Source organism: Variovorax sp. MHTC-1 (assembly GCF_003984645.1).
In the GTDB taxonomy this organism is placed as follows: Bacteria; Pseudomonadota; Gammaproteobacteria; order Burkholderiales; family Burkholderiaceae_C; genus Variovorax.
Window position 1 is genome coordinate 1 of sequence record NZ_RWKI01000027.1, and the last position, 43,491, is coordinate 43,491.

At 64.1% G+C, this 43,491-nt stretch carries 40 protein-coding genes and 2 pseudogenes; 30 read left to right on the forward strand and 12 right to left on the reverse strand.

Going from position 1 to position 43,491, the window contains the following annotated elements:
* The 3 genes from EJI01_RS29120 to EJI01_RS25415 form a co-directional block, all read left to right on the forward strand.
* Positions 1 to 452: hypothetical protein (locus EJI01_RS29120; protein ID WP_221885713.1), on the forward strand; the 452-nt coding region annotated here is incomplete at its 5' end.
* Positions 453 to 1,073: 621 nt separating this feature from the next.
* Positions 1,074 to 1,787 carry a Crp/Fnr family transcriptional regulator gene (locus EJI01_RS25410; RefSeq protein WP_126839904.1) on the forward strand — a complete coding sequence of 238 codons (714 nt, stop codon included), beginning with the start codon at positions 1,074 to 1,076 and terminating at the stop codon, positions 1,785 to 1,787.
* Positions 1,788 to 1,972: 185 nt separating this feature from the next.
* Positions 1,973 to 2,332, forward strand: coding sequence for a hypothetical protein (locus tag EJI01_RS25415; protein WP_126839905.1), 360 nt, complete (start codon positions 1,973 to 1,975; stop codon positions 2,330 to 2,332).
* A gap of 74 nt (positions 2,333 to 2,406) precedes the next feature.
* Here EJI01_RS25415 and EJI01_RS28905 read toward each other — a convergent pair whose 3' ends face one another.
* Entirely contained in the window at positions 2,407 to 4,794 is a 2,388-nt protein-coding gene (locus EJI01_RS28905) for a hypothetical protein (protein ID WP_185879056.1), read from the reverse strand.
* 1,401 nt (positions 4,795 to 6,195) lie between these two features.
* On the opposite strand from EJI01_RS28905, the gene EJI01_RS25430 reads away from it, so the two are divergent.
* A complete protein-coding gene (locus EJI01_RS25430) occupies positions 6,196 to 6,780 on the forward strand; it encodes a YSC84-related protein (RefSeq protein ID WP_126839907.1) in 585 nt (194 codons plus the stop codon).
* Between the two features lie 93 nt (positions 6,781 to 6,873).
* Entirely contained in the window at positions 6,874 to 7,344 is a 471-nt protein-coding gene (locus EJI01_RS25435) for a hemerythrin domain-containing protein (protein WP_126839908.1), read from the forward strand.
* Between the two features lie 122 nt (positions 7,345 to 7,466).
* Here the strand turns inward: EJI01_RS25435 and EJI01_RS25440 are convergent, their stop codons facing one another.
* The gene (locus EJI01_RS25440; protein ID WP_126839909.1) at positions 7,467 to 7,778 is read right to left on the reverse strand and encodes a polyhydroxyalkanoic acid system family protein; all 312 of its coding nucleotides are present in this window, start codon (positions 7,776 to 7,778) and stop codon (positions 7,467 to 7,469) included.
* A 299-nt stretch (positions 7,779 to 8,077) separates the two neighbouring features.
* The gene (locus tag EJI01_RS25445) at positions 8,078 to 8,395 is read right to left on the reverse strand and encodes a hypothetical protein (RefSeq protein WP_126839910.1); all 318 of its coding nucleotides are present in this window, start codon (positions 8,393 to 8,395) and stop codon (positions 8,078 to 8,080) included.
* A 360-nt stretch (positions 8,396 to 8,755) separates the two neighbouring features.
* On the opposite strand from EJI01_RS25445, the gene EJI01_RS25455 reads away from it, so the two are divergent.
* The gene (locus tag EJI01_RS25455; RefSeq protein ID WP_126839911.1) at positions 8,756 to 9,352 is read left to right on the forward strand and encodes a GNAT family N-acetyltransferase; all 597 of its coding nucleotides are present in this window, start codon (positions 8,756 to 8,758) and stop codon (positions 9,350 to 9,352) included.
* Positions 9,353 to 9,605: 253 nt separating this feature from the next.
* Here the strand turns inward: EJI01_RS25455 and EJI01_RS25460 are convergent, their stop codons facing one another.
* Positions 9,606 to 10,517 carry an MBL fold metallo-hydrolase gene (locus EJI01_RS25460; protein ID WP_126839912.1) on the reverse strand — a complete coding sequence of 304 codons (912 nt, stop codon included), beginning with the start codon at positions 10,515 to 10,517 and terminating at the stop codon, positions 9,606 to 9,608.
* Positions 10,518 to 11,213: 696 nt separating this feature from the next.
* On the opposite strand from EJI01_RS25460, the gene EJI01_RS25465 reads away from it, so the two are divergent.
* The 14 genes and pseudogenes from EJI01_RS25465 to EJI01_RS25535 all read left to right on the forward strand — a co-directional run bounded on the left by EJI01_RS25465 (position 11,214) and on the right by EJI01_RS25535 (position 21,893).
* Positions 11,214 to 11,969 (forward strand): SDR family oxidoreductase, encoded by a 756-nt coding sequence (locus EJI01_RS25465; protein ID WP_126839913.1) that lies wholly within the window; start codon positions 11,214 to 11,216, stop codon positions 11,967 to 11,969.
* The gene (locus EJI01_RS25470; RefSeq protein WP_126839914.1) at positions 11,970 to 12,470 is read left to right on the forward strand and encodes an Ohr family peroxiredoxin; all 501 of its coding nucleotides are present in this window, start codon (positions 11,970 to 11,972) and stop codon (positions 12,468 to 12,470) included.
* Positions 12,471 to 12,872: 402 nt separating this feature from the next.
* On the forward strand, positions 12,873 to 13,100 hold the full coding sequence (locus tag EJI01_RS25475) for a hypothetical protein (RefSeq protein WP_126839915.1): 228 nt from the start codon (positions 12,873 to 12,875) through the stop codon (positions 13,098 to 13,100).
* A gap of 173 nt (positions 13,101 to 13,273) precedes the next feature.
* A pseudogene (locus EJI01_RS25480) lies at positions 13,274 to 13,594 on the forward strand (OsmC family protein); the annotation flags it as partial.
* Positions 13,595 to 13,717: 123 nt separating this feature from the next.
* Entirely contained in the window at positions 13,718 to 14,137 is a 420-nt protein-coding gene (locus EJI01_RS25485) for a cupin domain-containing protein (RefSeq protein ID WP_126839917.1), read from the forward strand.
* Positions 14,138 to 14,201: 64 nt separating this feature from the next.
* Positions 14,202 to 14,825: a hypothetical protein gene (locus EJI01_RS29625; RefSeq protein ID WP_126839918.1), complete on the forward strand. Its 624-nt coding sequence runs from the start codon at positions 14,202 to 14,204 to the stop codon at positions 14,823 to 14,825.
* A 172-nt stretch (positions 14,826 to 14,997) separates the two neighbouring features.
* On the forward strand, positions 14,998 to 15,276 hold the full coding sequence (locus tag EJI01_RS25495; RefSeq protein ID WP_126839919.1) for a UBP-type zinc finger domain-containing protein: 279 nt from the start codon (positions 14,998 to 15,000) through the stop codon (positions 15,274 to 15,276).
* Positions 15,277 to 15,279: 3 nt separating this feature from the next.
* On the forward strand, positions 15,280 to 15,873 hold the full coding sequence (locus tag EJI01_RS25500) for a peroxiredoxin-like family protein (RefSeq protein ID WP_126839920.1): 594 nt from the start codon (positions 15,280 to 15,282) through the stop codon (positions 15,871 to 15,873).
* A gap of 171 nt (positions 15,874 to 16,044) precedes the next feature.
* Positions 16,045 to 16,524, forward strand: a complete 480-nt coding sequence (locus EJI01_RS25505; protein ID WP_126839921.1) for a carboxymuconolactone decarboxylase family protein — start codon at positions 16,045 to 16,047, stop codon at positions 16,522 to 16,524.
* 433 nt (positions 16,525 to 16,957) lie between these two features.
* Positions 16,958 to 17,437, forward strand: a complete 480-nt coding sequence (locus tag EJI01_RS25515) for a carboxymuconolactone decarboxylase family protein (protein ID WP_126839922.1) — start codon at positions 16,958 to 16,960, stop codon at positions 17,435 to 17,437.
* Positions 17,438 to 17,487: 50 nt separating this feature from the next.
* Positions 17,488 to 18,861, forward strand: a complete 1,374-nt coding sequence (locus EJI01_RS25520) for a cytochrome b (RefSeq protein ID WP_126839923.1) — start codon at positions 17,488 to 17,490, stop codon at positions 18,859 to 18,861.
* A gap of 99 nt (positions 18,862 to 18,960) precedes the next feature.
* Positions 18,961 to 19,185, forward strand: coding sequence for a hypothetical protein (locus EJI01_RS25525; RefSeq protein WP_126839924.1), 225 nt, complete (start codon positions 18,961 to 18,963; stop codon positions 19,183 to 19,185).
* 744 nt (positions 19,186 to 19,929) lie between these two features.
* Positions 19,930 to 20,667, forward strand: a complete 738-nt coding sequence (locus tag EJI01_RS25530) for a response regulator (RefSeq protein WP_126839925.1) — start codon at positions 19,930 to 19,932, stop codon at positions 20,665 to 20,667.
* A gap of 221 nt (positions 20,668 to 20,888) precedes the next feature.
* Positions 20,889 to 21,893 carry a LysR family transcriptional regulator gene (locus EJI01_RS25535; RefSeq protein ID WP_126839926.1) on the forward strand — a complete coding sequence of 335 codons (1,005 nt, stop codon included), beginning with the start codon at positions 20,889 to 20,891 and terminating at the stop codon, positions 21,891 to 21,893.
* Positions 21,894 to 22,063: 170 nt separating this feature from the next.
* Here the strand turns inward: EJI01_RS25535 and EJI01_RS25540 are convergent, their stop codons facing one another.
* From EJI01_RS25540 to EJI01_RS28910, 3 genes are all read right to left on the reverse strand, one after another.
* Positions 22,064 to 22,492 (reverse strand): response regulator, encoded by a 429-nt coding sequence (locus EJI01_RS25540; protein ID WP_126839927.1) that lies wholly within the window; start codon positions 22,490 to 22,492, stop codon positions 22,064 to 22,066.
* Positions 22,493 to 22,579: 87 nt separating this feature from the next.
* Positions 22,580 to 28,108: an AAA family ATPase gene (locus EJI01_RS25545; protein ID WP_126839928.1), complete on the reverse strand. Its 5,529-nt coding sequence runs from the start codon at positions 28,106 to 28,108 to the stop codon at positions 22,580 to 22,582.
* Positions 28,109 to 28,250: 142 nt separating this feature from the next.
* On the reverse strand, positions 28,251 to 28,391 hold the full coding sequence (locus tag EJI01_RS28910) for a hypothetical protein (RefSeq protein WP_185879055.1): 141 nt from the start codon (positions 28,389 to 28,391) through the stop codon (positions 28,251 to 28,253).
* Between the two features lie 444 nt (positions 28,392 to 28,835).
* Here EJI01_RS28910 and EJI01_RS25550 point away from each other — a divergent pair, with 444 nt between their 5' ends.
* From EJI01_RS25550 to EJI01_RS25580, 7 genes are read left to right on the forward strand one after another with little or no spacing between them, the layout of a single operon-like run.
* Positions 28,836 to 29,663, forward strand: a complete 828-nt coding sequence (locus tag EJI01_RS25550; protein WP_126839929.1) for an alpha/beta fold hydrolase — start codon at positions 28,836 to 28,838, stop codon at positions 29,661 to 29,663.
* A gap of 46 nt (positions 29,664 to 29,709) precedes the next feature.
* On the forward strand, positions 29,710 to 30,573 hold the full coding sequence (locus EJI01_RS25555; RefSeq protein ID WP_126839930.1) for a hypothetical protein: 864 nt from the start codon (positions 29,710 to 29,712) through the stop codon (positions 30,571 to 30,573).
* Positions 30,574 to 30,598: 25 nt separating this feature from the next.
* A complete protein-coding gene (locus EJI01_RS25560; RefSeq protein WP_126839931.1) occupies positions 30,599 to 32,158 on the forward strand; it encodes an efflux transporter outer membrane subunit in 1,560 nt (519 codons plus the stop codon).
* Entirely contained in the window at positions 32,155 to 33,738 is a 1,584-nt protein-coding gene (locus EJI01_RS25565) for an MFS transporter (protein WP_221885714.1), read from the forward strand. The genes EJI01_RS25560 and EJI01_RS25565 overlap by 4 nt, the downstream gene beginning before the upstream one ends.
* Positions 33,739 to 33,744: 6 nt before the next feature.
* Positions 33,745 to 34,803: an HlyD family secretion protein gene (locus tag EJI01_RS25570; RefSeq protein ID WP_126839933.1), complete on the forward strand. Its 1,059-nt coding sequence runs from the start codon at positions 33,745 to 33,747 to the stop codon at positions 34,801 to 34,803.
* 16 nt (positions 34,804 to 34,819) lie between these two features.
* The gene (locus EJI01_RS25575; protein ID WP_126839934.1) at positions 34,820 to 35,458 is read left to right on the forward strand and encodes a TetR/AcrR family transcriptional regulator C-terminal domain-containing protein; all 639 of its coding nucleotides are present in this window, start codon (positions 34,820 to 34,822) and stop codon (positions 35,456 to 35,458) included.
* On the forward strand, positions 35,439 to 36,656 hold the full coding sequence (locus EJI01_RS25580) for a TetR/AcrR family transcriptional regulator C-terminal domain-containing protein (RefSeq protein WP_126839935.1): 1,218 nt from the start codon (positions 35,439 to 35,441) through the stop codon (positions 36,654 to 36,656). Before EJI01_RS25575 ends, EJI01_RS25580 begins: the two co-directional genes overlap by 20 nt.
* Here EJI01_RS25580 and EJI01_RS25585 read toward each other — a convergent pair.
* The gene (locus EJI01_RS25585; RefSeq protein WP_126839936.1) at positions 36,625 to 37,278 is read right to left on the reverse strand and encodes a hydrolase; all 654 of its coding nucleotides are present in this window, start codon (positions 37,276 to 37,278) and stop codon (positions 36,625 to 36,627) included. The two genes, EJI01_RS25580 and EJI01_RS25585, sit on opposite strands and share 32 nt — an antisense overlap.
* Before the next feature lie 149 nt (positions 37,279 to 37,427).
* Between EJI01_RS25585 and EJI01_RS25590 the strand changes: the two genes are divergently transcribed.
* The 3 genes from EJI01_RS25590 to EJI01_RS25600 all read left to right on the forward strand — a co-directional run bounded on the left by EJI01_RS25590 (position 37,428) and on the right by EJI01_RS25600 (position 39,313).
* Positions 37,428 to 38,324 (forward strand): LysR family transcriptional regulator, encoded by an 897-nt coding sequence (locus EJI01_RS25590; protein ID WP_126839937.1) that lies wholly within the window; start codon positions 37,428 to 37,430, stop codon positions 38,322 to 38,324.
* Between the two features lie 208 nt (positions 38,325 to 38,532).
* The gene (locus EJI01_RS25595; protein WP_126839938.1) at positions 38,533 to 38,739 is read left to right on the forward strand and encodes a DUF2892 domain-containing protein; all 207 of its coding nucleotides are present in this window, start codon (positions 38,533 to 38,535) and stop codon (positions 38,737 to 38,739) included.
* A gap of 4 nt (positions 38,740 to 38,743) precedes the next feature.
* On the forward strand, positions 38,744 to 39,313 hold the full coding sequence (locus EJI01_RS25600; protein ID WP_126839939.1) for an RNA polymerase sigma factor: 570 nt from the start codon (positions 38,744 to 38,746) through the stop codon (positions 39,311 to 39,313).
* A 401-nt stretch (positions 39,314 to 39,714) separates the two neighbouring features.
* Here the strand turns inward: EJI01_RS25600 and EJI01_RS25605 are convergent, their stop codons facing one another.
* The 4 genes and pseudogenes from EJI01_RS25605 to EJI01_RS25620 all read right to left on the reverse strand — a co-directional run bounded on the left by EJI01_RS25605 (position 39,715) and on the right by EJI01_RS25620 (position 43,324).
* A complete protein-coding gene (locus tag EJI01_RS25605; protein ID WP_126839940.1) occupies positions 39,715 to 40,158 on the reverse strand; it encodes a MaoC family dehydratase in 444 nt (147 codons plus the stop codon).
* Complete coding sequence (locus tag EJI01_RS25610; protein WP_126839941.1) at positions 40,151 to 41,803, reverse strand: AMP-binding protein; 1,653 nt, start codon at positions 41,801 to 41,803, stop codon at positions 40,151 to 40,153. Before EJI01_RS25610 ends, EJI01_RS25605 begins: the two co-directional genes overlap by 8 nt.
* Entirely contained in the window at positions 41,800 to 42,540 is a 741-nt protein-coding gene (locus EJI01_RS25615; protein ID WP_126839942.1) for a nitroreductase, read from the reverse strand. Before EJI01_RS25615 ends, EJI01_RS25610 begins: the two co-directional genes overlap by 4 nt.
* A pseudogene (locus EJI01_RS25620) lies at positions 42,537 to 43,324 on the reverse strand (SDR family NAD(P)-dependent oxidoreductase). The gene EJI01_RS25615 and the pseudogene EJI01_RS25620 overlap by 4 nt, the downstream one beginning before the upstream one ends.
* Positions 43,325 to 43,491: the final 167 nt, after the last annotated feature.

A 43,491-nucleotide genomic window follows, 5' to 3' on the forward strand; every position in this document is an offset into this window, starting at 1 on the left:
TTGCGCTTTATGTTCGATCAATAGCAGTCGCGATTCGCGTTCTGCAGACCTTCCCTAAGCGTCGCAGAACGGCCTGTGCCTCATCGATCCAGCGCAGAATGCGGCCAAGAACTGACGGTCGGCCGCGACCTCCGAACGCAGCGCGGGGCATCATGCCGCAATGCGAACGGCGAACGCGACCGTCCTCTTTTGCAGTGATTTCGTCGATTCCATCACGCGGCGCATGGACCCGCTGGGCGCAAACTGAATGCATGTTCAGAGCGCTATTGCTTCTACTGGTTGCCCTCGGTCCGCTTTTGCTTGTATACATGTTCGGCCTTTGGCTGCTGGTTGCATTCGTCGCGCTCGTGGTGGCAACCTTCTTGTTTTCGACGGGCAAGGCACGCCCTTCGGAGGAGGATCAAGGCGGCCGGCTCACTGGTTACCGCACCACCAAGCTTGCGGACTTCTAGTCCGCTGAATCATTGAAATGGGCGGTGAGGGACGCCCGAGACGGGCCTGGCCACACCCCTTGAGGACGCCATGGCCGGTCCGCCTCCCAACTGTGAGGCCGACTGTTCGAGCTGGATGCAATCTGACCGGATCACCGGAGGCCGAGTCCGCCTTCCTGTGGCCGACTCACCACTTGCTGTCACGCGCAGTACCGTCGCCGGCCCCGAATGCATCGCTCTCCTCAGCTCGTACAGAACGGGCGGAAGGTCCGCCTCGATCAGCTTCGCAGCACGAAGCACACTGCATTTCGCAATGTCCTCATCGCCATCGAAGGCCATGGGAAGCTGAGCGCCGCAAAGACGCTTTAGTAGTTGCATTGGCATCGCTGGTCCTGAAAGTGGCTCGAATCTGAGCGTTCGCTGAGATTGCGTTGCTCCTGGCCCTGGACTGAACAGGCAGGGTGCACGCGAAGTGGAGATGGGTCGGTGCGTTTCCCCACACTGACCTCAAGAGAGGCGGATTTCCAACGCTTCTCGCCCACCGCTGGGTTCGGTAGCGTACAGACGATGTACTTGGCCTATGCAGAATTGCTCACTATGCGCACTACCGCCAGTCGAACTGCATCAGCAAATACTTCTGGTATGCAGTCCGACGCTGCAAGGCAGAACTATTTGCTCGCTGCACTCCCCGACGAGGAGTGGGAGCGCTGGCACCCCCAGTTGGAGCAGGTGGACATGAAGCTCGGCGAGGTACTGTACGAACCGGGCGCCACGATGAACTACGTGTACTTTCCGACGACGGCGATCGTCTCGTTGCTCTACGTCATGAAAAACGGCGCTTCAGCGGAAATCGCAGTCGTGGGCTTCGAAGGTCTTGTCGGCATCGCGTTGTTCATGGGAGGTGGGTCGACCTCCAGCCGTGCGGTGGTGCAGAACGCTGGCAGGGGGTATCGTCTGCCAGCGCAAGCCTTGAAGCTGGAATTCGAAAGCCCACCGGTTCTCCACCTGCTGCTGCGATACACCCAGGCGCTGATTGCCCAGATGGTGCAAACGGCTGCCTGCAACAGGCACCATTCGTTGCACCAGCAGCTCTGCCGCTGGCTCCTCCTGAGCCTCGACAGGCTTCGGGTCAATGAGCTTGTGATGACGCAAGAGCTCATCGCCAACATGCTCGGGGTGCCGCTGGACGGCTACACCGAAGATGCGCTCAAGCTGGAGGGGGCAGGCATCATCCGCTACGAACACGGGCACATCACCGTGCTGAATCGCGCGGGACTGGAAGAGTGCACATGCGAATGCTATCTGGTAGTCAAGAAGGAGTACGACCGACTACTGCCTCGCACAAAAGCTGATTGAAAGTTGCGCGGCTAGCTCTGTGATGTACGCGGCGTAAGCCAGTGGGCTGTCGTCCCGTAGGCCCGGTGCCGCCGAGCATGGCGATGAGAAGGAATTCCTGCCCTGCTGCGTACGATGCCGCACAGACCAGTCCTCGGGTCGGAACTACGGTGAGGTCTTTCCGCCGGAGGGCGAGGAGCAAAGCAATGACAGCGCTCGACCAGTCGGCCAAGGATCTCGTGGCTTCGTACCTTTGCGGACGCAGGATGATTCCAATGCTCTTGGATGCGGTGGTTTGGATGGCTGCGAAACGGCTCTCGGAAGGTGAGACACCGGTTCTCGATGACACGTTGAGGGGAGACATCGACAGCCAGGCTGAGCTACCGCAAGCTGCTCGCATGGCGCGAATCTCAGGCTTGTCCGTTGTATCCCTTGGCCTGCGCCGCAGCGACGCGGCGATGGCTGAATACTTCCCTGAACTCTTGTGTGTCACTGCCGACCGAGCTACGGCCTGCCTGGCCACGAAAGAAGATGCCAATGGGGCTGCTTCAGCGGCTGCGTTGTAAGCGGGGCCCACCGCCGCTTCATAAAAGAGCCCCAGCCGAAGCTGGGGCCCGGGGTGGGCGATGAACTCAGCGCGTCACGGCACGTTCGAAGAGTGCACCGCGAACGGCTTGAACGGCAGGGCCAGCTTGCCGGCGTACTCGCCATGGGATGCCAGCGTGGGGCAGACACCGGGCCCGGAACAGAAGTTGGTGTCCGGATAGATCAGGTCACCGAAGCGGTAGTTGTCGATGCTCTGGCCGCTGTAGTTCGCCACGCTGACGATGTTGCCCTTCGTTGAGTAGTTGTCGGACATCGTCACCATGACCGGGTCGACGCGCGAGTCCTCCATGGTGCGCAGGATGGTGCCGCTGTTGCCGTCGGCGCCAAACTTGAGCCAACCCCACTTGCGATTGGCGCGATCGGTGAAGATCAGCATCGTGTTGATGGTGTCGTCCTGGTTCGGGTAGTCCTTGGCCGCGGCGAGGTGCGTGATGTTGCTGCCCAGCCCCGTCACCACGCCGACTTCCGCGATCTCCGCGGGCGTGCCGGCCGCCGGCTTCGGGCCCTGCACGTACTGGCCCAGCGAGTACAGATGCACTTTGCCGTTCTCGGTGGCGACCCATGCGCGCGGATGGCGCGGCACGGTCTTCCAGTACGGGCTGTCCGGCGCGATGCGCTCGCGGTCGTCCTTGCTCCAGTAGCTGTAGGTCGAGGTCGTCAGGATGCTCGTGGGCTTGTCGGCCAGCGTGAGCGTCTTGATGACCGTCGGCATGGCCTGCGGACGATCCGCCAGCAGGTACGGCCACTGGTTGGCGGCGAGCCCGACGTTCTGCGTTTCCAGGTTGCTCGCAGCGCTGCCCAGGTACATCTCGTTCGTGTACTTGAAGAGCGGGCCGAGGTCGATGAAGGCCACGGTCTTCTCCGACTTCGAGGCCACCACGGCGATGCCGCCCTTGGCGTACTTCTCGTAGTACTCGCCGCCCGGCAGCAGCTTCGCCCGGTTGCTGGCCATCGGCGAGGCTTCCTTGGCCATGCCCGACAAGCCACCGTTGCCGGTGTACACGACGGCCGCATACGGGTGCATGCCGGTGGTCACCTTGATGGACGTCGGGGCCTTCATGTTGGCGGGCAGATCGACGTAGCCGAGCACCTTCATGAAGATGTAGTTGCCCTGGTTGAAGAAGCCGGGGTGCACCATGTCCATCCAGTCGTGCCACCAGTCGTACTTGGGACCGTTGAGCGTGCAGTTCTGGCAGGTGCCGCCGAGCGAGACGACCGCGACCTGGCCCTTGTGGCCGATGGTGTCCCACACGGTGACGAAGGCGAACTCGCCGCCGCCGGTGACGGAGATGGCGGTGGGCACCTTGCCGAGGGCGAGCTTGACGCTGGCGCGGTTCTGCGCGGTGAACGTGCCGACGGTGAAGATCGTTGCCGGCTTCGTCGGGCTGCCTTGTGTGGCGATCAGCGACAGGCGCGTCGAGGGGCTGTCCGCTGCGTTCTCGCCGCGGTCTTCGACGATGGGCAGGTCTGCCGGGTCGTTCGGCGACAGCACGCCTGCGGCGTAATAGGTATCGACCGAGGTGGGCAGTAGTCGCCGGTCTTGCCACAGCATCTGCGGGCGCTGCATGAAGGTCACCCGGTCGGTGGCCTGCGACTGGAACCACGCGAGCGAGTTCGACAACGAGCTCCCGCTGGCGGGCGTGCCGATGGCTGCGCCATGGATGCTCACGTACAGGTTGGCCGCGGAGTTGTTTTCCGTACCGAGCTGGTAGTAGAGATCGTTGCCCGGGCTGTGATTGATCGCGCCCACGTCCGCCCGAAGAGAAAGCGTGTTGACGCCGGTCTTCGTCGCGGCCGGGCCGAACCGGTAGGCCACGCCCTCGGACTGGCCGAGCTTATAGGCGACGTTGACGTAGGCACTCGCAACGATGGTGCCGGAGCTGTCCACCACGTCGCCGGCGATGGGGGAAGGCGCGGGAGCAGGTGCGGGAGCCGGGGCCGGAGCAGGGGCAGGGGCAGGTGCCGGCGCAGGCGCAGGCGCCGGCGCAGGAGCAGGCCCAGGCGCAGGACCGGCCGACACGCATGACTTCGCCGTCATGAACGCGGGATCGCCACCAAATGTCGCGTTCGTGCACGCTGCGGTTCCCGTGACCGACTTGGTGATCCAGCGCGAGTCGGCGCCGTACTTCACCGATGTGGGGGCGGGCACCGCGAATGAGGCACCTTCATTGGCGAGCAGGGTTCCAGCGGCAGGGGCGGTGGGAGGGGGAGGAGGGGGCGGGATTTGCACATAGCACGCCTTTGCCACGTACTCCACCGGGTCGCGGCCGAAGGTGGCGTTATTGCAGACCACGGTGCCGGCGAGCGTCTTGCTCGCCCAGGCCGAATTCGCGCCGTATTGCACCACCGTCGACGAGGCCAGGTTAAACGCCTGGCCTTCGTTGGCGACCGTGACCCAACTTGCGTCGAGCTTGCTGTGCACTGCCTCCTTGTCTGCGGCGGGCTCGCCTGCCGATGGCGCCACCGATGCAGCCGTCGATTCCGTCGGCGCATCCGTGCCTTGAGGGTAAGCGAAGCCGCCGCCGGAGCCGCTTCCGCCCCCTCCGCAGCCCGCGAGTGCGCCTGCTGCAACAATAAGCAGATGCGCATGTTTTTCGATCTTTTTCACCCTGGATCTCCTGGTCAACCTGTGATTTAGAAAAAAGAAGTCCCCTGCGCCTCCAAAGGGCGCAAAGAAATCGGTAAAAGAAATTGCTGGACGGGAAGGACTGCTCGCCGCGCGGGTTAGCGGGATGCGGCACGTTGTCCGTGCTCGACCCTGTATGTGGTGTGGGGCCTGGGGGCGCCAGACATCGAACCCAACTGGACCGCGGCGACAGCCTTATCGTTCTTCAAGAGAACGGTCGTATCGCCATTCCTCTTCGCGTGCCACTGTGATTCGATCGTCAGAACTGCAACCGATTTGTCATCGGTTCTATTGAGTACTTAGGTAGGCTGTATGCGTTGCGCGTCGTCGCTGCGGACCGCTGCGGCAGAAGCCTTCATAGTGTTTCCTTTTATTGTTTCAATAGAAGGGATGATGATTGCCGAATTACCAATCTCCTTTGCGCTAGATCAAAGGCGGAAAAGGCAGGCACTTATTTTTTGACTGCGCGCTATTGAATAGCGACTTTATGAGGCCATTCGATTTTAATAAATTAGTTAAAAAGTCATTGCCTCTTCCACGCGATCAACGAATACTTAATTCGGATTAAGGTGAAAGAATTAGAGTCGTGTAAGAAGAGGATCAATCGAAGGTGAACCGCCCAGGGGCTGGCCAACGCATCATTGAGTTCTCGGCGCGCGACGACGACATGTTTGGCCGAGTCGAGCAATGGACTCGGCACAGCCGAGGGTCCATTCGTAGACTTGAGTCCTGGAAGACCAGGAAAGCGATGGACGGCCTATCGCACCCGCCACGTGGGCGACATCTACGACCTCTCCCTACCCGGCCGATGCGCCGCCGGAGATCGCGCCGTATGTGAAGCGCGAGAAGCCGCAGTTCATCATCACGTCGAACTTCATCGCCCGCATGGGCTGGATGATCTCGTTCATTTCGCCGGTGGCCCGAGTCCCGCTTGACGACTCGGTGGACAGGCCGGCCCGGAGCAGTTTGGCAATGCTTCGGCGCACAGCGCGCTCACAACGCCCATCGTCAGTGGGTGGCTCCGTCTCGACACACCGCGTGGACCTTCTCGCCACGCAGTTCCTTACCGGCTCGACCTCGCGTAGGTCGCCTTCTCGTAGTGGCTCGACCCCACTGGCGCCGACTTAGTATGCATTTGCGATGTGCGGCGATTCGCACAGATGCTTCGCCTTCTACTTGTCAAAAGAGAACGCTCCCATGAAATCCACAAACCTCCGAACCTATTGCACGGCAGCGGCCCTTGCCGCCTGCAGCATCGCCTTCGTCGGCTGCACCACCACGCGTCCCGCAGACCGTGGAAGCAGCACGTCCTCGCGCGCGTCTATCGACGCCCAGGTCGACGCCTCCCTGTCCAAGCTCTACGACGCCGTACCGGATTCTCGCGAGCTGGTTGCCAAGTCCAGCGGCGTGCTGGTGTTCCCGTCGGTGGTTGGCGCGAGCCTGGGAATCGGCGCCGAGTACGGCCGCGGCGCGCTGCGCGCCGGCGGCCGCACCCAGGCCTACTACAGCACGACTGCGGGCTCGATCGGCTTCCAGGCCGGCGCGCAGTCGAAGGCAGTGATCTATCTGTTCACCACCCAGGAAGCGCTGGACAAGTTCCGCAACAGCAAGGGCTGGACGGTGGGGGCGGACGCCACGGTAGCCGCTGCGACCATCGGGGCCAACGGAAGGATCGATACCAACACGATTCGTCAACCGGTGATCGCCTTCGTGCTCACCAATGTGGGCCTGGAGGCAGGCGTCTCGGTTCAGGGCGCGAAGATCACCGAAGTTCAGCTCTAAGGGTTGAGATGGCGCCGAGGCGCCAAGGTCATTCCCGGCCTCACCCCGGAGTCCCGTTCAGCTTCGACCGGCCGCCCTAGTCATCGTCATCGCATGGAAAACATCTACGAAGCCTTGCGTGAAAGTCACGAGCTTCAGCGGAAGCTTTGCCGGCAACTGACGCGCATCAAGCCGGGCACTTCACGCGCGGTCGAGGTCTTCCGCGCCCTGCGCATCGAGCTAGCGGCCCACGCTGCTGCGGAAGAGCGGTATCTCTACGCGCCCATCTTGATGGACGACAGAGGCCTGGATTCGTCGCGGCATGCGTTGGCCGAGCATCACGACATCGATGAGTGCGTCGAGGACCTGGGAAAGGCGAAAGAGCATGCCGAAAACTGGGTCGAGCACGCCAAGAAGCTCTCCAGTGAAGTACACCATCACCTCAGAGAAGAGGAGCGGAAGTTCTTCCAGGTCTCAGGAAAGATCCTCTCTGACGCACAGAAGAACACTCTGGCGACCAAATACCGTCGGGATCTGGTCCGGATGCGCAAGGTTCTCGCGGAGGGCGCACGCGGGAAGGGATAGATATCGCCGCGCACCTGATCGACCGGGCGCACCGGGAAGGGCAGCTATCTGCAGTTGGACTTGCGGATCAGCATCCGCTTGCGCCGGCCTTCTGCTTCGCAGCCGCCACTGCAGAACCTGCGCTATTTCTTTGTCAGCAGCAGTTGCCCCACTTTCTGCAGCCTTTGCTTGAGGCCGCCGGCGATCACGCGGAGGACACCGGGCAACTCAATCTCCATCGTTACCGCGGCGTCGAGCACCTGGATGACACCGGAGACAGTCTGACCCATTGCCGCAACGCTGAAAGTGAGCCGGTCCCCGTCCCAGCACTCGCTGCGGACCCCGCCGCTGCCGGGCAACAGGTTGACGATCTTCGCGAAACCGGCCTCGATGCGGCGGCGCGCCTCAGCGCGGCCGAGCTGATGTGGAACGCTAATGGTGATGGGCGTTGCCATGCCATTAGGGTGCCGCGAATCGGCGCGCTGGGCAAGGGGCATGCAAGAGGCCTGGGGAGCCTCACAGGTGCCGCCGTTGCTTAAGGCAGTCTGCAGTCTGGCATGCCGCTCGGACGGGCCGCCTGGAGCCGCCGCGAAGGCGGCCATTTGCCCCTTTCCAGGGTGACGTGCCCCACCCTGCACCGTGCCAGCCAGCCCATCGCCGTTCTCGCTCGCAGAAGCGTAGCTCAAACGCCAAGGCTGCCCATCACCGCGCCGTCAAAGCGCAGCGCGCGTTCGGTTCTCTCTCCTCTAGTTTGTCAGGGAGCGGACTGTTGCCAATCAACCTTTCCAGTTCGCATCAGAATGAACGCGCCGAGTATCGTCCCAATGGGCACTGCGAAGAGCATCAAAGCTCCCAGCACTCGAGAGAGATTCCGGCCCCACCGCTTGCCCGCTCGAACTCCGCGCATCGCCAGGTAGTGCAACAGCAGCGGCGTGCCAAAGAACGCAGCAAGTATCAGGACGCCCATGTCGCTCGCCTTGTCGCCCTCTAGATGTATGACGCAGGCCAGCGCGACGAGGAGAGAATAGAAAACGACCATGCCGAGATGGATGCGAGTAAGAGATTTGTTCAAGCTTGCTCCACCTTCTAGTTGCTCGCTCGCGGCGCGCCGCTGAGGCGGCTATGAGGCGCATTGAGCCCCGTCGCCCAATGACGGCCGTATTCTGCCTTTGCTCTAGGCGCCCTTCGGACCACGGTTGCCAACATCCAGGAGGCGCTGGAGGCTCCGGACTGGAGAAGTTGGTTGCGTATCCACCCGGCGGTGCCCAGGCCGGCGATCGCATCGGCGATCTGAACGTGGTGTGGGAGTTGGAGCAAGGGCTGCGTTGGCAGCCTATCCCTGCGGCAATCCAGCGCGGGGCCTACTATATGCGCGACAACCCAAGTTTTCCGGCAAGAGTGAAGCCTACCGTTTTCACATGAGGAGGACGAAATGATCCAGCCGTCGATTGAGATCCGCAGTGCCACGTCCGATGAGATTCCGCGCGCCGTCGCAGCGATCGTGGCTGCATTCCTCACAGACCCGCCTGCGCGATTTGCGTGGCCTTCGCCGCACGACTATCTCTTGGCCATGCCCGTGGCCTCCGGCGAGTTCGCAGGCAGCAGTTTCCAGCACGGCACGGCCTACGTGTCCGTGGATTTCTGCGGTGCCGCACTCTGGCTGCCTCCCGGCGTGGAGCCGGACGGCCAGGCTCTCGAAAAGGTGTTCCGTGACACAGCAAAGCCTGAACACATGGACGATCTGCTGGCCACCTTCGAGAAGATGGAACAGTCGCATCCTAGAGAAGCTCATTGGTACTTGCCCCAGATCGGCGTCGAGCCGAACGCACAGGGAAAAGGCATCGGGGCGGCGTTGATGCGTCACGCTCTCGCCCGTTGCGACCAGGAACGATCACTGGCATATCTCGAGGCTTCGAAGCCGCAGAACATCCCGTTCTACCAGCGCCATGGTTTCGAGGTGATAGGCGAGATCCAGGTGGGTTCGGCACCGCTCGTCACGCCCATGCTCCGGAAGCCCCGCCGACCATGACACCTGACCCGCGCGGAACTGGGCGGCTTCTTGTGGCCTGCGTCCCTGAGGAACTGCAGCTTTCCAGGTCCTCCTCTGCGGTTACGGCCACGGGCAACTGGTATGACCAACTCGGGCAACCTCGAAAAGGCGCCCGCTCGGAAGTGCGCGGAAGCAGCGACACCAAGAAGCCTAAAGCTTCGCCTTCACGGCGCGCGTCCACTTCGGCCTTTCACCTGAAGCGGGCATGGGCGTGCGAGACGATCACCAGCGGTCAGTACTCCCAGTTGACCGGTTCCCAACGAAAGACGTCGCCGGCGACCGCCACCCGACCGAAGGACGGGAACGACAGGTGAGCAGCCACCAGCGGCTCGCGGGTCGCCGCCAGCTCCCGCAAGAGACGGACCCGGACGCGGACCGCCTCCTCGGGGTCGTGGTCGAAGGCGTTGTACCAGTCGGGGCGGTCGAAATGGTCTGGGAACACGGCGTCGCCGAGGAACGTCAGCCTATCGCCGCCGGACGCGAGGCGGACCACGCTGTGTCCGGGGGTGTGGCCGCCGGTGCGATGGACGACCACCCCCGGCGCCACCTCGTACTCCGCGTCGAACAGCCGCAGCTGACTGCGGTACTCGTCCATGAACCGCCTGGCGGTCGCCCGAAGCACGTCCGACACACCGCCAAAAGTGTTGCGGGAGAAATCCGGTGACGCCCAGAACTCGAGCTCGGCGGCCGCCATATGGATCGGCACGTCCGGACGCAGCCGGCCCTTGAGCCCGTCGGCGAGCAGCCCGCCGACGTGGTCCATGTGCATGTGGGTAAGCACCACGTCGGTCACGGACGCGGGATCGATGCCCGCGGCCTCCAGTCGCACGGCCAACTGCCCGGCCCGCATGTCCGGGTACGCGTCTCCTATCCCGGCGTCGATCAGTACGGTCTGGCCGCCGCTACGCACCACGACCACGTTCAGCGGCCACGTGTACACGTCCGGCGGCAGGAGTCTGTCGTCCAGCCAGGCCGCCAGGTCGGCCGGTTCGGCATTGGTGGCCAACGTCGCCGCTGGCAGCGGCAGCACCCCATCGCTGACCACCAGCACGTCAATCTCGCCGACGCGCAGCGCGTAACGGGACGGAACCAGCTCGTCAGGCCTCTGGCTAGCGGGGCGCAAGGTGTCCTCTACAGAAAACATAATGAAATCTCCAATAGACGGCCCGATTGCCCGGGCCAAACCAGTCGGACGACTGGCAGCAAGTCGCCGTTCAACACCCAGGGTTGTCGGGCACGATCACGGCACAAGGCCGTATGTCTTCCATCGTAGGTAGGAAGGGCGCGAGCGGTAGGCCTGCAAGCGGGCGCACGGTGGTGCCTGATAGGCACCAATCAGCACCATGAAGGAGGACTGAGCCCGAAGGGCGCAGAGACAAGGCGCAAGCACGCCCGCCAGCACGGCAAAGATCGAGCAGTTCGTCCAGCGCTACAACGCCGACGCCAAGCCCGGCCACTGGACTGCCAGCGCCGATTCAATCCCTTAGAAGATCGAGCGGATCACGAAACGTGCTTCTGCGACAGGACTAGATCACGCGTCGCGAGCGCAGGCGCTCCAGTTCCTCCGGCCCGCCGCCTGCGGCGCCGTGCACCGTCTCGTTGTCCTGCCCTGTGCGCAGCCTCACTGCGGGGACGCTCGACGTGCTGCCGACGAAGCGGGGAACCACAGAACCACAGCCGGTCGGTGGAGAGGGCGGGCTGCTCAATGGCGATTGGTGCTCACCATGAAACACCATGCCGCCCGCGGCGGGCCTACCGGCGGCGCACGCCCGAACCTACGATCTGCTCCGGCGCTTATCCCCCAACCCAACGCCCCGCGGGGCCCAGGAAAGACCCATCCATGAAGATCGTCGTCATCGGAGGCAGCGGCCTCATCGGAAGCAAGCTCGTCAACAACCTGCGTGCGCTCGGCCACGAAGTCGTCGCCGCATCGCCCGCCTCTGGCGTCAACACCATCACCGGCGAGGGCCTGGCGGAGGTGCTCGCGGCTACCCAGGTCGTGGTCGACGTCGCGAACTCCCCCTCCTTCGAAGACAAGGCCGTGCTCGAGTTCTTCCAGACCTCCGGGCGCAACCTGCTGGCCGCCGAAGAGAAAGCCGGCGTCAAGCACCACATCGCGCTCTCCGTCGTGGGCACCGACCGCCTCGCCGAGAGCGGCTATTTCCGCGGCAAGATCGCGCAGGAAAAGCTCATCCGGGAGGCGAAGGTGCCCTACACCATCGTCCACTCGACGCAGTTCTTCGAATTCCTCGGTGGTATCGCGCAGTCGGGAGCCGATGGAGACACCGTGCGCCTGTCGCCGGCCTTCGTGCAGCCGATCGCATCGGACGACGTGGCCGCAGCGATGGCCGACTTCACGCTGGGCAAGCCCCAGAACGGCGTGGTCGAGATCGCAGGACCGGAGCGCGTGCGCCTGTCGGAGCTGGTGGCGCGGTATCTTGCGAAGATGAACGATCCGCGCACCGTCATTGCGGACGAGCACGCGCGCTACTTCGGCGCCGAGCTCAAGGACGACACGCTCGTTCCCGGCGACAACCACCGCACCGGCAAGCTCGGCTTCGACGCCTGGTTCGCCCTGCCCAAGGCTGCGCGCTGAATGCCCTCGACTCCGCTGCAACCACCGCCGGTCGAACTGCTGAACAAGTTCCACGGGCCGGACTTCCTGCCGCTCTACACCACCGCGGTGCGCGTCAGCGGGGGTGAAACGCAGCACGGACGCGCGTCCGGCGAGGTGCGCTCCGACGACGGCAATCTGGCGCTATCGCTGCGGCTTCCGCCGGAACTGGGCGGCCCCGGCGGAGGCACGAACCCCGAACAGCTGTTCGCAGCCGGCTACGCCGCTTGCTTTCATGGGGCGCTCTGCCTCCTGGCCAGCCGGCTGCAGATCGCCGTCCACGACGTGGAGGTGAGGGTCACCGTCTCCTTCGGCCGCGATCCCGTCGATGGCCTGTTCATGCTGACGACCGATGTCCGGGCGCGCATGCCCGGCGTGGAGAAGCGTGTCGCGGAAGAGCTCGTACGCAACGCCGAGCGCGCGTGTCCCTACACCAAGCTCGCGCGGCAGGGAATGACGAGCACGGTGGCGCTCGAAGCCTGATCCGCGCATCGCTGCGGTCGCGGTCGCGATCGCTGCGGATGCTCGCATCGGCCTTCCTTTTCAGAGAAGCCGGATACCGCGGACACGCTCGGCAACTGCTTCGACGCCATTGCCTAGCCAATCCCTGCAACACGAGAGCCTATTGACGCCCGGATCAGCGGTGGCGCCCCTGCCGGAATGCATCCGGGTCTTCCTCGACTTCATGACCGCAGATCCGCGCGCCCGATCTGCACTGCCTGAGCGATTTCGCGCGGGCCGCCTGAGCGCCGGGCCAAGCAATTGGTGATCGGACGACAACGCCGTGATCCCCTTCGCAGGCCTACCGGATCAGAAGACGCGAACCTAGCATTTGGTCGTGCGCAATGACGTGTTGCGCACATCAACAGAGAGAGGTAGCACATCATGACCAAGCATCTCCTGACAGCACTGACCGCGACCTTGGTGGCCTTGGCGGCGCTCTACGCGGTGCAGCCGATCGAAGCGGCTGTTCCACCCGCACCCGAGCAGCCTGCACTGGCGCTCCCAGACCCCTTCGGCGCGCCGGGGCTCACCATGCCCCCACCCCAGGAGCCCTTCGACATGACGCCGATCACCCCGGTCGAGTCGGCCGGCGCCCCTTTCGAGCTCTAGCAGGCGTCAACGGTTGTGCGTGCCGGAACGAGCCGGCCGCATCTCATCGATCCAAGAAATCATCCCCATGAAGCTCTACTACATGCCCGGCGCATGCTCGCTCGCCGACCTCACGCCGGCGGCACCGTGCCCTTGCTGGAGCACGGCGATCTGACGCTGGGCTCGGCTCCGGGCCCACGCCCTACAACCTGCTTTCGTGCGCGCTCGCGGCCTGCACGACGATGACCTTGTGCCATCACGCCGACAGCAAGGGCTGGGCCGTCACGCGCATCCGCACGGCGGTGGACCACCGCAAGGACAAGAGCCGGTCCCCGGCCGATGTGTTCACCCGCAGCATCGCTGTCGATGGCGCGCTCGACGACGCGCAACGCGCGCAGCTCGCGGAGGTGGCAGAACAATGCCCGGTGCATCGCACGCTCGCGCGAGGCACCGGTTTCGACGGCGTGACGCTCGAGCCCGATGAACGCATTGGTGCCTCGGAGGCAACATCGTGATCCGGTGCGCATGCCTTCCGCGGCAGGGCGGCGAATCCTACGATGAATCCCATGGCAAATCGGTTGCAAACGGACTCCACAGCCGCACTGTGGTGAACCTTCGGACACGAAAGAGGTGAACCCATGAGAAGAATCGCAAGACACATCGCCACGGCATTGCTGATCGTTCCGTTGGGAGCGCCCGCGCAACAGACAAGCGCGCCGCCCGCGGCGCACGACATTGTCGTCAAGCAGCTGATGACCAAGGCGCTCTCGGACATTCCGGGCAAGGAAGTCCTGGCGATCACCGTGGACTATCCGCCGGGCGGGGCGGACCCCATTCATCGCCACGATGCGCATGCCTTCGTCTACGTGCTCGAGGGCTCGATCGTGATGGGCGTCAAGGGCGGCAAGGAAGTGACACTGAAGGCCGGCGAGACCTTCTACGAAGGCCCGGACGATGTCCACACGGTCGGACGCAACGCGAGCAAGACCAGGCCCGCAAAGTTCCTCGTCGTGCTGGTGAAGAACAAGGGCACCGACTTCTTCCTGCCTGTGAAGTGACCGTTTTGCTTTCCACCCGTCGCAACGAAGACGACGGGTGTCAGATCGTCGGAGCAGTCCTGCAATGAACCTCTTCTACATGCCAGGCGCCAGCTCGCTGGCCGGTCACATCGTTCTCGAATGGTCGGGGGCAGCGTACGAGGCCGTTCGGATGGACCGCCGCAGCGTCAAGGGCGAAGACTTTCTCGCGCTCAATCCTGCGGGCAGCGTGCCGCTGAAAGGACGCGAGTGGCTCACCGGCGAGCGCTCGGTCGCCGACGCGTACCTGTTCGTGATGCTGCGCTGGGCGATCGGCACCAAGGTCGGGCTCCAGGGATTCGCCAACCTCTCGCGCTTTGTCCGCCGGCTGCACGACGACGAAGGCGTTCATGCCGCGCTGGCAATGGAAGAGGGCCTGACGCCGCAACGCGACAACCCGCCTGCTGCGAGCGAAGCCCTGAGGCGATTCGAAGCGAGTCTCGATGCGGACGGTTCCGCCACGCTGACGGCCGAAATCGTTGGAACGGTCGAGTACCAAGAGGGAGACGGTCCTGCGCTCGAGCTCCGCAGGGACATCGTCGAGGTCGACATCAGCCGCATGGACACCGTGCTCAGCTGGGTCGACGAGAACTACCGCGGCGAGGCGGCGATGCCCTTGCCGAACTTCATGCGCTACGTCGGCGATGGCGCCATTCGCCTCGCTGCATAGCCACCTTGTCGCGCCATGCATGCATGGGCCTTTCTCGGTGTCATCGCCTTGGCGCTCGGCTCGGCGTGCGCTGTCGCCGGCAGCGATGTGGCGGATGCGGAGATCCGGCTCGCCGTGGCGGCATCGGCGCTTTCCCCAACCCTTGGTCTTCTGAAGACCGCGAAAGACACTCATGGTCCCTCCACCCTCTGGCGCGACAGCGCCTTGCACGCACCTCGACCAGCTTCGACCGGTGAGCCCCCGCGCGGCGGGATGTGAAGAGTGCCTCCGGCTCGGAGGCCGTTGGGTTCATCTGCGGATGTGCCTGAGCTGCGGCCATGTCGGCTGCTGCGATTCCTCGCAAGGCAAGCACGCCAGGCAGCACTTTCGCGAGACGGGCCACGCGCTCGCGCAATCGGCCGAACCGGGCGAAAGCTGGCGCTGGTGCTACATCGACCTGCGGCAGATCTGAGCCATGACAACGATCGCAACCCTCAGCGACGCCGCTGACATTCTCCGAGCCACGGGTGTCTGCGGGCGCGCCAAACGCGAGGGCGACATGGCCCCGGACGTCAACCTCACCGACACAGCGGGCGCGCCAGTCAAGCTGTCCGCGCTGTGGCGCAGCGGACCCCTCGTCGTGATCTTCTATCGCGGCGGCTGGTGCAGCTATTGCAATCTCCAGTTGCACGCATGGCAGCAACACGCCAGCGAGCTGAAACGGCTGGGCGCTGCGCTGGTGGCGATATCTCCCCAGACACCGGAGCATTCGCAGGACACCATGGAGACGAATGCACTCCCCTATGCGCTGCTCAGCGATTCGAGCCTGAATGCCGCGAACGGCTTCGGCATCGCCTACACCCTGCCGCCGGAGCTGATCGATCTCTACGCATCGTCAGGCACCGACATTCCAGTGCTGAACGGCAACGGGCAATGGGTGTTGCCGATACCGGCGACCTATGTCGTGGATCCGTCCGGAAGAATCCGTTTCGCCCATGTCGAGACGGACTATCGAGAGCGGATCGAACCCTGGGCCGTCATCGAGGTCCTTGAACAGGCCACGCGCTAGCGAGCCCGCGACGGCGGGCCGTTGGTGAGCATCACGCAACAGCCTGAGTCCCCTCACCGGCCTGGCGCGACCGAAGGGCCAAACCTACGATCTCTCCCGTTTCGCAATGTTCGCAACACGGGTACTCAGCCGCAATGAGTTCAAGCACCTTGCCCCTTCCATGAAGAATCGATGGCCCAACGCATCAACTACCTCCAGCAATCGCCCGAGCTCTTCAAGAAGTACGTCGAGTTCCTCAACGCCATCAAGGAAGGTGCCATCGAGGAGCCGATCCGCAACCTCGTGGCAATCAGGACGTCCCAGCTCAACGGCTGCGGCTTCTGCCTCGACATGCATGTCAAGCAGGCGAGGATCAAGGGAGAGCGCGAGCTGCGCCTCCATCACCTTGCGGCCTGGCGCGAGTCGCCCCTGTTCATCCCGCGCGAGCGCGCCGCGCTGGCCTGGACCGAGGTACTGACCAAGCTGCCGGAACGGGGCGTGCCCGACGAAATCTACGAGCGCGTTCGCACGCAGCTGTCGGAGAAGGAGATCTCCGACCTGACCTTCCTGGTGACGTCGACCAACGCCTGGAGCCGTATCAACATTGCCTTCAAGACGGTCCCGGGTTCCGCGGACAAGACCTTCGGCCTGGACAAGGCCGGCCTGGCCTGACGCAACCCCAACCGTCGTGCGCCGGGCCGAGCGTGCTTCCCGGAAAGCGTGCCTTCAGTTCGACTGCCGTCTCGCCGGCCTCCGGCGCGAACGCGGCAACGAACACCAGCGCCTTCTCGATGCGTGCGAGCTCCGGTCGGGATCGATTCGAGCGACGCAGCGCCGCCGATGCTAGTGACGCTGCGCAGGCGCGGGTAGGCGGCGCGGGGCATCGCCTTGGTGATCCACTTGCACCAGCGAGACGCCCGCTCGAGGAACCATCTGCCATGCAACGCGCGGCCGAATTGGTGCACGAAGCGCAACACCGCGGCGCCTTTCGCATGCCTTCCGCACTCGCGGCCCGATACCTACGATCCGTGCGGCATCGCGATCCTCGCGAACGGACCTCAGCCGCACTGAGGACCGGGTCTGCGTGACCCTCCAGGAATCACACATGAAGCAACGTCTCAACTACATGCAACAGTCGCCGGAGCTCTTCAAGAAGCTCGTCGAGTTCAGCCAGGTCGTGCACGCCGGCGTGATCGAGCCGGCGATCCAGGAGCTGATCTCGCTGCGCGCGTCGCAGCTCAACGGCTGCGCCTTCTGCGTCGACATGCACGTCAAGCAAGCCAGGATCCGCGGCGAGCGCGAACTGCGCCTGCACCACGTCGCCGCCTGGCGCGAATCGACGCTGTTCAGCCCGCGCGAGCGCGCCGCGCTCGCATGGACCGAGGTCCTCACGAGGCTGCCCGACCACGGCGTGCCCGACGACACCTACGACCGCGTGCGCACGCAGCTGTCGGAGAAGGAGCTCACGGACCTGACCTTCGGCGTGATGGCCATCAATGCATGGAACCGCATGAACGTCGCGTTCCAGACCGCGCCCGGGTCGGCCGACAAGGCCTTCGGCCTGGACAAGGCGAAGCTCGCCTGAGCCGTCTCGGACCCATCGGCTCGCGGCAAGCAAGAGTAGTCGAGGCACGCATGAAGCGCACCTTGCCCCGCGCGCTGCTGCACTGGGTCGACCAGCGGTTTCCGCTCACGCGGCTCTGGAACGAGCAATGGGGGCGCTACTACGCACCCAAGAACCTGAACTTCTGGTATCTCTTCGGCGCGTTCGCCCTGCTGACGCTGGTCATCCAGATCGTGACAGGCATCTTCCTGGTCATGCACTACAAGCCGGATGCGGCGCTGGCCTTCGCCTCGGTCGAATACATCATGCGGGACGTGCCCTGGGGCTGGCTCATGCGCTACATGCATTCGACTGGCGCGAGCGCGTTCTTCGTCGTGGTCTACCTGCACATGTTCCGCAGCCTCATGTACGGCAGCTACCGCAGGCCGCGGGAGCTGGTCTGGATCTTCGGCTGTTGCATCTTTCTCACCTTGATGGCAGAGGCCTTCATGGGCTACCTGCTGCCATGGGGCCAGATGAGCTACTGGGGCGCGCAGGTGATCGTCAATCTGTTCGCCGCCATCCCCTTCATCGGGCCGGACATGGCGCTCCTGATCCGCGGCGACTACGTGGTGAGCGATGCCACGCTCAACCGCTTCTTCAGTTTCCACGTGATCGCGGTGCCGCTGGTGCTGATCGGCCTGATCACCGCGCACCTGATGGCGCTGCACGAGGTCGGATCGAACAACCCCGACGGCATCGAGATCAAGGCGCATCTCGGCGCCGACGGCCATCCCCTGGATGGGATTCCCTCGCATCCGTACCACACGACGCACGGGCTCTGGGGCACTTCCATCTTCCTCCTGTGCTTCTGCGCCGTGGTGTTCTTCGCTCCCGAGGCCGGCGGCTATTTCCTCGAGCATGCCAACTTCGTTCCGGCCGATCCGCTCAAGACCCCACCGCACATCGCCCCGGTCTGGTACTTCACGCCGTTCTACTCGATGCTGCGTGCGACGACGGACACGATGGTGGACGTCCTGTCCCTGATCGTTGGTGCGTCCACCGCGGTTGCACTGATCAAGGCACGCATGGGCACGCTCGCCAAGGCGTTGCTCCTGGCCGCCGCCATCGTCGCGGTCGTTCTGCTGCGGACACTGGACGCCAAGTTCTGGGGCGTTGTCGTGATGGCCGGCTCGGTGTTGATCCTGTTCTTCCTTCCATGGCTCGATCGCGCCACCGCAAAGTCGTTGCGCTACCGGCCTGCCTGGCACCGGTACGTGTACGGCGTCTTCGTCGCGTCCTTCCTCGTGCTGGGCTACTTCGGCTCGAAGCCTCCTTCGGCGCTCGGCAACTACGCTTCGCAGGTGGGAACGATCGTGTACTTCGGTTTCTTCCTGACGATGCCGTGGTGGAGCAGGCTCGGGCGCGGCAAGGCAGTGCCCGAGCGCGTTTCGTATTCCCATTGATCGGGTGCGATGAGAGCAACACTGCGTTGTATGCAATTGGCTTTTTCTACGCCGCACCAGCGCGTAAATTGCCTGCATGTGATGAGACAGGAGCCTGCCATGACCACCTTATCGATCCACTCGGCACCCGCGTTTCTGCTGCGATTCCGTTCGCTCTTCCATGAAGGCCGCGGCTACGCCTTCCGCTGCAACGCCGCCGGCCTGGTCGCGATCGACGACCTCGGCGAGCGGGCTCGCAACAACTACTTCTTTGCGCGTGCCATGGTCGGCCGCGACTATGCGCCGGCCGAGATCACGCCCGCGCACGCTTCGATGACTCAATAGTCGGCGGGTCGCTTGCGCGAACCGGCGGTCACGCTCGGCAGCGGCGGCGAACAGCGTCGCTCGGACTTGACGCAGACGTGCAATCGATGCGCAGGTGGCAGGATCGGCGCAGGCGCGGCTCTCGCGCATGCATCCGAAGGTTGCCACCCACCATGACCTTGCCGTCCCGGTTCTCAAGGCCTCCCTCCCACACCAACGGTCGCACGATTGCCACGATGATCGGTGCCACGGGCTGCTTCGTGCTCAAAGACGCATTGTCAATGCATGTCAGCGAGTCCATGCCCTCGGCGCAGCTCATCTTCCCGCGCGGATTGATGGCCTCGGCGCTGGTGCTGCTGGTCGCCCACCGGTTGGGCGCGCCGCGCCAGGCGATCCGGCCATCCCGTCGACCATCATCGCCCTCGCCACCGCGTTGGCCGTCGCCTTGCGCGCCGGCTCCGTGACCCTGCTGAGCGGCTGGCAGGCGTTTGCGCTTCGCGCTGGACGCCCAGCCGGAATGACATCCTGGCAACGCGCGGCGGCACTCGGCAATGAGACGCGCTGCTCTCCAAGGCGCCGGCGCATCGACGAGAGAAGGCGTCGCCGCGCGCTTCGGCTTCCGTTCGCCTCGGCCGAGCGTTTCGTGACCGGGCCGGTTGCCTGCAAATAGAATGCCGATCCGTTGGTCCGTTGCGGACCTGGTCCGGGGTAGCGAGCCCATTGGAGATCCGGCTCGAGGCAAGCGCATGACGTGAAAGGAAAGATATGGACCTGCCCCCACCCGGCGCGGCGCCACATGTGCTCGTGGTCGACGATGACCCGACCATACGCCAGCTGCTGATCGACTTTCTCGGCGACTACGACTACAAGGTCAGTGCGGTCGCCTCCGGCGCGGAGATGACGCAAGTCCTGACCCGCAGCGCGATTGACCTGCTGGTCCTCGATGTCCGCCTACCGGACGAGGACGGCATCCAGATCGCCCGCCGGCTTCGCGAGCAGTCCGACCTGGCCATCATCGTCATCACCGGGAGGCGCGACGAAGCCGACCGTGTGATGGCGCTCGAGCTCGGCGCCGACGACTACTTGACGAAGCCCTTCTCGCCGCGCGAGCTGCTGGCGCGCGTTCGCGCGCTGCTGCGTCGCTCGAGGATGCACGCGAGCGTGACCAGGCCTGCATCCGGTGTTCGCGCCTTCCGCTTCGCCGGGTGGGAGCTCAATGTCGGCTTGCGCAGGCTGTCCACGCCGCAAGGCGAAGTCGTCAGCCTGTCCAACGGCGAGTACAACCTTCTCACGGCCTTTTTAGGTGCGCCGCAGCGCGTGCTGACGCGCGCCCAGCTGCTCGAGCTCTCCCGCCTGCATGACGACGAGGTCTATGACCGGTCCATCGACGTGAAGATCGGCCGGCTGCGCCGCAAGCTGGAGTCGGAGGGCCGGCCTCCCCTGATCCGCACCGATCGCGGCGCCGGCTACACCTTCGTTGCGCAGGTCGAGATCTTGCGCTAGCGGCTGCATCGCACCGCTTCCAGCGCAGTCATATTTCAACTGAAAAGCGCCATCGCAATACTGACATCGTGCGGCTACATCCGGGTCAGACACTGTGCTCTCCCCGATCTGCAGGTGCACGACATGAAAGCCATCACGAGCATCCAGGACGCGCAAACGCCGATGGCGCAAGTACGCATTTGCGCACGTGCAGGTCATCGCGTGATCACGGAGCCGCTCACATGACACCCTCGACCGCCCTCTCATCCGGACCCACTCCGCTCACGCCGCGCGCGGACCCGCTGGCGTCCAGCTTCGCCACGAGCTATGCGGGAGTCGTCGCCTTCATCGCCGTGGTCACGGAAGGCAGCTTCGCCCGCGCCGCCGATCGCCTGGGCATCGGCCGCTCCGCGGTCAGCCGCAGCGTGCAGAAGCTCGAAGACCAGCTGAATGTCCGGCTCTTTCTTCGCACCACGCGAAGCACGACCCTGACGAGCGAAGGCGACCTCTTCTACGCCAATTGCCACACCGGCGTCGCTCGCATCGTCCAGGCCGTCGAAGAAATGCGCGACCTACGGCAGGGGCCGCCCCGCGGGCGCCTCCGGATCAGCGCGGGGGTCGGCTTTGGCCGCAAGGTGGTGGCGCCGCTGCTCGGCGAATTTCGAGCCGCCTACCCCGACGTGTCGATCGACCTGCTTCTGGACGACCGGCCGACCGACTTCATTTCGGACCGCGTGGACATCGCATTTCGCAACGGACGCATGGAAGATGCCCAGATCATCGCCAAGCAGCTGATCCCGATGCAGATGCTGGTCTGCGCCTCCCGCGGCTACCAGAAGGCCCACGGACTGCCCGAGACGGTGGAAGACCTGGTGCATCACCCGTGCATCAACTTCCGCTTCTCGTCGGGCCGGATCTTCGAGTGGGAGTTCAAGGTGGACGGCCAGCTGCGCAAGTTCCTGCCGCAAGCGAGCGTCAGCTACAACGACCCCGAGCTGGTGCTGCAGGCCGTGCTCGACGGCCATGGCATCGCCCAGATGGCTGGCTACATGATCTGCGATTCGCTCAGGTCCGGTGCACTGATTCCTTGCCTGGCGCGCCACGCACCCGATGACCGCGGCCACTACATCTGCTACCTGAGCCGCCAGCACATGCCTTCGCGCATGCGCGTCTTCATCGACTTCATGACCACCAGAATCCGTGCGTCGGACCTCCAGTGCCTGACGGACTTCAGCAGACCGACCTGAAGGTCGAAAGCCGCAGCCTTCGATGGCACGCCTGCCTTGGCTTACACGACGACATGAGCGGCCCGGCATCAGCGGGGCCTCTTGTGCCCTGCGAACCAGGTGTCGAAATCGAGCGCACCGATGCGAGGGCTGGGGCCCGGCACGAGCGAGTCGTCCTTGAGCTCGGACCATCAGCCGCCAGGGCGCAACAACCGCTCCATCACCCGAGCCAGTTCGGCAAGCGCAACCGGCTTTTTCAGCACCTCGGCGGCGCCCACCTCGCGGGCCCGGGTCAGCAGGTCGGCGCTCACATGGCCACTGACGATGAGCGCAGGCAGCTCGGTGCGGATGCTGCGCATCTCGCGGACCAACTCTGTGCCCGACAAGCCGGACATGCGATCGTCCGTGACAACCGCTTCGTACTGCTGGCCCCCTTGGCGGAAGGCCTCCAATGCCGCCGCGCCGGAACTGAACGCTTCCGCCTGGTAGCCCAGGTCGCGGAGGTTCTCCTGCATGAGGCGCGCAAGCGCTACCTCGTCATCGACCACGAGCACCTGCTGGCCCGTCCCCTTGGGGTGGCCGCCCCCGTCGATACTGCGCTGCTTCGCTCTGCGCGTCATGCAACCATTGAATGCGCGCCGAGGCACGGGAATGTGTCTTTCCGTCACCGCTGTGTGTCAATCGACACAATGCGGCTGGAAAGGCCGCTACGGATGCAGCACTCTCGCAAGACTCGTGGCGAGATCATGCGCGAGGAGCGGTTTCTTCAGCACCTCGTCGGCGCCCGCGGCGCGCGCACGCCCCGTCAAACCGCCGCCTACGTAGCCACTCATCAGCACGACGGGAATCGAGCTGCGGATGTTCCGCACCTCCTTGATCAGCGTTGCGCCGGACACCTGCGGCATGCGCTCGTCCGTGATCACGGCGTCGAAGCGCTGCGGGTCGGCGCGGAACGCCGCAAGGGCCGCTGTGCTGGAGGTGAAGCCAACTGCAACGTAGCCGAGCTCCTCCAGGGTACGCGCGGCGAGTTCCACGAGCGGCTCCTCGTCGTCGACGACCAGCACGCGCTGCCCGTGGCCACGCGGTAGCGCGAGCTCGGCGATGTCTTCGGAATACGTCGCGTCGCCCGAGCGCGGCAGATAAATTGTGAAGATGCTGCCCTTGCCGATCGTGCTGGCGACATCGATGGCTCCGCCGAGCTGGGTGACGATGCCATGCACCAGGGAAAGGCCCAAGCCGGTGCCGCTGCCGGCTTCCTTGGTGGTGAAGAACGGATCGAAGATCCGCTCTGCGATCTGCGCTGGGATGCCGACCCCCGTGTCGGCAACAACCAGCACGATGTATTCGCCTTGGTTCACGCCCTCGATCGTCGCCGCACGAGCCGTCTCGAAGCGCTCCAGGCGCAGGGTGACGGAAAGCACGCCACCGTTCGGCATCGCCTGCGCAGCGTTGGTGCCCAGGTTCATCACGACTTGATGGACCTGCGTCGCGTCGCCCAGCAGGGCCGCGTTGCCGGCACAGAGGTCCGCATCGAGGCGCACCCCGTCGCCCAACTGGGCTGCAAGCAAGTCCAGCGCCTCGCGCACTACCCTCTCCACGTGCACGGCGACACGCTCGGCGACACCGCTTCGACTGAATGCGAGCACGCGCTCGACCAGCGCGCGGCCGCGCTCGCCTGCGGCCACGATGGCTTCCACATCGCGCCGCAGCCGCGTTCCCGCAGGAGCGTCGCGCAGCGCCATCTCGCCGTATCCAAGGATCGCGCCGAGGATGTTGTTGAAGTCGTGAGCGATGCCGCCGGCCAGGATACCCATGGCCTCGAGCCGATGCGCCTTCTGCAAGTCGGCGTAGAGACGGGCGTTCTCGAGCGCGATCGCCGCCTGCGACGCAATCAAGTCCAGAACGGCGGTGCGCTGCGGCGTGAAGGCGCGCGCCGCCAGCGGATTCTCCAGGTACAACACGCCGATCAGCGTCGCCTGTTTGAGCAGCGGCAGACACAGAATGGACCGCGCCCGTTGCTGAAGGATATACGGGTCCGAGGTAAACGGACCTTGCGCCGCAGCGTCGTCGAGGATGACGCTCTCGTGCGTGCGCAGCACGTAGTGAAAGACGGACTGCGGCAGGCTGCCCGCGGCGACCGACTGGTCGCGCATCTGCACGTCGACTGCCTCGCCGTCCGCCCTCACCTCCGCCACGATCCAGTGCTCACCGGGCCGCGCAAGCACCAGCAGTCCGCGCCCCGCGCCGGCATGCGCGATCGCGATGCGCATGAGGGTGTCGAGCATCTTCTCGAGCACGATCTCGCTCGATAGCGCTTGCGATACCTTGATCACGGTCGCGAGATCGAGTCTCTCTACCGCCGCTCTGATGGTGCTCGTCGGCGGGATTTCCCGCTCTTCTTCCCGGATGGCCGGATACGCTTCGTCGAGCTGTCGAACCTTCCCGTCGGCTCCCCACCGCTGGTAGCAATGCCGGGCCCTGCGCAAGTAGAGGGTGCCAATGTCCTCGAAGCCTTGGGCAATATGGAAGCGGGCGGCCAGTTCATAGGCGAGCGCCTCGTTGTGAGCGAAGTCGTTCTCGCGCGCCGACCTGATCGCCGCTTCGTAAAGGCGCCCGGCATCGAGCTCCCGGCCCTCGAGGCGTGCAATCTCGGCGCCTACCAGCGCCACCCGGTTCTCGAAGTTCTCCGGGCAGTTGTCCGCCCATGTCTGCTGCTGCTTCTGGTGCGCAGCCAGAGCCTCGAGATGCTGCCGCCGCGCGTCGCCAGTCGCGCCATCGAGGGATGCCGCTCGCGAGAGTGCACTGAAGAAGTGATACTCCGCTGCTTCGAAGAACGCGGGAGACGTCCAGATCAGTCGCTGCGCATTCAATGACGCCTCGATCGCGCAGGAATAGTCTCCCGCGAAGAAGCGCGCCTGCAGCTTGCGTACCCAATACCAGCATTCCGCGATCACGAGCGCGCGATTGCTGGCCAGATGACGCTCGAACCCGACCTCGTCAAAGCCTTCATGATTGAAGGTGCCGAATTTCGCCGTCATCCCGCGCAGCGTGCGAATGAAGGCGCGCTGCGTCGAGATAACGTCGATCACCAGACCCATCCGGACATGGGTCGCGAATCCGAGACCGGTCTCCACTTCACGCTGCACCTCGGCCAAAGGATCGCCGGCGGCGAGGAGATTCGTGTACAGGACGTTGCAGCTGTAGGCGGCATAGGTGAGATCACCGATCCTGTTCGCGGCGTCGAAGCAGCGACGCTGGAGTTCTCGCCCCTTCTTGACGTGTTTTGTCCACGGCATGACGAGAGTCCCGAAATCCATGCAGGTGCGGGCTTGATAGCGGTGCAGTCCGCGCTCCTCCACCAGGTCGTAGCCGAGCTTGCCAAACCGGAATCCGCCTTGATAGTTTCCGAAACGAGGTCCGGCGAGCATGCCCAGAAACACATAGGCGTAGCACGACGCGTCGCAGTTGCCGTGCTCCAGGCTGAGACTGACCATCCGACAGATCACGAGAGCAAGGAGCCCCGGATCGGTGTACAGCGCAGGTGCGACGATCTCGGTGAAGACATCCAGAACATCGAGCATCTCCGGATCGGTCATCAAGGGAATGCCAAGCAGTTCCTCGATCTGGCGGTTTCCCAGCAAGGACCAGATTCGGTCGTACTCTCGCAGTACTTCCGCCTCGGTGGGATGCGCGGACCAATCCGTGTCGCGGCCTCTCAGGTATTCAAGAAAGACGTCCACCGCGCGATCGCTGCGATCCATGGCTGTATAGAGCGTCAGGCGCAAACGTGTGACGAGCGCGATGTCATGGGCACTTTTCGCGCGTTCTGCCAGCAAAAAAAGCCGACTCTCTGCAGCAGGCATATCCGAGCTCAGCAGTTCGCACTCCGCCAGAAGACATTCGATCGAGAAGACGAGGTTGTAGTTGCGACTCCAGGTCTCGTTCGTCAACAATCCTCGTCCGGCGTGGAGATAGTTGAGCGCCGAGGCGTACGCCGTCGAGAACTTCGCGCGCCTGCCCGCGATGAGGTTCAGTTCCGCGATGCGTTCACGCTCCGTGGCCGACGTGATCAGGTGAAGGCCACGGTTGAACTGGTTGACGATCTCGAAGATCTGTTCCTCGAGCTTGTCCGGAGGCGTGTGGGACGCCATCACCCTGCCGATGCGCAGATGCGTCTCGGGGCGTCGTTCCTGCGGGATGAGCGAGTACGCTGCTTCCTGAACGCGGTCGTGAAGGAAGCGGTACGAATCCTTCGATTGCAGGATGAAGCCCGCCTCGACCGCTTCCGCAAGCTGGGTATGCATCTGGTCCATCGAGTCCTGGTAGACGATGCGCACCATTGCGAACTCTGCGCTGTTGCCCAGGCAGGCCAGCTGCTTCAATGCGTGCTGGGTCTCCGGCACGAGGCGTGTCAGCTTGCCGATCATGAGGTCCACCACGTTATCCGTGTATCCCTTGGCGTGAATGCCATTCAGGTCCCAAGACCATCGCCCGTGGACATGATCGAAGGTGAGCACGCCTTCTTCGAAGAGCGAAGAAAGAAACTGGATTGCAAAGAACGGATTGCCCGTCGTCTTGCCGTGCACCAGCGCCGCGAGCGGGCGAGCATGCGTCGGTTCGCAATGCAGAGAATCCGCGACCAGCTGCTCCATGTCTGCATGAGTGAGAGGCGCAAGTACGATGTCCCGCAGCGACGCTCCGTTTTGGCGCAGGGATTGCAGCTTGCGGACCAACGGATGTGTGGAGTTCACTTCGTTGTCGCGATACGCGCCGATGAGCAGGAGATGGTGCACGCCCGGCCGGGCCAGAAGATCCTCCACCAGTTCAAGGGTCGCCACGTCGACCCATTGCAGGTCGTCGAGAAAGAGCGCCAGTGGATGCTCCGGCCGCGCGAAGACGCCGATGAAACGGCGGAGAACGAGCTGGTATCGCGCTCGCGCGTCCTGCAGCGCGAGCTCGACCACCGGGGGCTGCTCTCCGATGATCAGCGCCAACTCGGGCACGAGCTCCGTTGCGAGCCGGCCGTTCGGGCCGAGTGCCTCGCGCAGCGCGTCTCGCCAAGGCGCGAGGTCGGCATCGCTTTTGGCGAGAAGGCCCCGGACAAGGGTCTGGAAGGCCTGGGCGAGCGTCGAGTACGGAATATCGCGCTTGTACTGATCGAACTTTCCGGACGCGAAGAGGCCGCGCGGCGGGACCAGCGCCCTCTGCAGCTCGCCCACGACCGACGACTTTCCGATGCCCGAGTAGCCGGACACCAGCACCAGCTCCGGCGGGCCACCCCGGACCACGCGGTCGAAGGCGGCGAGCAGCGTCTCGACCTCCCGCTCGCGCCCATAGAGTTTTTCCGGAATGCGAAGCCGGTCAGACACGTCTCGCAGACCGAGCTCGAAGTCTTCGATGTCCTGACCGGCCTCGCAGTACGCAAGACAGCGTTGCAGATCGGCCGCCACGCCCGAAGCGGTCTGGTAGCGCTCTTCAGGCATCTTCGCGAGCAGCTTGACCACGAGCGCAGAGATCTTGGCAGGTATCCCGGGAGCGCGCTCGACGGGCGGCACCGGCTGGCGCGCGATGTGGCAGTGGACAAGCTCCATCGGGTCATTGGTGGTGAACGGCAATTCGCCGATCAGCATCTGGTAGAGCGTTGCACCCAGAGCGTAGAGGTCGCTGCGTGCGTCGACCGACCGGTTCATGCGTCCGGTCTGCTCGGGCGCCATGTACGCGAGGGTTCCCGCGATCGTTTCCGGCAAGTCCGGCGCCTGGCGCTCGCGTGCCACGCGGGAGGCGACGCCGAATCCAGTGAGCCAGGCTTTTCCGGTCGCAGGGTCAATGAGGACGTGATCAGGCTTTACATCCTTGTGGATGAGACCCTGCGCATGAACGCGCCCGAGGGTCACCGCCATGCCGATGGCAGCCCGCAGGAAGCTGCCGGTGTCCCAGGGCCGTCCGAGAAGTCCACTCAGCGGCTCGCCGCCCGGATCGGTCAGCACGAGTAAGCTGCGCCCGTGCGCCAGGGTGATCGCGAGCGGCCTCGCCGCCCAATCCGGGTCGAGGCTGTCCCTCAATCCGTACTCGTGCTTCAGCCGCTCAACGCTTCTGGGCATGGGTTGTTTCGAAGCGGTTTCGACCACCAGAACCGTGTCCGCGTCCCGCTCGGCCGCGCGCCGGAAGAGAGCGAACTCGCCATCGCGACGCAGTGCCGTCGCGCGTGGCCACGCGTCTTGAAGCGAAAGGGACATCTTGGACCTTCGTCGATGCGATGCACTCTGAAATTCGGCAACGCAGTGCAACGCGGACCGCTGCGTCAGCGGACGCATTTTCACCCACGAAGCGGCCGCGCTTCAATGGCATTGGCCATATGGTGAGCACCACGACCTGCCACTACTGGAGCAAGGACGACCAGCGCCGCATCTGGCCCCTGCCTTCGGCCAGGCCAAAGCGCTCAATCAGTTGCCGCCCGAGCTGCCCGCGAGCGCCTTCGGCAAAGACGGAGTATTTGCCGCCAAGTTCGATACCCGGCATGAATGCCGGGGCCGTTGGCCATTGCGCCCGACACCCATGTTCCCTTGGCAACGCCCATGACGCGGCGTCCTATGTCGTAGAGGACCTCGGTGGCGGCGAAGCCCCAGAGGATTTCAACCGAAGGCTTTCGGCGTACTGCCCCAGCCACTTCACCAGCTTGCCAAGGCAAGTGTAGTTGCCTTTCTTGCAAGCATCTTGGCAACAGGAAGCCGGTGTACGCACCGAGCCCTCATCGCCGAGAAAAAGATTCGCGCAGCGGCGCACCGTGTTGCCCGGCGATCACCAGGCTGCCTCGCAGCAACGGGCATTGGTGAGCGGCGCGCAACAGCGTGAGTCCTTCGGCGGACCTACCGCCATCGAAGTGCCAAACCTACGATCTGTTTCGTCTCGCAAGTCCGGAACACAGGTACTCAGCCAACACGTTCTTAGTCGAAACGAAATCTCATGACCACCAACACCATCGTCACGAAAGACGGCACGCAGATCTACTTCAAGGACTGGGGCCAAGGCCCGGTCGTCACCTTCTCGCACGGCTGGCCGCTCAACGCCGACGCCTGGGACGGGCAACTTCACTTCTTGGCGCGCAATGGCTTCCGCGTCGTGGCGCACGACAGGCGTGGCCACGGTCGCTCGAGCCAACCATCGTCCGGCAACGAGATGGACACCTATGCCGACGACCTGGCAGCCGTGATCGACGCGCTCGACCTGGAGCAGGTCAGCATGGTCGGACACTCGACCGGCGGCGGCGAGGTCGCGCGCTATATCGGTCGCCATGGAACCAGCCGGGTTGTCAAGGCAGTGCTCATCGCAGCCGTGCCTCCGGTCATGGCGAAATCCTCAGCCAATCCCGAGGGCTTGCCCATCGATGTCTTCGACGGCATTCGCGCCGGCGTCGCCGCGGACCGATCGCAGTTCTACAAGGACCTGGCGATCGCGTTCTACGGCGCTAACCGTCCGGGCGCGAAGGTGTCGCAAGGCATCCTGGACCAGTTCTGGCTGTGGAGCATGCAAAGCGGCCAGAAGAACGCCTACGAGTGCATCAAGGCCTTCTCCGAGACCGACTTCACCGAGGACCTCAAGAAGTTCGAGGTGCCGACGCTCCTCATGCACGGCGAGGACGATCAGATCGTGCCAATCGGCAACTCCGCACGAAAGTCGGCGCGGCTGATCGAGGGCGCCAGGGAAATCTACTACCCCGGCGCACCGCACGGACTCACCGCCACGCTCCAAGAGCAGGTCAACGCGGATCTGCTCGCGTTCCTGCGCAGCTGACCCAGCTGACCTATCCACCGGCCGCACGGCACAACGCAACCAGACCATGCTGAACCTCTTGCTGCAGACCACGATCGAGGGCGATCCGGACGACTGGAACGTCGGGCGCTTCAGTCGCTTGAGTTCGTTCTTGTCGGCTTTGCGAGACAAGGATGGCCAGCTCGCCTTCCGGGTGACGGCGCGCAATCGCACCCAGCGCGGCGCGCCGGACCCCGTGCTGTCGCATCTCCATGAATCCGATGTCGACCAGCTCTGGCTCCTCGCCGTGGATGGCGGCGATGGCCTGACCGCCGAAGATTGCGCCAGCATCAGCCGCTTTCGGCAACTCGGTGGCGCCCTCATGGTCACGCGTGACCACATGGATCTGGGAAGTTCGATCTGCAACCTCGGCGGCGTCGGGGCTGCACATCACTTCCACAGCCGCAACTGCGAACCGGACAAGGCCCGCCATTGTGTCGACAACCCTTTCGCGGCAAACATCTCCTGGCCCAACTATCACTCGGGCGCCAACGGCGACTTTCAGCGCGTCAGGCCCGTAGGCGACATCCACGCGGTCATGCGGGACGAAGAGTCGCCGACCGGCATCGTCCAGTACCTGCCGTCGCATCCGCACGAAGGTGCCGTCAGCGCGCCGCCCGACGATTCGAGCGCTCGCGTCGTCATGGAAGGAGAGAGCTCGGTGTCCGGCCGGCGCTTCAACCTGGCGGTCGCCTTCGAGCGCTCCGAGCAGGGTGGACGCGCGATCGCGCAATCGACCTTTCACCACTTTGCAGACTACAACTGGGACCCCACCGCCGGCAGCCCGTCGTTCGTGAGCGAACCCGCCGGCGACGGGATCGCCAGGTTTCCCGAGGCGCTTCGATCGACCCACCGGTACGTCCGCAACGTCGCGTTCTGGCTCAGCACCTGAAACCCAACTTGGAGGAAAGCCTGCGATGACCTCACGTGCGGCGCGCTCTCGACGCCCCCTGCGCACATGCGTGGCGTTCTGCGTTGCCCTGTTGCTGTCCGGCTGCGCGGTGGACCCGGCGTTCGAAAGGCCCGACAGCGGACTGCACGAGGTCACGCTGGCCCCGAGGTCGGATCACGCCGGTGCCGTGCAGCCTTCCGACTCCGACGTGCCCATTCAATGGTGGACACTGTTCAACGATGCACTGCTGACAGACCTGCAGAGGCGAGCGCAGGCTGACAACCTTGATCTGCACGTCGCATCCACACGCATCGAGCAAAGCCGCGCGCAACTGGGTATTGCTTCGGCAGATCTGTTGCCCAATGTGGGAGGCAGTGCTAGCTACTCGCGCGAGGCACTCAGTGAACACGGCAAATTCGCCGCACTGGGTGCACCAACCAGGCCCAGCGATTTCTGGCAGATCGGTTTCGATGCCAGTTGGGAAATCGACCTCTGGGGTCGTGCCCGGCGTGCGCGCGAAGCAGCCGAGGCGACTCTGGTAGCGGTGGCATACGAGCGCGAGGCGACGCGTGTGGCCTTGTCTGCCGAAGTGGCGCGAACCTACTTGCAATTGCGCGGCACGCAAGCACAGCTGGACATCGCACAACAGAATCAGGGTGTCGCTGAACGGACGCTCGGCCTGGCAGAAAGCCGTGAACGCAATGGCGTTGCCACGCGCTTCGAGACCTCATCCGCGCGCGCGCAGCTGGCCACCATCAAGGCGCTGGTTCCCGAGCTGATCCAGCGTCGCGACGTCCAGATGAACGCCCTTGCGCTGTTGCTCGGCGCACCGCCACGCACACTCGACGCGCAACTGCGCAGCGCGATGCCCCTGCCTGCGCTGCCCATCGATGTGCCGGTGGGTGTCTCGTCCGAACTGGCGCGCAGGCGGCCCGACATCCTGCGCGCCGAAGCTCAGCTCCATGCCGCTACGGCGGCCATCGGTGTGGCGAAGGCCGACTTCTATCCGCGCATCGGCTTGAAAGGCCGAATCGGCCTCGAAGCTTTCGAGATCGGCGACCTCGACAGTTGGGATTCCCGATTCTTTTCCGTCGGGCCGACGGTATTCCTCCCCATCTTCCAGGGCGGCAGGCTCACCCAGCGGCTGGCGCTGAACGAGGCGCAACAGAGAACGGCAGCCCTCACATACAGGCAGACGGTACTGCGAGCCTGGCACGAGGTGGACAACGCCTTGGATGCCTGGGCTGCCCAGCAGCGTCAACACGCTGAATTGCGGGTGTCCTACGAGCAGAGCATGGAGGCACTGCGGGTTGCGGAGCGAGGCTACCAGGAGGGTGCTGCCGACTACCTGAGCGTGCTGACTGCGCAGCGCAACCTGCTGGCCAGCCAGACCAGTCTCAACGCCAGCGCAACAGGCGCCGCGCTCACGCTCGTGAACCTCTACAAGTCGCTGGGCGGTGGCTGGAACCCGGAGCAGCTCGAACGTGCGTCGAGGGATGCCGAGGCCGTTCGTGCGCGCGCGCTGCCGGCGGCCAGGGTTGCGAATCTTGCACCTGCTGCCATTTCGGCAGAGGGCGGGCAATGACCTCCGCCACCTTGCCAGGGCGAGCCGCCCTGCCTGATGTCCAGGCCGCCCCAGCCGCATCCCCGATACGTCCGATGGCGGGACTGGTCGGCATTTTCCTCGCCGCGATGATGGCAGGACTGAACAATAGGGTCGGAGCACTGGCGCTGGCGGATGTCCGTGGCGCACTGGGCTTCGGCCTGGATGACGCATCCTGGATCTCTACGGCCTATACCGCCGGCGAACTGATCGCGATGCCGTTTGCCGCCTGGTTCGCCATCACCCTGTCCTTGCGCCGCTTTCACGGGTGGATGGTCGCAACCTGCGCCTTGCTGGCGGTGCTGATGCCATTCGCCCAGGATCTGAACTTGCTCCTGTGGCTGCGCTTTCTGCAAGGCATCAGCAGCGGCACCTTGATTCCCATCCTGATGATGGCGGCCTTGAAGTTCCTGCCACCGCACATTCGCCTGCATGGACTGGCGCTCTACGCGATGACCGCCACCTTCGCGCCCAATCTCGCCATCTGGTTGGCAGGGCAATGGACGGATGGCATTGCCGATTGGCGCTGGGTGTACTGGCAGATCGTCCCAGTCGCCGTTGTCGCCTCACTGCTCGTGAACTGGGGACTTCCGCGCGACGTCATCCAGATGGACCGCTTCAAGCGGGCCAACTGGCTCGGCATGGCCGTCGGCATGCCGGCTCTGGGCCTGATCACGGTCGCGCTCGACCAGGGCGTGCGGCTGGACTGGTTCAACTCGCCACTGATCGTTGTGGCGTTGCTGGCTGGGGTCGCCCTTCTGTTCGTCTACCTTCTGACCGAGTGGTATCACCCATCGCCATTCCTCAAGCTGCAGATCCTGGGGCGCCGCAATCTGGCACTGGGTTGCACCCTCTTCATCTTCCTGCTGGTCATTCTGCTGTCCGGTTCGCTGTTGCCTGCCGGCTACCTGGCGCAGGTCCAGAACTACCGGTCCATGCAGACGGCACCGATCGGCCTGATCGTGGCCCTGCCCCAGCTGGTGCTGGGATCGGTGGTCGCAATGTTCCTGTACCAGAAGTGGGTCGACGCGCGTGTAGTGTTCGCGCTCGGGCTGGCTCTGATTGCGCTGGCATGCCTCTCCGGAGCTCGGTTGGCGGCAGACTGGACCTGGGAACAGTTCGCCTTCGCGCAGGCGTTGCAAGCCTTTGGCCAGCCGATGGCGGTGGTGTCGATGCTCTTCCTGATCACCAGCGTCGTGCAGCCCGAAGAAGGGCCGTACATATCCGGAACGATCAACGCACTGCGCGCCTTCGGCTCGTTGCTGGGCTCGGCGATGGTTGGGCAGTTCACGATGGTGCGCGCCCGCTTCCATGCGGAGATGCTGCTGGACCACGCGGGCCTGGTGAGCAGTTCGCTCTCGAATCCGCCGGAGTCCTCCCAGCTGATGGCCATCATCGGCCAGCAGTCGCTGGTGTTGTCGACCGCCGATGCCTACCGCGTTCTCGGCATTCTGGCTCTCCTGGCGATCCCGCTCGTGCTGCGGCTGACCCATATCCCCGCGCCGGACCTGCGTGCCGCATCGACGAGCTCTCCTGCCGCCTCATCAACCTCACACGGATAGTCAGCCATGGCACTGCCGAAGACAGCCAAGATCATCAGCGCCGCACTGCTGCTCGCAGTGGTGATCGGTGGCGCGCTTTATCTGAATCGCCCCGCATCCAGCGCATCGACCCAGTCCACGGACGACGCCTATGTGCAAGCCGACTTCACGACCGTGGCGCCCCAGGTGGCGGGAACGGTGGACAAGGTCTTGATCGAAGACAACCAGTCCGTGAAGTCCGGCGACTTGCTCGCCACCATCGACGATCGTGATTTCGTCGTTGCCGTGAGCGCAGCGAAGGCCCAGGTTGAAGCGGCGCGTGCCCATATAGCCGGCCTGCAGGCGCGCCTGGTCCTCCAGGAAACTGCGATTCGCCAGGCGCAGGCCGCAGTGCGGGCCGACGATGCCTCGCTCAAGCTGGCCAGGACGAATCAGGCGCGCTATCGCAACCTGGCCGCGGATGGATCAGGCACCGTGCAAGCGCTGCAGCAGGCCGAGGCGCAGTTGAGCATCCAGCTGGCTGCAGGAGAAAAGAACCTCGCGGGACTGCAAGCAGCCCGCCAGCAGGTTGGGGTTCTCCGGGCGGATTTGGAGAGGGCCAAGGCGGCTCTTTCCCAGGCGCAATCCGGGCAAGCCGCCGCAGAACTCAAGCTTTCGTATACCCGCATCACCGCGCCGCTCGATGGCACGATCGGGCAGAAATCAGTGCGCGTCGGGGCCTTCGTGAATGCGGGGAAGCCATTGCTGGCGATTGTTCCGCTCGACGCCGTCTACATCGCAGCCAACTTCCGAGAAACGCAACTTGCACGCGTACAAGCCGGAGACGCCGTGGACATCGAAGTGGATGCCTTGCCGGGCGAGGCGCTGAAGGGCAAGGTGCAAAGCCTCGGTCCAGCCAGCGGCGTCAGCTACTCCGCCGTTGCGCCACACAACGCCACGGGCAACTTCACGAAGATCGTGCAGCGGCTTCCTGTTCGCATCAGCATCAATCCCGGCCAAACCGCGGCAGCGAAGCTGCGAGTTGGCATGTCGGTGACGCCGAGGATCCGTATCGGTGTCCGGCACGAGGGATTTCAAGATCAATGAACCGAAAGGAGCCTCCATGTCCATCCTCCTGCAAACGGCCGCCGAGACCCGTCGCCACGCGATCCTGAAAGAAATGGCTGATGCCCTTCGCAGCGCGAGCAGCGGCATCACGAGCATCGAGGCGGTCATTGCCACCACCAACGTCACTCCTCAGGAGATCGGCAACGCGTTCGGGGACAACCAAGGCCTGCTCGTCGCAATAGCGGAAGCGCTCGCGGTCTCGATGCTGGAGCCGCTCGATGACTGCACGACAGAAGTGGCTTTCCGACAGAAGCTCCTTGCATTTGGCCATCGAGTGACGGACGAGTACTCGGCTTCGCAGTTGAAGAACCTGTACCGAATCGCCGTCACGGAGGTCATCAGAAATACAGGGGTCGGCTGTGACTTCTACAACCACGGCCCAGGGCTTTTGACTGCCGGGTTGACCCGCTTTTTTAAGGCTGCTCAGACGGCCGGCATCGCTGTGGGACAAGACAGCCGCAATCTGGCAAGTCACCTCCTGGCGTTACTGAGAGCCAGCTTTGATCTTTCCGACACCTTCCCTGCGGACAAGCCGAACGAGTCGTCGCATGAACAGCGTGACGTCTCGCGGATCATCGAGCTGTTCTGCGTAGGCATCCAAGCGGGAGGCAAAAATGCTCAAGCTGCTCTCTAGAGTCAAGTCGCTAGCGTCGAACCGAGACAACGTTCCGCGCGGAACCACCGATGGGCGCTCGCACATTGATGGCGTTCCGGACGAACTGGCCATCGAAATAGACGCCGATGGTTCACCGATCACGGTTCATGAAGCGGACTGGTTCGTGTGCTTCGTCCCAGGACTGCAGCGGCAATGGTGGCATCGCTTCGCCAATGCCAAGCACAAGCACGTGTTTGCGCTGCGTCTTGTGGATGACGACACGTGGCTCCTCGTGGAGCCTTGGTGGACACGGCTGATGGTCAGTGTCCTGACCCTTGACGAGGCCATCAAGTTCTTGCGTTGGGGTGCCGCCGGCAACATCCTCAAGGTGCGCGAGGCGATTCCGGGACGAGGCAGCCAGGCGCGGGGCTGGTCGAACTGCGCCGTCTTGATGTCCTTTCTGCTCGGACGCTCCTACTGGACGTGGACACCCAACGGACTCTATCGGCGACTCATTGCCGATGCTCACGCGGAGCCGGTCGAACTGACGCAGTTCCTGAGCGAGCATTTCCGGTCAGTGGCGAACCGAAATGCCGACCAAGCGTTGAAGTCGCTCCCGAGTCGGACTGAGGAGCCGCTTGATGAAGTGCTGCGGGGCCTTGGAACCAGCGTCATGAGAGCCATGATGTCGCCGTCGGCGATCAGCCTGTACAAGGCGGCCGTGTCCGATCGCAGCCGCTTCAAGGATGCCGCGGCCGCCTACTGGACATTCGGGCCGAAGCGGGCGGTCGATCGCATCTGCGAAGTGCTCGAGGATGCACAGCGCCGCGGTGAGGTCAAGGTCGATGATTGCGCGCTTGCCGCGCGCCAGTTCGTAGCGATGCTCCGGGGGAACCTGCTGTTGGAGATCGTCTTCGGCTTGCGAGCTTCGCCGAATCCGGTCGAGATTCACGTCCATGTCATGTCGGTGGTCGCCATGTTCTTGCGCGGAGCCTGTCCAGTCGGCAGAGCGCGGATGCGCTCAACGTCGGCGAGCCATACATCAGGCTCTTCGCCTGGGTCAGACAGCGCCCCGGAACAGACATTCACCTGCGAGCAAGAGCGCTCCCGGCATGACGGCCTTGCGATAGAGAGGGACGAGGAGCCTCGAAAAGCTGTCAGCCTTCGCGCGACGCTGCGCAAGTACCTCTTCATCCCCGCTCAGATCATCCTGCGTTGCCAGGCACAGGCGTATTGAGCAGCTGCTGCTCCCACAGGAAGGCGATGCCGCTGCCGCCGGCATGCTGGGTGATCACTTCCGTCAGCGCGGCGGCTTGCTCGGTCCGCGCCCAATCGCGCTGCCATTCGGCCGCGAGCGCCATCCAGGTCATCATGTTCGCGCCGGCCGCGATCATGCGCTGGATGGCGACCTCATGGGCTTCGACTGAAACACCGCCCGACGCATCGGTGATCACCGTGACGTCCCAGCCTTCGCCGAGGGCCTGGATTGCCGGCATCGCGACGCACACCTCGGTCCACAGGCCCGCGATGACCAGCTGCTTGCGACCCGTCGCCTTCACCGCGTCCACCACCTTCCGATCCTCCCAGGTGTTGATGAACGTGCGGTCGATCACTTCTTGGCCGGGGAATACATCCGTAATCTGGGGAAAGAGGAGCCCGCCTCGGGCCGCGATCACCGTCGTCAGAATGGTAGGGACGCCGAAGGCCTTGGCGGCCTTCGCCAGCCCCGTCGTGTTGTTGATCACCATCTGCGGTTCGTGGCTGTTGACGTTCGCGAGTTGGTAAGGCTGGTGGTCGATCAAAACGAGCACCGAATCTTCTGGACGAAGAAGCGAAGCAAGGCCGTTGCGAAAAGTCATTGATGCATCCTTTGTTGCCGCTTTGAGCGGGGTTGATTTGCGGAAACGTTCGCCGGCGCGACGTTGCCTGGACGCATTGTGTTGTTCCCAAACCCGGTACGGTAGTACCATTTCACGGCAAGCTGTGTCGCGAAAAGAGGAACGCTGAGTTGGACATCGAGGAACTGCAGACCTTCGTGGAAGTTGCGGATGCAGGGGGGATTTCGTCGGCTGCGCTTCGGCTCGGCGTGGCCAAGTCGATCGTGAGTCGTCGCCTGTTGCGGCTTGAAGCGGAACTTGGCGTCCAGCTGCTGTCGCGATCCACCCGCGGGGCCGCGCTCACTGAGGCCGGGGCCACATTCCGAGACCATGCAGCCAGGGTTTGCGCCGAGATGGACGCGGCGAGGGAAGCGATCCTGCCCGCTGGCGACCTTCGCGGCCGTTTGCGCGTTGCGGCGCCGCTTTCTTTCGGGCCGACCCACTTTGCGCCGATCCTCGCGGAAATGGCGCGACGCCACCCTCAGCTCCACATCCAGGCCCGCTACAGCGATCGCTTCGTCGACCTCATTGCGGAGGGCTATGACTGTGCGATACGGGTCGGCTACCTTCAGGACTCCGGCCTGATCGCAAGACGCATCGGTCGCATCCACGGGAAGCTGGTCGCCAGCCCGGACTATGTCAAGGCGCACGGGTCGCCCGAAACCCCGGAGGAGCTCGGCGCGCACCAGGCCCTCATGCAGGGAACCGAAGCCTGGCAACTCATGGACGGCGACAGGATCATCACGGTTCATCCGCAGGGGCGCTTCAAGAGCGACAACGGCACCGCGTTGGTCGCTGCCGCGACAGCAGGACTCGGCATCGCCTACCTGCCCGATTGGCTCACCCACGAGCATCTGGCCTCCGGGGCACTTGTGCCGGTGATGACACGTCATCCGCCACCCCCGGCAGGTGCCTATGTCATCCGCCCGCCCGGTCAGCATCCCGCACGGAAGATTCGGGTCCTCACCGAGCTCCTAGTCGAGTATTGCGACCGGTCTCCACACCTCGCGGGGGCTGCACCGGTCTGAGTGCGCATCGCCGTTGAGGCTCCCCTCCCATTCCCAGATGACCCGCGCGATTCCAGAACTGCAGACACGGCGCTGAGCTTTGTCGATCCGTTCGCGCGCTGGCGCCTGAGGGCGCCTTGCAGGACATCGATAAAATTCTTCACCCCCTGAATCCTTTTGTCCTTCTTGCCCCTCTTGGTGAGGGAAGCAATCAACCAAAAGGATCTCCATGTTTCATCTGAAGCGCAATCTGCCGTTCTGGGAGCGCGCCGCGCGCCTTGTCCTCGCGGCCATCCTGGCAGGGCTGACTTGGACTTTCGCCTCGGGCCCGGGGAGTTGGGTGGGGTGGCTGACTGTCGCGAGCCTGGCGTTCACTACCATCGTGGGCTTCTGTCCGGCCTGCGCGATGATCGGACGCCGACACGTGGGAGACTGAGCGCATGCAGGACGCTCGCCTTCAACTTGTCGAGGCCGCGCGCGGTGGTCAACCCGGCGCGGTGCTCGAGCTCATGCGGGTGTGCCAGCCCGACGTCCAGCGCTTTGCGCGACGAACCTGCTCAACCAGCGAGGATGCGGAAGACGCCGTGCAGGAAGCACTTTGGCGGCTCTACCGCCATATCGGTGCGCTGCGGACGGCGGCCACGCTGGCCACCTGGCTGTTCCGGATCGTCGAGCGAGAGTGCTATCGCCTGTTCCGAGGCCGGACTCGGGCCGAAGCACTGGACGATCTTCCGGAAGCCGCTATCCCAAAAGCGCCTGTCACGCCTGTCGACCTGCGGCTAGACCTCGCGCGTGCGGTGGAAAGCCTGGCGCCGCCCTACCGCGAAGTGCTGATCTTGCGTGACGTGCACGAGTTGACCGCACCGGAAGTGGCGCTGCAACTCGGCCTCAGTGTCGAAGCGGTCAAGAGCCGCCTGCACCGGGCGCGTGGACTCGTTCGCACACAACTACTGTCGAGTGGCTACTGGCTCAAGGACGGCTCGCCTGAGCCGGCGAACCGCGAGCAATGAGTCCATGTTCTGCAGTACTTCCTTGACTGTCAATCGTCTGCGGGGCCTCGGCGCCGTCGGCCTCCTGTTCGCGGCCATGCTGCCGGACCTATTGCCTCTTCTACTCCGCACGGCATTTCTTGCCGGCGCCCTGTGGCTGATGCGTGGATGCCCCATGTACTGGCATGCAGGCCTTCGAGACCGTCTCCCGTCGCGCGCTGAAAGCGCGCGCATCTTCACCGAGTACCCAGCCATGACTCGATATTGCAAGGAGAAGCAATGTTAGTCAGACGACAGTTCAGAGGATCTTTCATGAGTGCTTTCCCCATACGCGCTGACGCGGTGCCTAGGCTTCTTGCAAATGACATAAGGTTGTTTCCGGCTGATAAAGAAACGGCGTCCTGTTTAGAGGCTGCGGGCTGTTATGAGGCGGGCGTGAAAAGGACCGTCCCCTGCGCGAGAACGCTGGTCCGGTCGTCTGCGCTTTTGATCGCACCTTGCAATTCGAGGACGCAGCCGCCCTTCGAATGCGCGGCCATCGACGTCACCTGCCACTCGATGAGCACGGTCTCGCTCGCCCGCACTGGACGCAGCAAGTCGAACGAGAAGTTCATTCCCAGCACGTTCCCCTTCTCGGCGAAATGGCTGGCGGTCAGTCCCATCAACAGGGAGGTGGTGTGGGTCGCGCTGGCGATCAACCCGCCGAAGCGCGTGCCCCGTGCAAACGCCACATCGTGGTGCAGGGGGTTCTCGTCTCCCGCGGCCAGGGCAAATGCCCGCACTTGCGCTTCGTCGAAGGTATGGGGTCGCGAGAAGCGGTAGCCGGGTCCGACGGGGGCAACGGCGGCGGCCTCGAACTCACCCATGGCTCGCGAGCCTGGTGATGGCGTCCTGGCTTCCGGCCTGCTGGCGCAAGCGGAACTTCTGGATTTTTCCCGTGGCCGTCTTCGGCAAGGGCGTGAAGATCACCCGGCGCGGACACTTGAAGTGAGCCAGCCGTTCGCGGCAGAACGAAATGATGTCTTGCTCGGTGGGCGCGGCGACACCGGCCTTGAGTTCGATGAACACGCAGGGCACCTCGCCCCACTTGCTGTCGGGCTGGGCCACCACCGCGGCATGCAGGACCGCCGGGTGTCCATGGACGACGTCCTCGATTTCCACCGAGGAGATGTTTTCGCCGCCCGAGATGATCACGTCCTTCGAACGATCGGTGATCTGCGCATACCCGTTGGCATGAAGGACCGCGACGTCGCCGGTGCGAAACCAGCCGTTGGCGAGCGCCTTGCGCGTTGCTGCCTCGTTCTTGAAGTAGCCCATCATCACGGTGTTGCCGCGCAGCATGAGCTCCCCCGCGGATTTGCCGTCGGGCAGGACGGGTTCGAGGGTGTCGGCGTCGCCAACCATGAGGCCTTCGAACATGGCGGCCCGCACGCCCTGGCGCACCCGCAGCGGGCCCTGCTCGGCGGGCGCAAGATCGTCCCAGCCGTCCTGCCACACGCAACTCACCGGCGTGCCGGAAACCTCCGTGATGCCGAAGACGTGCTCCACGTCGAAGCCCATCGCCAGAACCGCGTTCAGCACGGCGAGCGGCGGCGGAGACCCGGCGGTCAGTACGCGCACGGGACGAGGCAGCCGGGTGTCTTGCGCCGAGTCCGCGAGCATTGCCATCACGACCGGCGCTGCACAGAGGTGATCGATCTGGTGCCGGTCGATGGCCTCCAGCACCGCCTCGGCGGAAACCCGGCGCAGGCAGACATGGGTTCCCGCGGCCGCCGTCACGGCCCAAGTGAAGCACCATCCGTTCGCGTGGAACATGGGCAAGGTCCACAGATACTTCGGCGCCCGGGGCATCGCCCAGTTCGTGATCTGCAGCAGGCTCATGAGGTAGGTGCCGCGGTGGCTGGCGACGACGCCCTTGGGGTCTCCGGTCGTGCCGGAGGTGTAGTTCAGAGCGACGGGTTGCCACTCGTCGCTTGGCCACCGGCCGGGGAAGTCCGGGTCTCCGCTCGCCAGCAAGGATTCGTAGTCGGTCTCGCCGATGCGTTCGCCGGGTGGTGCGAGGTGATCGTTGATGTCGATGACCGCAGGTGCACGGTCGAGGAGCTTCAAGGCAGCGGCCACCGTGGCGGCGAACTCGCGGTCGACCATCAGCAATTTGCACTCGCCGTGACGCAGGATGAATGCGATTCCTTCGGCATCCAGGCGATGGTTGATCGCGTTGAGCACCGCGCCGGCCAGCGGGATGCCGAAGTGGGCCTCCAGCATGGCCGGCGTGTTGGGCGCGAAAACCGAAACGGTGTCTCCCGGCTGGATGCCTCTCATCGTCAGCGCCGACGCCAGGCGATGGCAGCGCTCCCGCGTCTGCGCCCATGTCCGCGTCAGATCGCCGTGCACCACCGCCACGCGTTTCGGATGCGCCAAGGCGGCGCGGTCGAGAAAACCGAGCGGAGTGAGCGGCACATGATTTGCCGCGCAGCGTTCGAGGCCCTGTGCATAGGATTGCGCGCTCATGCTCTTGTCTCCTTGGAGGTGTCGTGAAATGTCGTGAAGGCGGAAACCGGCTCCCGCTCGGTCACGAGCGAGTTCTCGATCGACGACGTGTCGGCGTAGCCCAGGCTCATGCCGCAGACCAGCATCTGGCCGCCGGGAATGTCCAGCACGTCCGCGATCTGGCGATGAAACTTCAGGAAGGCGGCCTGAGGGCAGGTGTGGAGGTTCCGGGCGCGCGCGGCCACCATCACGCTCTGCAGGAACATGCCGTAGTCCAGCAGGCTTCCTTCCTGGAGTTCGCGGTCCACCGTGAAGAACAGGCCCACGGGCGCATCGAAGAACCGGTAGTTGCGCCCGTGCTGCACGTGCATGCGCTGCTTGTCGCCTTTGGCGATGCCGAGCAATCCGTAGAGGTCCCAGCCGACTTTGCGGCGCCGCTCCAGGTAGGGGGAAAACCATTCGCGCGGGTAGTAGTCGTAGGGCTCGAGCAGTTCCCCCGACCTGCCGTGATCGTCGTCGAGCGCGGCAATCGCAGCCGACAGGCGGGCCTTTGCAGTCCCGGTCAGCACATGCACATGCCAAGGCTGCATGTTCATGCCGGAGGCGCTGTAGCGCGCGATCGAGAGGATCGCTTCGACCTCTTCTCTCGGCACCGGCCTAGGCAGATACGCCCTGACGCTGCGTCGGGTGGCAATGGCCCAATCGACCGCTCGTCGCAGCGCTTGTGCATCCAGCGGCGGCGCCATCATTCGGTTCATTCCAGATTTCCTAGCTGTTTCGAAGCCAAGCGAATGGCTCCGTCCAGACGGATCACTTCGCCGTTGATGTGTATTGGTTATCGACGACATGCAGCACCAGGCTCGCGAATTCGTCCGGTTTTCCCAGCCTCGGCGGAAAAGGCACCATCTGACCCAGCGCCTGCTGCACTTCTTGCGGCATCGCTGACAGCATGGGCGTTTCCATGATTCCTGGAGCAATGGCCACGACCCGGGTTCGCACGCGTGCGAGCTCTCGTGCGATAGGCAAAGTCATCGCGGCGATGCCTCCTTTGGAGGCAGCGTATCCGGCTTGCCCAATCTGGCCGTCAAATGCAGCGACCGATGCCGTATTCACGATCACGCCACGCTCATTCGGCTCCGTGATCGTGTTCTTTGCAATTTCTGCGGCGGCCAGCCGAAGGACATTGAACGTGCCGACAAGATTGATATGCAGGGTACGAACAAAGGAATCCAGATCATGGGGGCGCTCGCGTCCGAGGACCTTCTCCGCTGGAGCCACGCCAGCGCAGTTGATCAATCCATGCAGGTCGCCGAAGGTTTCGCGAAACTGCCGAATGGCGTTTTCGACATCTGCAGCATCCGTGACATCCGCGCGCACGGCAATCGACGTGTTTCCAAGCGCCTGGGCGAGGGCATCGGCCGCTGCACCGTTCTGGTCCAGCAGCAGCACAGCCGCGCCGGCCTTCACGAGACGTCGAGCGGTCGCGGCACCCAGGCCCGACCCTGCCCCCGTGACGATGAAGCCACGATTCATTACCTGCATTTTTTGTCTCCGTCGAATGCGCCAGTTGCAAACGCTCTTTACTGATCACTCTATCGGCCGAGAGCGTCAAGGTCGATGCCCAAAGACAGCGACACCGTTGAGGTAACCGGACATCTCTCCTGGCTCGGTCTTCGCGCAGCGGCAATCAATTTCTTGGAACGACCGCT

What these genes read in the sequence shown, in the direction of transcription:
- EJI01_RS25410 (WP_126839904.1), top strand. Translation starts at nt 1,074, where the DNA reads ATGCAGTCCGACGCTGCAAGGCAGAACTATTTGCTCGCTGCACTCCCC.
- EJI01_RS25415 (WP_126839905.1), top strand. Translation starts at nt 1,973, where the DNA reads ATGACAGCGCTCGACCAGTCGGCCAAGGATCTCGTGGCTTCGTACCTT.
- EJI01_RS25430 (WP_126839907.1), top strand. Translation starts at nt 6,196, where the DNA reads ATGAAATCCACAAACCTCCGAACCTATTGCACGGCAGCGGCCCTTGCC.
- EJI01_RS25435 (WP_126839908.1), top strand. Translation starts at nt 6,874, where the DNA reads ATGGAAAACATCTACGAAGCCTTGCGTGAAAGTCACGAGCTTCAGCGG.
- EJI01_RS25440 (WP_126839909.1), bottom strand. Translation starts at nt 7,778, where the DNA reads ATGGCAACGCCCATCACCATTAGCGTTCCACATCAGCTCGGCCGCGCT.
- EJI01_RS25455 (WP_126839911.1), top strand. Translation starts at nt 8,756, where the DNA reads ATGATCCAGCCGTCGATTGAGATCCGCAGTGCCACGTCCGATGAGATT.
- EJI01_RS25460 (WP_126839912.1), bottom strand. Translation starts at nt 10,517, where the DNA reads ATGTTTTCTGTAGAGGACACCTTGCGCCCCGCTAGCCAGAGGCCTGAC.
- EJI01_RS25465 (WP_126839913.1), top strand. Translation starts at nt 11,214, where the DNA reads ATGAAGATCGTCGTCATCGGAGGCAGCGGCCTCATCGGAAGCAAGCTC.
- EJI01_RS25470 (WP_126839914.1), top strand. Translation starts at nt 11,970, where the DNA reads ATGCCCTCGACTCCGCTGCAACCACCGCCGGTCGAACTGCTGAACAAG.
- EJI01_RS25475 (WP_126839915.1), top strand. Translation starts at nt 12,873, where the DNA reads ATGACCAAGCATCTCCTGACAGCACTGACCGCGACCTTGGTGGCCTTG.
- EJI01_RS25485 (WP_126839917.1), top strand. Translation starts at nt 13,718, where the DNA reads ATGAGAAGAATCGCAAGACACATCGCCACGGCATTGCTGATCGTTCCG.
- EJI01_RS29625 (WP_126839918.1), top strand. Translation starts at nt 14,202, where the DNA reads ATGAACCTCTTCTACATGCCAGGCGCCAGCTCGCTGGCCGGTCACATC.
- EJI01_RS25495 (WP_126839919.1), top strand. Translation starts at nt 14,998, where the DNA reads ATGGTCCCTCCACCCTCTGGCGCGACAGCGCCTTGCACGCACCTCGAC.
- EJI01_RS25500 (WP_126839920.1), top strand. Translation starts at nt 15,280, where the DNA reads ATGACAACGATCGCAACCCTCAGCGACGCCGCTGACATTCTCCGAGCC.
- EJI01_RS25505 (WP_126839921.1), top strand. Translation starts at nt 16,045, where the DNA reads ATGGCCCAACGCATCAACTACCTCCAGCAATCGCCCGAGCTCTTCAAG.
- EJI01_RS25515 (WP_126839922.1), top strand. Translation starts at nt 16,958, where the DNA reads ATGAAGCAACGTCTCAACTACATGCAACAGTCGCCGGAGCTCTTCAAG.
- EJI01_RS25520 (WP_126839923.1), top strand. Translation starts at nt 17,488, where the DNA reads ATGAAGCGCACCTTGCCCCGCGCGCTGCTGCACTGGGTCGACCAGCGG.
- EJI01_RS25525 (WP_126839924.1), top strand. Translation starts at nt 18,961, where the DNA reads ATGACCACCTTATCGATCCACTCGGCACCCGCGTTTCTGCTGCGATTC.
- EJI01_RS25530 (WP_126839925.1), top strand. Translation starts at nt 19,930, where the DNA reads ATGGACCTGCCCCCACCCGGCGCGGCGCCACATGTGCTCGTGGTCGAC.
- EJI01_RS25535 (WP_126839926.1), top strand. Translation starts at nt 20,889, where the DNA reads ATGACACCCTCGACCGCCCTCTCATCCGGACCCACTCCGCTCACGCCG.
- EJI01_RS25540 (WP_126839927.1), bottom strand. Translation starts at nt 22,492, where the DNA reads ATGACGCGCAGAGCGAAGCAGCGCAGTATCGACGGGGGCGGCCACCCC.
- EJI01_RS25545 (WP_126839928.1), bottom strand. Translation starts at nt 28,108, where the DNA reads ATGTCCCTTTCGCTTCAAGACGCGTGGCCACGCGCGACGGCACTGCGT.
- EJI01_RS28910 (WP_185879055.1), bottom strand. Translation starts at nt 28,391, where the DNA reads ATGCCGGGTATCGAACTTGGCGGCAAATACTCCGTCTTTGCCGAAGGC.
- EJI01_RS25550 (WP_126839929.1), top strand. Translation starts at nt 28,836, where the DNA reads ATGACCACCAACACCATCGTCACGAAAGACGGCACGCAGATCTACTTC.
- EJI01_RS25555 (WP_126839930.1), top strand. Translation starts at nt 29,710, where the DNA reads ATGCTGAACCTCTTGCTGCAGACCACGATCGAGGGCGATCCGGACGAC.
- EJI01_RS25560 (WP_126839931.1), top strand. Translation starts at nt 30,599, where the DNA reads ATGACCTCACGTGCGGCGCGCTCTCGACGCCCCCTGCGCACATGCGTG.
- EJI01_RS25565 (WP_221885714.1), top strand. Translation starts at nt 32,155, where the DNA reads ATGACCTCCGCCACCTTGCCAGGGCGAGCCGCCCTGCCTGATGTCCAG.
- EJI01_RS25570 (WP_126839933.1), top strand. Translation starts at nt 33,745, where the DNA reads ATGGCACTGCCGAAGACAGCCAAGATCATCAGCGCCGCACTGCTGCTC.
- EJI01_RS25575 (WP_126839934.1), top strand. Translation starts at nt 34,820, where the DNA reads ATGTCCATCCTCCTGCAAACGGCCGCCGAGACCCGTCGCCACGCGATC.
- EJI01_RS25580 (WP_126839935.1), top strand. Translation starts at nt 35,439, where the DNA reads ATGCTCAAGCTGCTCTCTAGAGTCAAGTCGCTAGCGTCGAACCGAGAC.
- EJI01_RS25585 (WP_126839936.1), bottom strand. Translation starts at nt 37,278, where the DNA reads ATGACTTTTCGCAACGGCCTTGCTTCGCTTCTTCGTCCAGAAGATTCG.
- EJI01_RS25595 (WP_126839938.1), top strand. Translation starts at nt 38,533, where the DNA reads ATGTTTCATCTGAAGCGCAATCTGCCGTTCTGGGAGCGCGCCGCGCGC.
- EJI01_RS25600 (WP_126839939.1), top strand. Translation starts at nt 38,744, where the DNA reads ATGCAGGACGCTCGCCTTCAACTTGTCGAGGCCGCGCGCGGTGGTCAA.
- EJI01_RS25605 (WP_126839940.1), bottom strand. Translation starts at nt 40,158, where the DNA reads ATGGGTGAGTTCGAGGCCGCCGCCGTTGCCCCCGTCGGACCCGGCTAC.
- EJI01_RS25610 (WP_126839941.1), bottom strand. Translation starts at nt 41,803, where the DNA reads ATGAGCGCGCAATCCTATGCACAGGGCCTCGAACGCTGCGCGGCAAAT.
- EJI01_RS25615 (WP_126839942.1), bottom strand. Translation starts at nt 42,540, where the DNA reads ATGAACCGAATGATGGCGCCGCCGCTGGATGCACAAGCGCTGCGACGA.